Raw genomic sequence first — 57,671 nt, 5'->3', positions numbered from 1 at the left:
TCCCTCGGCATTCCCGCGTCGTCCAGCGCCTCCTGGGTGACTTCGAGCAGGAGGCGTTGTTGCGGGTCCATCCGCAGGGCCTCCCGCCGAGAGATACCGAAGTAGGACGCGTCGAACGTGGCTATGTCGGCAAGGAAACCGCCCCACCGGCTGATCGTCCGGCCCGGGGCCGCCGGATCGGCGTCGTAGTGGTCTGCCACTCGCCAGCGGTCCGGCGGCACATCGGTGACAACGTCCGTACCATCGCGCAGCAACCGCCAGAAGCTGGTCGGCCCGGACACCCCACCCGGCAGTCGTAGCCCCATCCCGACGATGGCCGTCGGCTCCACTCCGCGCGGACCGCGGCAGCGGGCGCGGACTGCGGCGCGTGTGTGGCAGTCGTGGCCGCCACGGCAGGAGATGATCCGGTCAGGTGACGAACGAGAGCATCGACGGTCGGGTGCTCGAAGAACGCACTCACCTGGACAGTACGGCCGAGGAACGCCTCCAGCTCACCAGCGACCTGGGACACGCCCACCGAGCTCATTCCGTAGCGGGCGAACGGTTGGGCGGGGTCGATCTGGTCCACGCCGAGTCCGCTCATCGCCGCCACCCGGCGGACCAGCCACTTCCGCAGTTGCGCCGCATCCGCGGCCCGACCGCTCACCCGCTGGTGCGGCTGCCGGTCAGCCTGGCGGGGTTTGCCGCCGGGCCAGCTGCCGATCACCTTGAGGCTGCCGTCCGCCCACTGCGCTTGGCAGATCCGGCGCTGGACCTTGCCGCTGGTGGTCTTGGGAATGCTGCCGCGCGGAACCAGGACGAGCTCGGACAGATCGATCCCGTTGCGCTCGGTCACCGCCTGCCGCACGGTCAGAGCGATCTCGGCGACCACCTCGTCGGCCAGTTTGGCCCGATTCACCTCGTGGACGACGACAAGCCGTTCCACCGCGTCGTCGTCGGCAGCGAACGCCGCTCCGCGTAGGCCGGCGAACACCGGTGACGTGTCGTGCACCGTGCGTTCGAGGTCTTCCGGATAGTGGTTGGCACCTTGGACAATGATGAGTTCCTTGAGCCGTCCGGTGATGAACAGCTCACCGTCGCGCATCATGCCCAGATCACCGGTGCGTAGAAACCTCGCCGCCTCGTCCTCCGCCGGACCGGCCGGTTTCGCGGCGAACGTCTCCTCGGTCTCCGCCGGCCGGTTCCAGTAGCCGAGCGCCACACTCGGACCGGACAGCCAGACCTCGCCGACAGCGCCGGGCGGGCAGATCCGCCTGGTGCTGGGATCGACCACGAGCACCCGGGTGCCCACCGGGGCGCCGGAGCTCACCAGCGGCCACTTGGTGGACGACGTACTGCCCGGGACAGCCTCCGGGGGCAACACCCGCACGGCCTCGCCGTGCGGCCTGGCGGTCGCCATCAGGGTGTTCTCGGCGAGGCCGTATCCGGGGCAGAACGCCTCGGCGTGGAAACCCACTGGGCCGAACCGGTGGGCGAACGCTCGCAGCGTCCGGTCGTGCACGCGTTCCGCGCTGATGCCCGCCGAGCGCCAGCGGCTGAGGTCCAGTCCGTCCAGCTGTTGGTCGGTCACCCGCTTGATACAGTAGTCGTAGGCGAACACCGGGCCCGAACTGTTCGTGGCGCCGAGGTCGGAGATGGCGCGCAGCCAGGACACCGGTGATTTGATGTAGGTCATCGGCGTGAACGCGAACGTCGGAATGCCGTTGTACAGGGGCAGCATCGCCCCTTCGAGCAGGCCGAAGTCGTGGAAGTAGGGCATCCAGCTGACACTGACGCTGTCGGCCGGTAGTCCAGGCTCATCGACAGTGCCGACGACTGCTCCAGCAGGTTGCGCTGCGAAACCATCACGCCTTTCGGCGTCGCTGTCGAGCCGGAGGTGTACTGCAGGTAGGCGACATCGCCGGGTCGTGCCGGGCGCAACCGGCCTGGTTCGGCCGGTTCGTCACCCGACTCCAGCAAAACGTGTTCGCATCCGGTCAACTCGGCTGTCGAGTCGCACGCGGCCCGGACGAGCTCTGCGGTGCGCTCGGCCGAGATCACGATCTTCGGGGCGCAGTCCTGGGCGATGGCGCGCAGACGTGGTGAACGCTGCTTGATCTGGTTGGCGTCGGGCACCGGGGCGGGGACGGCGACGACTCCCGCGTGCAGGCACCCGAGGAAGGCCACCATGAAGCTGATGGTGCTCGGCACGAGGATGAGCGCACGCGTGCCCGGCTCGTGCTTGAGCAATTGTCCAGCGAGCTGCCGGGACTGCCGGTCGAGCTGGGCGTATGTCAGCGACTCGGTGACCTGGAGGTCCTCGTCGAGCATCGTGTAGGACACGCGGTTCGGATTTTCTCCGGCCCGCCGGGAGATCAGCTCGAAAATCGACATTCCGGGATTCACCGGGAAAGAGGACATGGCTGTGCGTCCATTCAGTCTATGGAAGCGGGGAGCTATGAGCGTTATTCTGGCGACTTGATCACCTCAAAATAGGACAACGACCCCAGGCAAGTAAGATCGTTTTCCTCTCGCAGAAGACAACTTACAGGCGGGGTCGTTGCGTTATCAGTCTACTACAGGGCTTGCTGCTGACCAGATCCAGGAGCTTGTCGCGCGCATCTGGCAGATCATCCAATGCCATGAGAACCAAGCGTGGCCTCCGACCGTGGGACTGTATCGCGCTGTCGTGATCACTTTGGTGTACGTCCGACAGAATCTGAACCAGGCGGCCGTGGGCGATCTGTTCGGCGTCAGTCAGTCGACCGTATCGCGGATCTATCGAGGCATTCTCCCATTGATTGGGCAGGCCCTGTGCCTGCACATTCCAAACCTCAAGGAGGCCATCCGCGGCCGGCTCGTCCTGGTCGACGGAACCGATGTCCCGACCGGCAACCGTGCTGGTCACGAAGACAACTTCTCCGGCAAGCGGCGCCGCGCGGGGCTGAACATCCAGGTCGCCGCCGATACGGAGGGAGGCCTGCTGGGAATATCCGCCCCTCTGCCTGGCTCGATGCATGACCGGAAAGCGTTCGCCGAGTGTGACTGGGAAGATCTTCTGGCCGAGACCTCAGTCATCGGTGACCCTGCCTATCAGGGCACTCACACGATTACGCCTCGCAAAAAGCCAAAGGGCGGCGAGCTCTCGGCTGGCGACAAGGTGAACAATAAATTCATCTCCTCACTTCGATCCGCCGTCGAGCGATGCATCGCGCATATCAAGAACTGGAAGATGATTGCGACCGGCTATCGAGGACGCCTTTCCGAGCTCCCCAACATCATCCGGATCATCACATCGCTCGAGTTCTATCGACTCGGCTGGTAACCCTCATGAATAACGCTCATCGTTTCGCTCAAACCACACGCGGAAAGCTAACTACCGGACATCCCTATCGATGCTCTTCTCATGCAAAGGCGGTACGCCTAATGCGCCTTGCATACCGCAAGGCGCTGCATGGATTGAACAACAGATTGGGACGGCATCGATTCATCCGGCGATACCCGGATCCACTGGTAGCGCACGTAATTGACGGCAGTGAGGTAATCTCACCAAGATTCTGGTTCGTTTGTTGAGCCGCGAAGCTGCTCGGACGAGCGCTGGTCGATGTACTGGGGAGTGGTGCGACCCGGGGAAAGATGGGCGGGGAGCCCTTGGTAGAACTGGATTGCGAAGATCAAGTCCGGACCAGAAGGCTCCCCGTGATTGCGTATCGTGCCATGCTCGATGTCCCGCGTGAACTGGCCCTCTACCTCAGCCGGCTGCTGCACGCCGAACGCCGCCGACGCGGCACCCGCAAGAACAGCAGGGCGTTGACCTGCTTTCGCCACGCGGTGCTGGGCCTGCGCTGGTTCCGGCAGAACACCGACGTCCCCGCCCTGGCTCGCGATCACGGCATCTCCCGCGCCACCGGCTACCGCTACTTGGATGAGGTCGTCATCGTGCTCGCCGAGCAGGCGCCGGACCTGCATGAGGCCCTGCAGCGGGCCAAGGATGAGGGCACGGCCTACGTGATCCTCGATGGAAAGGTCTTCTCCGCCGATCGCTGTAGCGAGAAAACGTTGAGCGTGAAAGGCGAGCCGATCGACCTGTGGTACTCCGGCAAAGCCCGCGAGCACGGCGGCAACATCCAAGCGCTGTGCGCGCCGGACGGTTTTCCGTGGTGGGTCTCGGATGTCGAGCCCGGTTCACTCCATGACTTGACCGTGGCGCGCGAGCATGTGCTGGGTGCGCTGTACTGGGCCGCCTCGCACCTTGATCTGCCGACGCTGGCCGATGGCGGCTACGACGGTGCCGGCATCGGCGTGCACACCCCGGTCAAACAGCCTGCCGATGGCCAGGTCCTCGACGTGGACACCCGCACACGCAACGCTCTGCTGCGTGGCCTACGGTGTCTGGGCGAACGTGGTTTCGCCCTACTCACCGAACGCTGGCGCAGCCTGCGGCATCTCACCGCCAACCCCAGCAAGATCGGCGACATCATCAAAGCCGCCCTTGTCCTCACGCATTTCGAACACGGCAAGATCGCGTGAAAGTCGCTGAGATCACCTCAGTGACGGGCGCGTTGGCGCATTCATCCCGCGTTCAGAATTCGCTCCGGCAAGGGTTTGTAGAGAGTCGACAACCCGGTGAATACGCCCAGCGGATCGACGACAAATCTCACACATCGTTCACCAACGTCAGCGCACTCCACCCGAAATGGGTGCTGACTGCGCTGATCGATCAATCCCACCGTAGCTCGATGTAGGGCGGGTCCTCTCAAACCGCGTGAGCCCGATTCCAGATTTCCTGGAAGCGGGGCGTTGCGGCGCTTTCGCCGGCGATCGGGCATTCAGCGGCTCGGTAACAGATCGGTTCTTATACCCCATGGGTATTATTGAAGTAGGTCGGGAATTGACACAATCCGACGATCGATACCCCTTTTCCTTCCTCAACCACAGCAAGGAGTTCAACAGAATGGCTGTGCGCCGCCGCTTCAAGCCGGCCGAACGTAAGGCTTTCGTCTCCAAGACGGAGGTCGAGTGGCTCAACGGTTCCCACTGGCGTCCAGGCGTCATCGTGGGCTCGTTCGAGACGGACGCAATAGGCTCGCCGTACATAGGCGTGCTCAACAAAGGCGCTACTCGGACCATTGCCGACGGTCAGTACGTGCGGGGATACCCAGGTGGAATCAGGCTCCCCGAGGGAGTGGCTGCGCCAGGTCCTTCGGTCTCGACCGACACGCAAGCGGCCTCCGTACATGAGGAGGATCGACAGGCGGAGCTGTTCTAGGTCGGTGATCAAATACTCCTCCGCGACTGTGGCCCGGACACCAAAACCGTCCGGGCCACAGTCATGTGCCCGTGCCACAGCTTCGTGATGCTGGCGTCATGTCGATGGAGTAGATGCCTTCGTGTCACCGCACATCTGCACGCGCTTGGGCACAAGTCTCAACGCCCCACACCACCAAACCGGCTATCGGCGGCAGGCTGCGAACCGAGGCACTACGCCAGGTGAGAGACGCGCCACTACGCTGCGGAACAAGCTACGAACTCCACAGATTATTGTGCGTCTGCCCGTTCCGCTCGAACCTTGCGGATGGGCAACTTCCTGATCTGCGGTTCGCAGGGTAAGTCTGGACGACCGACGACAACTTGTCCAGACATACCTTGCGAAATCGAACGCCGAAGAGGTGAACGGTGATGCCGCGCGGCGGGCCGTGCTGGCGTGGCCGATCGTGGCACCCTCCTTTCCCGGAGATCGGCCGGGACGAGTTGTTCCGGTTTTTCCCCCTCGCCCCTGCCGAGGTCGCGTTCGTCGATCCCGGCCGCAGTCGAGGCCCCGGCGGACCGGCTCGGTCTGGCCGTGGCCCTGTGCACGTCGCCGTGGCTGGGTTTCGTGCCAGACAAGGTGTCTCCACACTGGAGCTCAAGGAGCTGGCCCGCCGTGAGGATCGCGACCCAGCAGCCACCCACTGGAACTTCGACCGCGCGGTGACCATGCCTACGAGACCACCGGCGGCGAACCGACACCGGACGACCTGCGTGGTGTCATCTCCTCGGCGTGTCGGGGTACTGACTGAAGTGCAGAGGTGAGTTCGAGGTCGCCTTTCCGAGCTTCCCAATGCCATCCGGATCATCACGTCGCTCAAAGTCTATCGACTCGGCTGGTAACCAGCGTGAATAACGCTCATAAGATCACCTCATTCCGGCTCGGGTTTAATCTTTTCATTGAATTGCTCAAGGTAGTCGTCGCCATAGTCGACCATGATCATGCCGTGGGGGTTGGAGTGGGGATTGAAGGCGTTCTCCAGGGCTACGGCGACAGCGATAGGCTGCTTGCGGTAGCCGCCATACTTATCCGGCATTTTAACAATAAAATCGATATATTGCGCATTAATGGAATCGTGATCGTAGGCCGCCTTAGATGCGAGTGTACCATCCGGCCTGAAAGGAGGTGCGAGAGCAGTGTTGGCGAACGGCATAGAGTTGGCCGCTCCCTCAGCGCTCATAGTGCTGCGGCGACTGTTGGATGGATGGAGATCCATGGCATAGGCGGGGAACCTCACGTAGGTCTTTTCCCAGGTCTCACGAGCACCTGGTTCATCGAGCACAGCACCCATATATACACCCAGAATCTGTCCGTTGAGCAGGGATGGCCGATCTTGGGCAGGCGCTGCGGGCCACTGGACGAGGAACACTCCCCATTGATCGATCAGCTTCCGCTCGTGCGGGCGGCCGTGCTGTTCGGTCAGGAGATCGGGGCGCAGAACAGGCGACTGCAGTGGTTCGCCTCTGGTTAACCGCTTGATCTCGGTGGCCACGGCCTGTTCCAGCCGTGGCCACACCGCCGTCAGTTCCCTGACCGCGGTGGTCGGCAGCCGGGAGTCGTCGGGATCACGGGCGATTCCTTTCAGAAGGGCCTTACTCGACGCCATTGTCGCGGTGATCTGATCGACACGGGCCAGGACTGCGGGGTGCACGCTCCCGTCTGGGGCGGCGTAAGGCTCGTACACCCGGCGCATCGGGTCGTGCGGGGAACGCCAGGGGAAGGCGTAGTCCATCTCGGGCCTGACCCTGAGCTTGTGCTGTATGGTCACAGTCCGCAGGATCCGGACCTCGTCCTCGTCGTCAGTGGGTTCGTGGGGGTAGACGGTGTCGGTCGCGATCCGCCCCTGATCCAGCTCCACGCGCTGAACCGTGGGCTCGCTGCGCGCGGGCCGGGGGTGGATCCGGGGCGGCTCAGCCGGGGCAGCCTCAGCCATCTGGACGTCAGGCCTTTCGGCTGCCGTGGACATGGCACGGACGCCCAGGTAATGGCCGCCCGCGTCAAGTGTCCGCAACAGCGTGACCTGGACGCCGTTTTCCGGGCCATAAGTGGCCGCGTCGCGGCCGTTCTCATCCACCACTGTCAACCGCAGCCCTAACATATGAGCCAGCGCGTACGGGACAAGGTCGGCGGAATCGTTCATGTATACGCCGCGTTTGCCAAGCGCTCGGACTGCGTCCTCGTAGGACTGGTTGGGGTTCCCGTGGAAACCCTGCAAGCGCGTCTCATTGGCCGCCAAGTAATCGGCGGCCCGCTGCCGCAGATCCGACACTCGTCGCCTGAGCTCGACGGGTTGCAAGGGCTGATAGTCCGGCCTGGAAACCAACACCGCCTCGAACAAACAGTCCCCATTAGGGACCGTATCCACCGCCTCCAATCCCCGCTGAGTCAAAATTTCCCGCTGGGCTACGGTCGGCGCCGGGCGAGTCCGCAGCTCACTCGACGACCCCACCATCTCCATGTCAATCCCAGGACGGACCTCCTGTGCGCCACGTCCAACCCCGGTCAGACCCGACTTTCCCCCTCGTGGCCGATATGGCGTTTTGGCGCTTTTGAGTACATCTCGCACGATCGCTTTAAGGGATTCTTCGCGCCCCCGTACATGATACTTCTCGCGCAGCTGAGTGGAAACGTACCCGAGGTTCGGGGTTTTCGTGGTTTTGAATTCGTTGTGGAAATCCTTCACGACATCTCGAGTTAGATCTATAATGTTGGGCCTGTGCGCATCGAGTTCTGCGTCCCATTCCCCTAGCTGTCGCGCTTGCTTGCGGGGTGCTTTCGCTTCGCTCTGCTGGGGTGCTCCCGTCTCCAGAACAATCTGGACGGGCTGTCTCGGATTGGTGTTGCCGAGGCCGTGTTGGTGTGCTGAAGGACGATATGTTTCGAGGCCGGGGTTTAGTTGGGGTGGCGCGAGCCTGGTGCCGAATTGGTTGCCAAGCCACTGGGCTAGTTGTGTGGCTGATTGGATGTTGTTCGTGTGATTCAGTTCATCGGCTATGACCAGGCGCATGTATTCATGCAGTTCGAGTCGCCGCCGCGTGTCCACTGACATTTCGGGGTGGGGTTGTGGTGGTGCGGTTTGTTCCCTGGCGAGGATCTCGTCGGCCTGTCTCTGCAGGTGGGTCTGAACCTCGGAGGGCTGTTTCGTTATTGTGTTACGTGCGAGACCGGCCTGATGTTGCAACGTGTTCCATCGGGTGTCGACGATGGAGTGCGCGATTCGGTCTGCGAAGTCATTAACGGTCCCCTTGGGTGTAGCCATGTCCGGAGCAAACAAATTCGGCAATACTTGATGTATTGTGCGAGTGAGTTCCTTCTCCGTCGCTATCCCGAAACCTCGGTTGGTGAGCCTGTTGTCGATCCAGCCCCTGCCGAAAACGATCGCCGCCGCGTGATGCAAGGGATTCCCCGGCGGCAGACTGTCCTGATCTGTTGCTGGCAAGGTGGCGACACGATTTACGTAACTTAGGGCGGCGTCGACCACCTCCGAAGGTACATTGGTTATCTCGCGGGCTTTGAGCACGGCCTGAAGATTAATTAACATTTGCGTCGGGTCCTGGAACACTGACTGAGCGGGTGGGTATTCCTGGACATTCTGGGTCGAAGCAAGAGTGGCGGCGCGCTCCCTGCGATAAATTTTCGCAGGGTGTTGACTCTCCGGCCTCGCGTGGTGAGCTTTTGCGGGCTTCTGGCTCTGCGGCCTCGACACCAACCCTCTCAGGAGGTGTTCCTTAAATTCTACTGTTTTCCCTTCTACTCCCTGGTTTCTCATTGCCAAGATAATGTCGTCCCACCCCGGGGCTCTTCCTTCTTCTGCGCGGTATTCTTCTCGGAATTTCTCGATCATCTCGAGAATCTGAGGTTTGTGCTCTTCTCTTGCCGCGCTCAACTTCCGCGGCCACGACTGATTGTCGCGTAATTCCGGCGGGCCGCTCTGCGTCACACGCGCCGGCGGATCGACCTCCGGTTGTGCGGATGCGCCCGGATAACGCGGTCGCTCGGCACCGACCGGCTCGCCGTGACGCACAGGACTCCCCCCTGACGAACCCGCAACACGCCCTCCTCCAGCCACATCACGTGAATACCCAGCAGCCTCGGCAACATCAACATCCATAGGCCCTCGACCAGCGGGAGCCGTCGTGGACGACGTATCCCACCTGGCAGGCGTGCGCTGTCGGGAGGGCCCGGCTGATGCCCGCTGGTGGGGCCTGTCCAGCTCCTGACGATTGACCGGCATGCCGCCGGGCACACGCGGTCGGGGTCCAACGTTGCCGTGGGTGAGCAACATGTGTGCAAGATGGTCGGCGAGTTCGGCGGCGGTTTTCGGCCGGTAGGTGCGTTGCGCCAGATACCACCGAAACATCTCGTCGACCTGTGCCGCATTGACCGTGCCGTCCTGCCAACCGGAATTCTCCTTGCCCAACCTCAGGTTCACGTCATTGACCACATCCGTGGCTATCCAGCCGTCTTGTTGGATCAGCCGGACGTCGTCGAACTCGGTCCCGGTATGGGGCCCGAACAGTGCCTGTATGCCAAGCTTGTCGGTGAGCGTGATATCGAGCTCGCTCAGAACAGTCTTCGCATCCAACGCCTCAGATACGTCAACATCGACCAAAGTCCTGATGTCCTCATCGACATCGTCCGCGGCCTGCCCCGGCTGACTGATGTAGAAAGATTGCGACGCCGTCAGGGGTGAGTCACCAGGCTGCTGGTCCTCGACACTCGCCGTGTCCTGATCGGATATGTCGAACTCGTAGACAGTCTCACTGTCCTCAGACCAGCCAACATCCCGTACCCACCCGGTTTCCAGACCAGGCAACCCTTCAACATCGACTACGGGCATATCCTGCTCAGGGCCGCTTGTGATCAGGTTCGCCGGGTTCGGTGCCCCGGAAGGGACGATCGCCGCACCGGGTCCAGCATTCACCGTCGCCGACCCAGCACCGTCCGACCCAACAACCGCAGAAGCCGACTCACCCGACACCATCGACGGAGCGACGGAAACCGCGCTCTTCGGACTACCGACGCCGACGTTCAGACCACCGGGCACCATGTTCGGTCCGGCAACAGCGGAATTCGGCCGGTCGTTAGCGGTGTCCTGCTGTTTCGGCACCGGGGTGATGGTGACCTGCTGCGGGTCTTGCTGGAGCGTCACCTCAGACTGCTTCACCACCGGCGCCGTGGCGTTCTGGTTCTCACCGGCCTCGGTGTCCACATCGAACGCGTCTTCGCCGCTGTAGAGGGTTGCGGCGTCGTCGTCCCAGTCGAGGTCCACTTCGATGGTGGGCAGGGTGCCGCCCACGAAGGCGGTCTCCAGACCCGGGAGGCCGCCTTCGTCCATCTTCGGGCCGTTGGCGTTCTGGGACGCGGGATTCTGCGCCGATGGCGTGGCGGTGGGGCCAGTGTTGGCTGCTGGATTTGCGGCTGTGTTCTGTCCAGCGCTCGCGACCGCTGGACCGTTGTTGCCGGCATTCGTAGCCGGGCCGTCGGACGGTTGCGCGACGTTGGCGGGGTTCGGACCTACGGCCGACGTCGTCGGAGGGCTAGTGCTTGGACCGTTGACCGTGGTGTTGGGATTGCCGTTTGCAGTGGCCTGCGGACCCGAGGACACCGCGGGACCGTTGTCGGAATCCAGCCCTGCCAGTCCGTTCGCACCCGCGGGCCCATTTCCCGGTACGTGCGAAAGCCCATTGGTCGGGCCGGCGCCGCCATGCAGCGTGGCCGGTGACAGGGTACCGTCCGCGTTGCGTGGCAGGGTGTACAGCCAGTTGTCGGTGTCGTGCACAGGCAGAGCGAACATGTCCGCGCGCGTCACATAATCGGCCATGCCCGGAGCGACGGCGGTATAGGCGGCGCGCTCGGCTACGGTAAGTGGTCGCCAAGCCCCGTCGGGCGGGGCGGGTTTGTCCACCGACAGCGACCAGGCGAGTCGTTCTGTCCCATGCGGATCATCAGATGGCATCAGGCTGTGGTGTGCTACGACGATCACATCCTGATCCACCGGCGTGAGCCCCGAGAAGTCCTCGGCATGCTCACGCAACCGAGACCCCAACGATTCCGGCACCACTTGAAACCGCCCTACCCACGTCTGGGCCTTCTGCACCGCGCGGTGCACCTCGTGGTCTGTGGAGTCCTGCGGGGCCTCGATCCACGCGCGCCGGAACTCCTCCAACACCACCCTCCGCCGGGCATCCGATATCGCCACCAGCGACGACGGCTGCGCGATCTGGGTCGTCGGGTCGGCTGTGGAGTCCGTGACCCGCATGTCGATGTTGACACCGTGGTACCGCGAAAGGTCCTGGTCCACTTGAGTCGACGGGCGTTCCCACCACCGGCCCTGGACGGGCACGCCCACCACGGCACCGCCCACCGCAGCATCGGCCGGCTTGGACCGCCGGATACCGGAGCTGTCGACAGTGATCCACGTACCCGGGCCGGTAACCCGCACCGCCGGCTGATCGACCCCGGACTCGGCGCGAACGTCGCCGAACCCGAGCCTGCCCTGCGGCGCCGACACCTCGAACCGCGGGAACTTCGACCGCACCGCCCACGCGAATCCGTCAACGAATTCGAAACCAGTGTCACACGCGAACAACCTCGCCGGACCGTCGGACAGCAAATCCAGCGTCAGCATGATCTGCGCGAACGTCACCGGATCAACCGATAGCGACTCACCTGTGACTGACACCCGAACGCTGTCCGTACGACCATGAACATCGATGGTCCGCTCACCAGGAGCAGCCGTTGCCCGAAGGAACTCCCACGCGCCCGGCTGGTTGTCCACAAAGGACACAACGTGGTCATTGATCCGCTTGTGCCACACCTGCCGAGCGTCGAACCAACGAACCTCGTTCGCGTGATTCACACCCTGATAGATGTCCTCCCCCCACCGGACTGGCACGATCGTCAAACCCATATTGGACTGATAGGATTTTCCGGAAACAGGGAGCATCCGCGCCACAGGCGGCGGCAGAACAGCTCGGCGCACCACTTGCCCGCTGCCCGGGTCAGTCTCCGCGATGATGACCCCACCCAGCTCGGGCAGACCCGGTGTATGACGCAACTGCATGAGCGCGGCAACCCAGACAAGATCCGCGTTGCCGGCGCCTTGGCTCGCCCGCACCTGCTCCGCGGCGGGCAGCAAGTTCAGAATGCCGGATGAATCGAAGTCGCGAACCAGGGTCTCGGACAGCGAGACAGCACGGTCGACCACCGAGTACAACGGAAGTTGCGCCGCATAATAGGCTCGAAGATCCGCATCTTTGTCGGACCAATCGTGCATGGCATCAAGCACGTCATGAATGACAGGGGCCTGACCAGGAGATGTGCCGCCATACGTAACCCATCTCCCTTCCTCTATCTCCAAGTAACGACGACCCGAGTCATCTATGTTAGTGCGCACAAGCCCCGTTGAAGCATGGACCATAATACCCGGATAACGCTTATTGAATTCTTGATAGAAAGCGGATGCCGTGCCATCGACCGTAAACTTCGCCGACCTGCAGACCACCAAGGTGACAGAGCGAAACCGCCCACTGTCCACAAACGACTGAAACTCCGCAGAGGCCATGACCAGGCGAGCGAATACATCACCCGCGACCAGCAGTTCGGTCCGCGCGGAACTTCCCTCGCCCGGCTGATCGACCAAACCGTCCACGGGTCCAACCGACACCTCGGCCTGCCTCGCGTTGTCACCGTGAGTAACAACAAGGAAGGTGCCTTCCCCCGTCACACCAGGTGAAGGCATAGCCAGGGACACCCCCGGGCCAAGAGTACGGACTTCCTCGCCCGAGTACATCCGGTGGCGCAGTTCGGTGAAACCCGAATCACGCTTGGAAGCGAATTTCGTATCTTCCATGAAATCCGGATCGTTCCCGTAGGACAGGCCTACAACGAAACCATCCGGCCCGATGAGCGAACGAGCACGAACCTGCGCACGCGTGAAGTAATCCGTTACCTCAACATCGTCGATGCCCGGGTAAACTTCCTGCTGCGGTGTCGCGTGCGATCCGTCCGTCGTATGCCTGGCATACAAGTGGTCGAACGCCCCGCGCAAATAGACAGCCAGCTGGACAGCATTCCGGTCCGGGTTCAGTTGACCCTCATCCATGAACAGCTGATCGGCGACCATATTGACTACACCGGCGTAAACGTCCATACCCGAATCGCCATCGACGAGAACACGGCGCGGACCGTGATAGGCCACGACGATTTCCTCCGCCTGGGCAATCTGGTCCGCCAGAGCGTGGCTGTACGACTCGACGCGGACCATTTCTTCTTTCCACGCCTCGACGTCGGAGACATCGCGTGGCCAGTGGGCCGGACGACCAGTCACCGGCCCGTCGTCAGTCGACATGTCATCGTCCGTCGACCTGCCATCCGACATGTCGTCGTCAACCGACATGCTCCCGGCCGAGGACTTCGCAGGCGACTGTCCCATCGACGGCCCGACATCGCCCTGGCCCACGTTCCGGGGTTTGTCCTGATCGTCCTGCGTGAACTCGGTGGCGGTCGCGGGGTGCTGAGCTGTGTCGGTGAGCGAGCCGGTGGCCGGATCGACAGGGGCGGATACCATGCCGAACTGTTCGCGGTAGTGGCGCGCGTACTCCTGTGCCGCGGTAGGTCCTTGCTCGGGGGACGGGCTGGTCTGCGGGTTCGGTTCGGCGCCGGTCCCGGTGGCGTTGTCCTCAGTCCTGTTGTTGACGGTCTTGTTGTTGACGTCGTACTCAACCATGACAGGGAAGACCTGGATCGGCGGGACGTCGAACACCATCTCGGTAGTGGGTCGCTGCTCGAGCAGGTCACCGAGTTTGTCCCTGAGCACAGCGTCGAGCTTGTCGAGCCCGAGCTTCGAATCCACGCCCTTCGACACGGGTACCTCGGCCAAGGTCTTCGTCTCGGCTTCGTCGTCGGGGTCGCTCGTGGTGTTCGTCTGCTTCGGCGCCTGGGTGGTGACGGCCTGCTGGGAAGCCTGGTGCGGGGCCTGCTGGACTGTTACACCGGCCTGTTTGTCCCCCGGCACGGTGGTGTCCTGGTCATGCTCGAACGTCGTGTCCGTATCGGACCCGTCGTACAGGGTTTCGTCGTCGGCCCAGGCGACGTCCACCTCGGTCCTGTTGTCGGACTCGGGACTGACGCCCGCACCCGCTGGGACCATCGGCCGCGGCAGTTCGGACTCCCGGCGGACCTGGTCGGCCGATTCCTGCGCGGGGCGCAGCCCGGAATCCCGATCCATGTCAAGCTTGGTGGCAGACGGATCCTGTACCGCGATCTCAGTCTCAGTCCGAGTCTCAGTCTTCGGCGTGTTCTCGATGTTCGGTGCCGTGGTCTGCGGGTGGGGTGTGCCGTCGGATGTCGGCCTGGCGTCGACCATGCCGGGCGTCTCCGTCTTCGGCGCGATGCCGCTTTCCAGTTGCGCACCAGGGTTCTGGGTCGCGGCGGTCGTCACCGTGCTGGTTTCCGGGGCCGTCGCCGGCCGTGGGCCGGTGGTGGTCTCCGGCTTCGGCGTCGAGGCTGATTCCGCTGTCGCTGTCGCGGCCTGTGGGGTGGCGGACGCACTGGACTGCAGCTGCTGGGCTGTCACATCGGACTGGCCGTCCTGCTTGTCCTCGACCGACAGCTGGTCCTTGTCGCCGGACGTGTCGACGTCGACCAGTGTGGCGGTGTCGTTATCACCGACCACCCGGGTCGCGATGCCGTCGTCCACGTCGCCGACGAGCGTCCTGGCATCACCATCGTCCACATCGGACACAAGGTGGTCCGTGGCCGCCGGAACCCGCACAACGTCCTGCCCGGACAGGCCTTCCAGCCCCGGCAGGCCTTCCGGCCCGGACCCGGTGGTGCCCAGGCTCACCGGACTGTGTACCGACGAACCGTGTGACACGGTCGGCACCGGCCCCCGCGCCACGGGGCCGGTTTGTTCAGCCGTGGCCGGGGACTGCACACCAGCTGGTCCACTGCCCGACGCACCCGTCACGGCACTGGATCCCGCGTTCACCGCCGGACCATCGCCCGACACACCAGGCCCGCCGTTGACCGCGCTCGGCCCACCCAGCGACCCACCGGGATCACTCGACGAACCACTCAGCTCACCGGCGCCAACCGTCCCACCCAGGCCACCCGATGACACCGCAGGACCAACCGGACCCGAGCCACCACTAGATCCACCAGGGCCGCCGGGTCCACCACTCGACAGGGTGGCCGGCCCGCTGACCGGCCCACCGACCACACCACTGGGACCACCCGACGGCGCACTCGGCCCGGACGATCCGTTCGTGCCTCCTGACGGCCCGACCGATGGCGCGACCGGACCGCCACCGGGAGCGGGCGGCGCCAGCGGACCTGAACCTGGCGAAGCCGGCGGCGGTGTGACCGGCTGACCATCCGGCCCCACCGGACCGTCGCCACCACCACCAGACGCACCACCGCCCAGCGGCTGATTGTTGCCGCCACCACTCGTATTCGACGGACCACCAGCCGGACCCACCAGCCCCGCAGGGCCCGAGCCGCCCATGCCAACCAGACTGTCCGGATTGGCCAATGTGGGCGGCGGCACCACCTCCCCGCCGTGCAACCCCGCCTGCTTCTGCCGCTCGTGGATGGCCTCGCGGGCCTTCGTCTCCACCTCATGCATCACCGGGTCAGTGAACGTACTGTTCACAACACCAAAACCAATATCCAACGGCGAACCCCCAACAGCCATCCCCGCACCACCGGCCGCGATCTCGCCCGCCCACCCGGACTGCATCCCGTTGACCCGGTTCTTGTTGTGACTCCCTTTCAGACCCGCTTTACGGCCAGCACTACCCGCCGCAGAACCAGCCCCACCACCGACAGCGCCGATACCCGCCCCGGTCCCCCAGTTCTTGAGATCCACCCGGCCCGGATCGGCCAAGTTGTCGGCAATACCACCCTGCGCGAACTCCTCGCCCGCTTCCTCCGCCGCCTCATCGACGAACCGGCGACCGGTATACCACCAATTGTCCGGCGGAATCTGCTTGATCAGTTTCGGCACGGCGAACCCAGACGTCGGAATATCACCCAGCCCCTTGGACGCCACCTTCACAAAGTCATCGAAACCCTGAGTCATCGCGGTAACCGCGACGTTGTCAGCGCCCCTCTTAACGCCCTCCCACGCGATCCTCGCCGCAATAATCGCCGCCGTCTTGTAGCTGATGCCCATCCGCACCAGCCGCACCATCAACTGCCCGAGCGCGAACACAAACGGCCACGTCGCCCACAGAAAGATGGACGCCGCGATATACGCCAGCTCCGACACCGTCCAGACCACCTGGACATAAATCCCGTACCGGCCAGAGTCGATATTGGTGGCCTGCTCGTCGAGCTTCCACGCCTGCAAATTCGCGATCTCCGCGAGCGCCTGCCCCCGGCCATCACTGAGCTCCGCCATATGCACACGGAACTTCTCCGCCACCTCGGGACTGACACTGTCCCCGACCCCGTCCACCAGACGCTGCAGACCCTCGCCCGCGCTCAGAACCCGCTGCGCGTAAGCCCGATACGCCACAGCCTGCTCACGCATCAGCTCGATCTGCCCAGGCGGCAACGGCCCACCCGCGATCAGGATCGGTAGGCCCTGCCACCCATCCGGAACGAAATGGCTCTGGTCACCTGACGGTTCAGACATAACAACTGATCCCACTCACCGCGCAGGTGGCGCCTCCAGCCGCCGGAACGCAGGAAACCCGCACGGCACACCACCTTCACGTCATGCTCAAGGGATCACTTGTCGAGCGGCTCTACCTGCGCACTCGCTCGCTTCAGTTCCGTATTGCTCAAGAACGGCTCCATAGCCGAGGCTTTTGTCACCGGAACCGCCTCGGCGCCCGCATCCGACAACAGCACGCGGGTGTGTCGCAGGCTCGACCGGAATCGGCTCATACGAACTCCTTGGTCATCGTGTCCAGCACGACAGCCGCGAGTTCCGACGGCGTCAACCGGCGATACGCCGTCAACGGGCACTGCCCATCCCACACCAGACCATGTTGACCAGCAGTCACCGACACCCCCTGCGCGGCGCAGTGACGGTCACCTCGATCTCGGCCATCCCGCGTGCACATCGATCGCTTCTCGACGACTCCGCCGAAATTCGTCCAAGGCCTGCTGAAGCTACTGTTCAAGGGAAGACGACATAAAACCACCTCAATCGACTACACGCACCAGTAAACAACCAGAACGGGCCAATGGGTATAAGAGGTGACCAGCGCTTGCGTGGATGCTGCACGTGCCCCCGACAGAAATCGAATCTGCAACACGGTTTAAGGAATGAATTCTTCTCCGCCGTTTCGCTCGCATCCACCTGATCATTTGTTTTTGGCCAACTCGCACCACGGCCGCCAGCGTCGTCGTTAGTCTCCAGTTCGCACCACGATCCACGCCACGGCTCGCAGTGTCTACAGCGGATGCTTATGTTGTACGAGTTAGACGCCACTCAGATCACCGCAAGAACTTCTCAGCGCGGTTGGCATCGTTCGTCCAGCAGTGGCCAGGCGAGGGTACGTAGGACGTAAATCTGCGACGGTCGAAGAAACTAGGCCGAAACGGTGTAGTCAGAGCCATTGTTGCACAGCTTGAACGACGTCGTATTGGTCGTCGCGGCCTGCGCGGTTCCCGTAAGCCCCGAGGGCGAGGGCACTAAACACGACCGCGGCGGCGCCTGTGCAACTCTTTTAGTTACTGAAGACATAATTTGAGATTTCCTCTTCAGTAGAAGTGAAGCGATCCGGCAAATATTGCGATCACAGAATCGCGGCAAGTGAAGTCGCCACGCAATGCATCGGCCGCAACAGTGCCCATAAATACATCTCGAACTGCCCATATAGACGGCGAGACGTATGTCACAGTTCCGAACGATCGCCGAAAAGATGCGAGAGACCACTCCCACGAGCACCGAGTTGCCGCTAATGTCGGACAACCAACTCTGCCACGACAAGGCGCTGGCCAGACGTCGCGACGGGCATGTTACGCCTCTGAACTCGCCTGTTCCCGCCGACCTGGATCTATTCGTGCAATTTCCTCAAAGAGCAAGGCCCTTTTTGAGCAACCAGATTTGTGCTCACGGGTCGGCGTTGTGTTCTTTGGTCGATTGATCATCAACCAGGCAAGCCTGACAGCTAACCCAGGTGTTTCACGCGGATAGCCGCGACACGAGCCGTAGATAGAACGAAGTGCCTGCCCTGTAAGGGAAACTGGGACTTGTCTAGGGTCCAGGTTCTCGAACGGGAAGGCACTTCGCGGATGAAGCGTATCGAACGGTCCCGCCGGGTCAAGGTCAGCGCGGACGGTACGGGTGTCGTGTCGCATGCCGGGGTCGGAATGCTGCGGGAACTGGCCTGGGATACCGGGCTGGTGAGCGGGATCAGCACTGCGCTGGCCGACACCTATGCCGGACGGTGGCAGCACGCGCCAGGCCGGGTGTTCACCGACCTGGCGGTCGCGATCGCAGATGGCGGCGACTGTGTCTCCCACATCGAGGTGTTCGGCGACCGGCACGAGGTATGCGGGCCGGTCGCGTCGATGCCGACCACCTGGCGGATGCTGGACCGCGTTGACCCGGCCCATCTGTCCAGGGTGCGTGCCGCGCGGGCAGCGGCACGGGAACGGGCCTGGGCCGCCGGCGCCACCCCGGACCTGACACAGCTGCTGCGGATCGATTTCGACGCCACAGTCACGATCTCGCACGCGGAGACCAAGCAAAACGCGGCGAAAACCTGGAAACGCACGTTCGGGTTTCACCCGTTGCTGGCGTTTCTGGACCGCCCGGAGGTCTCCGGCGGCGAGGCCCTGGCCGGGTTGCTGCGTCCGGGCAACGCGGGCAGCAACACCGCCGCCGATCATGTCACCGTGCTGGAGCAGGCGTTGGCCGCCCTGCCCGAGCACGCCCGGCCTCGGCCGGGTGACCCGGACACGGTGCGGGTGGTGGCCCGCTCGGACTCCGCCGGCGCCACCCACGCCTTCGCGACGGCGTGCCGGGATCGTGGGGTGTGGTTCTCCTTCGGGTTCCCCGTGGACGCCCGCATCCAGGCCATCGTGGATGAGGTGCCCGACCAGTGCTGGCAATCCGCGATCGAGTCGGATGGCGGGATCCGGGACGGCGCCTGGGTCGCCGAGGTCACCGGCCTGCTGGACCTGACAGCCTGGCCGGAAGGCTCCCGGGTGCTGCTGCGCGCCGAACGTCCCCATCCCGGTGCGCAGTTGCGGTTCACCGACGTCGACGGGCACCGGATCACCGCGTTCATCACCGACATTCCCGAGCGGGTGATCCCCGGTCAGAACGCCGGGCTGGAGCTTGACCACCGCCAGCACGCCCGGGTCGAAGACCGCATCCGGGAAGGCAAAGCCGCCGGGCTGCGTAACCTTCCCTGCCGGGGGTGGGATGAGAACGTCGCCTGGCTGGAAACCCTGCTGGCAGCCACGGATCTGGTGTGCTGGGCCAAACTGCTCGGGTTCACCGGCACACCGGAGTTGGCGCATGCCGAGATCGCCACCTTCCGCAATCTGGTGTTGCACGTGGCCGCCCGCATCACCCGCAGCGCCCGGCAGGTCCGCCTCCGTATCGACCGGACCTGGAAATACGCCGATGCCATCGCCGAGGCGTGGTTGAGGATCCGTGCCGCGTTCACCTGACCCGTCCACCCTGTCCCGACGACCCGAAAGACCCCGGAGCGGCCGACACGACAGCAGGTCGGCGGCATGCTCGCGCCTATCTCTCGAATCGCTCGCCGCGAGATCAACCAGACTCAACACAAGATCATCCCGGGATCACATGAAACACCTGGGCTAACCTGCCTGTATCAGGTAGTGAGCCTTTCCGCGTAACCTTTGGTTGCTTTGTGTGATCAACTTCTGGCTGGTCATGTGGTTCGGCGGTGCTCGTGGTAAAGCAGGACCAGAGCGGCGGCGACGATGTCGCCAAGTCGCCAGGGGCAGCCGCGGTAGCGGCGGAGGGCTTTGTAGGTGGTCTTGAGCAGCGAGTTGGCGCGTTCGCCAGGCAGCGTAGGCCCGCCATGGATGGCGTTGTAGGCCTGCTGGTCGATGGTGAGTTGTCCGTCTTTCGGCTTCTTGAACGGGATGGTGAAGGTCTCGGGTTCGCCTTCGTAGCCCAGATCGGCCAGCGCGAGGGCACCGTGGCTGATCCAGTCGGTGATCCGGGCCAGTAGGTCGGGGTCGGCGCGGGCGACGCTGGTGTCGTGTTCGCGGCCGGGCCGCACGCCGGAGGTCCACAGTGGCCACCCGTCCGGGGCGGAGACGACCTGGATGTTCCCGCCGTGATGGTGGTGTTTGCCGCTCCACCACAGGTCCACCCCGGCGTGGGGCCCGGTGTGGAGATCCGGTCGGTGTAGATCAGCGTGCCGTCCACGATCACATGCGAGTGGCCAGCGGCTTTCGCCGCCAGCAGCGCACCGTGCAACGACGGCCGGCGCGCGGCGAGTACCGCGATGCCCTCGTCCCGATACTCGTACGCGGTCGACACCGCAATGCCGTTGTCCCGGGCCAGCGCCGACATCCGGGCATCGTCCAGGAACCAGCGCAGCACCAACACGGCCTGCTTGTAGGTGCCCAGCACGCGGGTTCCCTTGCGGGTACCACGCCGCAGCCGCTCGGCGTGCAGCAGACCGACAGGAACAAGACACTGTCCTCGGACACCTCCAGGACAGCGGTGTATGCGACACTCATCCAGCGCAGAACCCTCTATGAAGTTGATCTGTGGTAGGACCACCTTCATACCGGGGTTCTGCGCTCTTCTGTTGTATAGCAATGGATCCAGCGTGTCACCGAACCACCGCACGAACCATCGCTACCCACAGTCACCAACGGTTACGCGGAAAAGCTCATTCAGCTCAGAGGGAAAGACACGACTCGACGTTCAGAAAGTCGGGCCGTCATGGCCACATTCACCACCGCAGGAACTGGGCCCGTAGGCCAGCTGTCCAGACGTTACAGCCAACTCCAACTCTCCAACTCGCTATCCGGACAATCCTAGACAAGCCGTCCTGACACGCCATCAACCAACAATTATACTCTATCCAACATTCCCGAAGACATGCGATTTCCGAACCAAACATGCCCTTTTGTATGCGCCCAACTGCCCGAAAATACTTTTGACCACACCTGGAGCTCGCCACGCAAACCAACAACCCAAAATAAGTACGTTCCACGAGGTCGGGCAGGGGGGAGGCAAAGTCCATCACCCAGTTCATAGCGCGAGCACGGTCTAGGACTGTAATGCGGAAGAGTGTTTTCCGACCATGCTCCACCGAAACTGAGTATGGTCATACCGAAGTATCAGAAGCCACGGTGCGCAACCAATTCTAACCTCGGCCTTTCGCGCAGTATTTAGTTGATCTTGCTTGTGGTTTTGTCGATCTTGCCGTGAGTGTTTCCGACTGTGAGCGTGGCTAGCCCGCCGACCTGCTTGTGTCGGCCGCTCCGGTTCTTGCCGATCGTAGGGACAGGGGTGCGGATCAGGTGAAGGCGGCGCGGATCTTCAACCAGCCCTGGGCGATCGCGTGGGCATAGGCACAGGTTTCATCGATGCGGATCCGGACTTGCCGGGCACCACGAGTGATTCGGGCGCCCACGTGCAGCACCAAGTTCCGGAACGTAGCGATCTCGGCGCGCGCCAGCACGGGTGTGCCGGTGAAACCCAGGATTTTCGCCCAACACACCAGATCAGTGGCCGCCAGTAACGTCTCCAGCCAGGCGGTGTTCTCCGCGAACCCACGACAGGGCAGGTTGCGCAGGCCGGTGGCCTTGGCTTGGCGGATGCGGTCTTCCACCCGGGCGTGCTGGCGGTGGTGCAGTTCCAGACCGGCGGTCTGACCGGGGATGACCCGGTCGGGGATGTCGGTGATGAACGCGGTGATCCGATGCCCGTCCACATCGGTGAACCTCAACTGGGCGCCGGGATGGGGACGTTCAGCACGCACGATGACCTTCGATCCGGCAGGCCAACTCGACAGGTCGAGCATTCCGGTGATGTCGGCGACCCAGGCACCATCCCGGATCCCGCCCGCACGGTCGATGGCCGATTCCCATGCCTGGTCGGGAATCTGATCGACCACGACCTGGATGCGGGCATCCACCGGGAACCCGAAGGAGAACCACACTCCCCGCTCCCGGCACGCCTGCGCGAACGCGAGGGTGGCACCGGCGGAGTCCGAGCGGGCTACCACCCGCACCGAGTCCGGATCACCCGGACGTGGCCGGGCATGGGCGGGTAACGACGCCAACGCCCGCTCCAGCACCGCGATGTGGTCTGCTGCCGTGTTCGACCCGGCGTTACCCGCCCGCAGCAGGCCCGCCAGTGCTTCGCCTCCCGAGACCTCTGGGCGGTCCAGAAACGCCAACAACGGGTGAAAACCAAACGTCCGTTTCCAGGTTTTGGCCGCGTTCTCCTTGTCCTCAGCATGGGAAATCGTGACCGTGGCGTCGAAATCGATCCGCAGCAGCCCGGTCAGGTCCGGGCCGGCACCCGCGGCCCACGCCCGTTCTCGGGCCGCCGCCCGCGCGGCGAGTATCCCCGGCAGATGCGCTTCGTCGATCCGGTCCAGCATCCGCCAGGCGGTCGGCATGCTGGCCACCGGCCCGCACACCGCATGCTGGTCACCGAAGACCTCGATGTGCGAGACACAGTCGCCGCCATCGGCGATGGCCACGGCCATGTCGGCGAACACCTGTCCTGGTGCATGCATCCACGGACCGGCATACGTGTCGACCAACGCCTCGTTCACCCCCGCGACCAGGCCGGTGTCCTGGGCCAACTCCCGCAACATCCCCACCCCGGCATGCGACACCACACCACGCCCATCAGCACTGACCTTGACCCGCCTCGACCGCTTGCTACGCTTCACCTACGGAGTGCCCTTCTGCTTGGGATCTGCTGTCATCGCAAACAACAGTTTCCCTTGCAGGACGGCACTTCCGTGCATCTATAGCCCGTGTCGCACTATTTCGCGCGAAAGACGCAGGCTAGATCAACTAGCCCAGGTCTTTCATGTGGTGTGACGCAGATCGTGTCCTTGAATGCGCGAAAGTGCCTGTCCTGTAAGGGAAACTACGGATTGTCTAGGTCTGTAGTGGTCCTCACGGGAAGGCACTTTGCGGGTGAAGCGTAGCAAGTGGTCGAAGCGGGTCAAGGTCAGCGCGGACGGTGTTGGGGTCGTGTCGCATGCCGGGGTGGGAATGTTACGGGAGTTGGCTCAGGACAGCGGCTTGGTCGAGGGTGTGACCGCCGCCTTGGCCGATACTTATGCCGGTCCGTGGCAGCACGCACCGGGCCAGGTGTTCGCCGATATGGCGGTGGCCATCGCTGATGGCGCCGACTGTGTCTCGCATATCGAGGTCTTCGGTGACCAGCACCAGGTGTGCGGGCCGGTGGCCAGCATGCCGACGACCTGGCGGATGCTCGACCGGGTCGACGCTGAACATCTGCCAGGGGTGCTCGCGGCGCGGGCGGCGGCGCGAGAGCGGGCGTGGGCCGCGGGTGCCGGCCCGGACTTGAGCGATCTGTTGGACATCGATTTCGATGCCACGGTCACGATTTCCCATTCGGAGGACAAGGAGAACGCGGCGAAGACGTGGAAACGGACGTTTGGTTTTCATCCGTTGCTGGCGTTTCTGGACCGCCCGGAGGTCTCGGGTGGCGAAGCGCTGGCCGGTCTGCTGCGTCCGGGGAACGCGGGCTCCAACACGGCCGCGGATCACGTTGCGGTGCTGGAGCAGGCGTTGGCCGCGTTACCTGCCCGTGCTCGGCCGCGTGCAGGTGATCCGGACTCGGTGCGGGTGGTGGCCCGCTCGGACTCCGCCGGTGCAACGCATGCGTTCGCGAAGGCGTGTCGGACGAAGGGAGTGTGGTTTTCCTTCGGGTTCCCGGTGGATGCCCGCATCCAGGCCGTGGTTGATCAGATTCCCGACCGGGCTTGGGAAGCGGCCATCCAGCGCGATGGCGGGATCCGTGACGGTGCCTGGGTCGCGGATGTCACCGGGATGCTGGATCTGTCGGCCTGGCCGGAGGGTGCGACGGTCATCGTGCGTGCTGAACGCCCTCATCCTGGTGCCCAGTTGCGATTCACCGATGTGGATGGGCATCGGATCACCGCGTTGATCACCGACATCCCCGACCGAATGATTCCCGGCCAGACCGCAGGGCTGGAACTGCACCACCGCCAGCACGCCCGGGTCGAAGACCGGATCCGGGAAGCCAAGGCCAGCGGCCTGCGGAATCTGCCCTGTCGCGGGTTCGCGGAGAACACCGCCTGGCTGCACACACTGCTATCGGCTACCGATCTGGTGTGCTGGGCGAAAGTACTGGGTTTCACCAGCACGCCCACGCTGGCTCACGCCGAAATCGCCACGTTCCGAAATCTGGTGCTACACGTAGGCGCCCGCATGACACGCGGTGCACGGCAAGTCCGTGTCCGCATCGACGAAACCTGTAAGTACGCCAAGGCTGTCGCCACGGGCTGGTTGACGATCCGCGCCGCGTTCACCTGACCCCAAGCCTTCTGTCCCTACCACCCGAAAGACCCCGGAGCAGCCGACATGAGCAGGTCGGCGAGCCAACCACGCCCGTTTGTCGAACCGCCCAACACAAGATCAACAAAACCACCGGCAAGATCAACAGGATATCGCGCGAAAGACCGAGGCTAGGCCTGCCCGTTTCGGCACGACCTGTTGCCTACTTTCCCCTTCGCTCTTCAGACGAACCACCCGCATCAGGTTGACTTTCTTCATTGAACAACGGCAGATAAGTGTCGGTGTAGTCGATTATGATCATCCCGTACGGGTTGACCTCGATATCGAATGCGTTCTCGAACGCGACGAGGACGGAAATCATCTGCCATCGCGTTCGACCAAATCGATCTGGCATCCGAATCCGGAAATCAAGGAACTGAGCGTTGACCCGACCAAGATCGATAGCAAGTTTTTGCCCACCATCCTCCTTGGGAACCAGCTTGAGGGCCGTGTTCGCAAATGCGGCAAAATTGGCGGCGCCTTCAGCGCTCATCGTGCTCTTGAATTTGTCTCTGTTCTTCGCCTTACGTAGACTGGAATTGGTGCCCATTTCAACGGCGTAGTGAGGAAAGTGGACGTACGTCTCCTCCCAGACCTTGAGATCGTTCGGGTCGTCGAGCACCGCACCCAGGTAAACACCCAGAATCCGGCCATTGAGCAACGAAGGCCTGCTGCGCATATCCGGACTAGGCGGCCACTCCGCGAAGTACAAGCCCCATTGATTTAATAGCGCGCCCTCGCCTGGCTGGAGGTGCTCCCTTGGCACGCGGTCGACCCGCACAAGAGGTCGTTGCAGCGCTTCACCTCTGATCAATCGCCTGATCTCGTGACCGACATTAGCTTCCAATGTTGGCCACAGTGCCTCCAAATATGAATTGGGGGTATCAGGCAGACGATCGTCCTCTTCATTGTGCGCAATGTACTTGAGATAGTTCTTGGACCCAAACATCTGCGCCGTGACCTCGTCAACACGATCAAGGACGTCGCGGTGGACGCCTCGACCGTCCGCCGTTGCATATGGGTCGTACACATTGAACGGATTCACCGCACGCCAAGGGATTACGTTGTTAAAATATTCGTTCGGTTCAGGCCGCTCCCGCACGACTCTGGTCACCTCGATGGCCGGATCGTCCGGGTCATCCCGATCCGGCACGTGAGAGATCTTTTGCCGCGATGGATAGAGACTGTCGATCGTAGGCACGACGACTTCAACGATCTGACGTGGCCGCGAAGGACCAGACCGCGATGGTCCGCCGCGGGAGTGACCGGCTTGTGGGACGTCGAGAGGCATGTCGGCACTAGTCGCGTCACTGCCACGGGTGTCGCCCGGCTCTGAATCTTGACGAGTACCCAGATAGTGGCCGCCACCACCGGGCAACCGCAGCAGCATGACCGGCCGGCCGGTCGATGGCCCGTACCCGTACTCTCCCTGCTGGTCAGTCCCGCCCATACGATTTCCGTGTTCGTCCACCACGACGATCCGCAGCCCGTGTGCTTCAGCCAGCGCGACCGGCGCCAGATCGCCTATGTCGATGGTGTACATACCAGGCATCCTGAGCTGCTCGACCGCCCGGAAATAAGCATCACGATCGTTCCCATGAAAACCGATGAACCGCTCCACGTTACCCTCCAGGTAGTCTGCGGTCTGTCGCCGCAGCTGGAGTACGTCTGCCCTGGACGGCGTAACACCATTCACCGCGATGAGCGTGGCCTCGAAAAGGCAATCGCCGTTAGCCCTGGTCGACGCAGGCGCCATTCCCCACTGAGCCAGTGTATTTTGCTGCGGCTCGGTCGGTCGCCAGTCAGGCGCATCTTCCCACCCACGTGACGCTGGCTCCACCTGCTGCCGCACAGACTTTCGGGCGGCTTTCCGCTCATGCGGCAGCAGTGGCGGTCCAGTCCGTTCCCTAATGCCGAGCACCTCGTTGACAAGAGGGTCGAGCAAATTCGAGGAGCCTGTTACGCGATACTCCTCACGCAGCCTGTTGACGGTGTAATACAGACTCGGGTAATAGCCGAATTGCGCATAGAATTGGTGTCGAATTTCCGCGACAGCCCTGCGTATCTCGATCCGGTCTTCGTGACGAAACATCCGCAAGGCACCAGGCTCCCACCGGTCGAGCCCCAGCACATCGCGCACAATACCGCCAAGTCGATCATAGTCACCTCGCACCCCATGATCAGAGCGGAGTTTGCGGATAACGTATTTTATCTTGGGATGATATCCGTGTCTCTTGTGATACCGATTTCGAACGTCCTCAGCCGCTTGACGTATTTGATCGAGATGGTCCTCACGTGTCGCAGTGAGCGCGCCTGACGCCCTTTCACGCCTTTCGAGGCCGAGTACATCTCGGACGATATCGCCGAGCGACTCATAGGAGCCCGTCACGTCATACTCATCACGCATGGTGCCGAGAACATAGTTTATGCTCGGATAAACTTCCGTCGCTTCGTAGTACTCGTCGCGAATTTCCTCCGCCAGACTACGGATCTCATCCCAGTCGTCCTCTCGCGTTCCGCTCAGAACACCAGGCGTGCAACGACCCAGTGTTTCACGCCCGAGCGCGTTTCGCACCACCCGACGCAGGAGCGTGGTCTGGCCCGTTATGCCATGTTCGTCCCGAAGCTTCTTTACGATGTACTTCAGGGTCGGCAGTTCCCCATTGTCATCAAAGAAGCGGCCGTCGACCTGCCGGACCAGTTCGCCTATCGTTGGCCAGTTCGCCTGCTGTTCGGCGCTCAGCCCACCCGCCCTCCTCGGCTCGCGCCCAAGTGCGTCTCGGACAATCGGCCGCAGGGTGTGCAAGCTTTCCTTCGCGCCATGCTGGGTAACCAGTTCAGCGTAAACCTCTTTGAGCATCGGCTTCTTACCGTGTGCCGCGACATGCAGCCGCTCAACCCCTGCGGCGATTTCACCCAACCGGGCCCGCTCGGCCTCTCGCAACGCCGTCTCCACCCCCCTCGCGGCCCTGTGAGCGCTTCTCCCATCAAACCCAAGCGCCTCGTTCATGATTGCCCGAATATTCGCGCGATCTCCGCTGACTCCTTCCTTGCGAAGCTGCTTCAAAACAGCATCCCTCGTAGGATACTTTTGATGCAACCTATAGTGATCTTTCGAGATTTTCTCGGCCAGATTGCCGATTTCTTCCCGATCTTCCGGACGTGCGGCGTCTAGGTCGCCAGCCTTGAAGACCTCGCTCTTCTTCTTCTCGCGCCCAAAACCTGCCCTGACGACTTCGTGCATGGCAACGGATACACCGGATACCTTGAATTTTTCACGGAGAATATCGATCACTTCTCGCATACTCGGCTCTCGCGCTTTAAGCGAGACGGACGATGCGCGAATCTCCTGGACAAGGCTGATGATCTGAGGCCGGTCAGCTGGTTCTGACGCGCTCAACAGTCGCTGAGCCCTCGACTGTCCACGCCGGGACGGTCCTGCCGACGATCCCCCACTTTGTTCGCCCCGATCGACCGGCGCCCGGGCGCCGGGTGGGGGTTGCGACGGCCATGCGTTCACGGCCGGATTCAGTGGCCTTTCCGGGCGCCGCACGGTGATTTCCGCGTACGGAGTCCGGTCGCCCTGAAGATACGCGCCGTTCTCGGGATCCTTGATCAGCCTCGCTACGTACTCGCTCCAGTCACTGCCGGTCAGCCTTTCCAACTCGGCCAGCACAGCCTGACGAAGTTGTTGCGCGACAAACACACCGCGCTGACGGCCGGTCTCAGCCCCGTGGTCGCGATTGCGGCCGTGACCGAGAATGGTGATGGAATGCGCCCATTCGCTATCTTGGGCGTCTTCGACCATGCGGGGTGCCAACCACTTGGCGAGCTCGAATACCGGCTCGAGATACCGCCACTCTGCATTGCCACGGGGGTTGGGGCGTGGCTGCTCGATTGTCTTGTGACGCGAGGCGAACTCGACCCTCATCGTCACTGGCTGGTTCGCCCGGCTGACCCGGCTTGGTTGTGACTCGGCCAATGGCACCATTCTGGCGCGCCGGATGACCGTACCGCTCGTGTTGTACCAGTTCGCGTCGCCTAGCACGACGTATCGCTGCCTGGCCAGCTTGGGCAACTCGACTCCGTGCCAGTTTCCTGACTGGTCCATGCCTATGTCCGTGACGTGGCGTACGTTTGTCGCAAGTGGACTTTCCGCGATCGTAGCGAGGGCCGCTGTCCACGCGTACTGCTCGGTGGGCGTGGCCGAACGGATATTGAGCGACTCGCGGACCAGCCACAGGTCGAGGGTCTGGCGGTTCCCGATCGACTCGCTGAGCCGGTCGACGATCCGGTTGGCCAGTCCGGCCGCGTCGGACAGCCACTGCTCGTCATCAGCGTCCTGGACGGGGTTTCCGGACATGTGGTCCATGACCCACCGGACTGCCATCTGCTCCTCGCCGACGGTCTGCCAGTTCCCGCCGTCGAAGATCGCCGTGGTGTACCGCAACTCGTCAATCGGGTAGTCATGGCCGATGGGCACAACCCTGCCGGTGACGAAATGCACGAGCTGCACCACGCCCGGCCGCTCGCGTTGCGCGGTTTCGTAGACCTCGACCGGGAACCTGCCAGCTTGGGCCCCCGGGGCCGCAGGGCACCCGATGAACGCCAGATCGATCTTGTTGCGCCCCCGCAGCACATCGGCGACCGTCGTGGCTCTGGTCGCGCGCCTGAACACCTCCGTCTCCATGATGAACTTGGCGGCTCGATCACCGTGCCATTGTTCGACATGGCCATCCGAGTAACTGACGGTGAGCGTGTCACCGTCCTGATGGCCGTCAACGACAAACGTTTTCCTGTTGTTGAACGGAGTAAGCACGGTCCGCATGTGCTGACTGCGCTCCGTCGGCTGCATCCGGGCGACTGTCTCGTAGTCAGTGTCCACCTCGACCGAACGATCTCGTTCGAGTGTGGACGACGCAGCCCATTGCTGCACACGCTCACGTTCCTGCCCCTGCATGAAGGTCATGCCGACGATGGCACCTTCAGTGTCGTACAGCGGCCAGTACAGCGGTTCAGCAGCACCGTAACTTCCCGGTTCGACCTGCGCGCGCTCCACGTAGTCTGGCACCGCGTCGTACGTGGGCAAGTCCGATGAGCTACGCGCTCCTGGCGGCGCGGGGGTGCTGAAACCCGTGCCACGCCTAGCCTGCGTCCGGCGGTACCCCTGCCCGGCTTCGCCCTCGTCCAACGTGGCCCGGTCAGCCCGGTCGGTCCTGCCGAGAGTGAAGTTGTTAGTCGGGTGGCGCGTGTCCATTCCCATGCGGGCAAAGGCGTCGGTGAGGTCCTCACGGTTCTGCTGGGAGCGCGCCTGAATGCTGTTGGTGATCGTCCGCTCGTCCCCACGGCGCCAGTTCTCCCAGCCCGGCGGGGTCAGGTCGACGATCGGGGGCAACGCGGGCTGCATGCGTCGCACGGCCGTGTTCCGGGCCTGTGACGGCTGCGCTTGGCCCCAGGACTGATCGAAGAGGCCGAGTCCTATATGGAGGTTCCGCAGGATGGTGTCGGTCACTTGGTTGTCGGGCAGGCGGTGATGCTCCTGCCAGAGCTTCACGCGCAGGTCGGCCACCAACGACCGGGTACCTCCCGGGTCAAGGATCGCGACGCTCAGCTCCGACTCGTCGCCCTCCATCGACCGGTCCCACGCGTTCGCCGAGCCGATGGACACGAACTCGTCGTCGATCATGACGAGTTTCGAGTGGACCTTCGTGTTGTGGAGGTAGAACACCCCGACATTGGACCGCTGGCTCCGGGAGAGCGGATCGATGATCGAGTTCTGGATCTCGGTCGAGATATATGGCGTCGCGTCACTCGACGGCGCGTTCGCCCCCGCGCTGCCCTGGGTAAGCAGTATCACCTTGACGCCCCGCTCGGCGGCCGCGCTGAGCAGCGGATACAGGAACCGATGCTGGACATAGATCTCTCCGAGCATGGCCGGGTTGAGCGTCTGGTCCTCGATGTAGATGTACGTGCGGGCGGCCTCGATCGCTGCCCGGAGACCTTCGGCGAACTCGACCACTCCGCCCTGCGGCAGCCCTTGCCAGGGGACCACGAGATTGTCGCCAAGCGGGGTGACCCGGTTGGTGGCGTAACTTCCCCAGATCCGGACGCTGGAGCTGGGGTTTCCCTGAGCTGGTGCCGTTGCCGGGATGATCATGTCCTGGTGAGGGACATCCGGATTGAAGGGGATCTGCTGCCTGTCTGGCGTGTAGAACAAGCGCTTCGGCAGTGAGCCCGCGTTGGCCCAGCGGATCCAGAAGTTCCGCAGCACGGACGCCGCGGCGCCACTCCTCAGCTCGACCGCGACGTCGTGCCACGAGTCCGAGTCGGGATTGCCCGCGTGTCCAGGCTCGGCGCGGCGCGCGGCGTGGTAGTCGATACCGCCGACGAAGGCCGTGAGCTCTTTCGTTCCTGCGCGATAGGCGACCGTCGACTTCTCGTGGTGGGAGTCGTTGGTGCCGCCCCAGTCCATCAGGATGCGCCATGGTTCACCGGCGAATTCCGGCGAGTTCCGAAGTGCGAGAGCGGCGGTCATGTTTCCCTGGGCGATCCGTCCGATCTTCGCGTTGAAGATCTTGCGCCAGGAGTTGAGGCCCGGGAGCGGAGCATCGAGCTGATTGAGCGCGTGCCGGGGAACCGCGACGATGAGGCGCACGTCCACCCCTTGATTGGCCAGATGGCGCAGCCGTTCCCCGAGCGTCGGACCGTTCGGAACGAGCCGGGTCTCCAGCTCGAAGGAGAACGAGGTGATGTACAGCCGATCGCCTGGCTGGCCGAGCGTGTCCAGTGTGTTCGAGATCGACGCGAAGAGGTTGGAGCCGTCGATGCGCGGCGTCACCTCGGTGTCCCGGTGATGGCTGGTGCCCAGTGACCGATCGTCCGGGAAATACCGCAGCTCCAGCTGTTGGAGTGCGGTCATCGGCCGAGACGACCTGGCCCGCTGCGCCTGGGTGTACTGAGGATACGAGCGGGGCACGGGCCTGCGATCGGCACCGCCGATTCCCCTCGGCCGGTCTTGTTCGCCCTTGGACGCGATGTGGCTGGCGATGTTCTGGGCAAGCCGGTCCATGTTCTCCGGCCGGTAGCTCTGCTTGCGCGCCAGCGCCTCGATGTGCGCGGTGAGCGTCTCCCGGGTCAGCGGGCCCGCGTCCTTGGCGTCAGCACCGAGATGCGATCGGACGGCGGAGATCAAGTCGTTGTAGAAGCGCTCATCCCGGCTTTCGGGTTCGCCACTGTTCTCGGCCTGCCCCATCGTGATCATCGGCGAGTTCACCGTCCGGCCGGAGCGAATCCGGTCAAGAAGTACATCCAGCGTCCCGGATTCGTCGGCCTGGGTCAGTTCCTGCATCGTCTGGGCCGCAAGTGCCATGGCGGCGTCCGTGCCCTTGGTGGCCAGCTCGGTGTGGATCTGGCTACGCAGCTCGTCCAGCACGCGGGTGCGCCCATCATCGGCAAGCTCAAGGCCCGTCACGAATTCGGAGATTCCATAAAGGACCATGAAGTCGTCGGCCTCGGTCATGTCCGCTTCGGGGACAGCCACGGCAGGCAGGGCGCGCGCCTTGCCCTTCGCGCCCACCGCTGCACGCTGGTGCTCGATCTCGACCTGCACGACGTCCGGGGGCGAATCATCGGTCACGGTGCGATCGATGAGATGCGCGGACCAGATCGTGGCAAGGTGTTCCGCGGCGGTGTTCACGGCGAGAAGGCCGCCGGTGAGGCGAATCCTTGTTTCCATATCGGAATCCCGTGCGATCCGCCCTGCGCGGATCGCCGCGAAACTCAATCGAAGGCGACCGATCTTGGTGAGCTCATCGCCATCGACCTCAACGTCACCAAGCCGGGCCACCGGATCGGCGACGACCGTCCACTCTGGCCCAATCAAGGCCGGCGCTGGCGCATCCGCCGTATTGCGGCCGGAGGAACCGATGTTCACCCAGGCGCTGCGCCCCTCCGCGCGTACCACTGACGTCCGCCGGACCTCGCCGGTGTGCGCGTTCCGCACCACCGCGTACGCCAGCCAGCCGTTCGGCGCCAACACCGTGGAGCCAGGGAACTTCGCCGACAACACGTCGGCCATCCCGCCCAACTGACCCGCGTAGCAGGAGAACACCAGTGTCGGGTCATTGGACATGAGCCGCAGGTCGAACACCACCTGGGCGAACGTTTCCGCACTGACAAGCACAAGCTCGCCGTCGACGGTCAATTCCACACCTCGTGGGTGCCCATGCACGTCAAGGACACGGGCCTGCAGATCGCTGCCCGCGCTGAGGAACCGGCGCAGCGCGGTCGTACCTCCCGGCACGAACGACACACCGGCGACCTCACCGGACGGCCTGGCAACCTCCGCCTTGAGGACGTCGGCGGCCGTGAACCTCCGCGTCCCGTTCTGGCTCACCCCAACGAGCACGTCACCTTCAGCGGATGTCGGCGGCTCGATCGCGAACCACCCGGCGTCACGGTGATCCCACAACTGGATGAGTTCGTCCATGAAGTCAGGCTCACCGGCACGGTCCGGGACAGTGACCGAGGCACTCGCGACTGGACTTTCCTTGGGCTCTGGTGCGGCTTGTGGATGTTCCTGAACCGCTCGCGTGGACGGCACGTGCTGGTGGGCTTGGTTGCCGCGCGGCAGCGCCCTGATCCGGAATTGCCTCTCCCGCAGGGCACTGGGGTTGTCCGCATCCGGAAGCCAACGCTTCACATGCCGAGCCGACGGACTGAACTCGACTGTCAAGTGCTGTGGCACCTTCTTTCCACCGAACAGCGCGACCATGAGAGCGTCCGACCGCGCGCGACGGTTCTTGCCTGCGACGTAGACCGTCAAATCCCAGTGCTGCGTTGTCCCGTCGGAAGCACGGTCCGGCAATGCCGCAAGGAAGTCAGCACGCGCCTGACCAAGGACAGCACCAACTGACTGTGGGCTTTCGAACAAACCGTCCCAGACTGGGTAATTCTGTTCATCGTTATCACGCTGGAGGACGAACCCCTCAGGCGCGGGAGCCAGCCGCCGGCCAGCCCGACGGACTGCCTCTATTCGGAGCTGCCTGGGTTCTGCGGCGCGCCAGGCCGACGACCCCACCACGGCCCATCGCCCATTGTGCTGGACGTTGCGTTCGCGGCTGATGGCGAAGCTGACACCGTCGGGCCAAGTCGACTGGCCCCTGCGCAACACCGCTTCGAACTCTTGCGCTGTGCTTCGCCCTTCGTCTCCGTATGCGTGTACCCGCAGTGCTGTGTACAACCGGTCGCCGACGGCGTCGCGCTCGTCCATCGCCTGAATGATGTGCGACCGCAACTGAGCCAAGCTGTCAGCTTCTTCTGCGTGCGCTCCATCGGCCAGCAGGACATCCCAGACCGGCACACCGGCGGTGCCTCTCGTACTCGACCATTCGAAGGCGCTGGACAGCCAGGACGAGCTCGGCGCGGCCGGGATGTGTGCGGGAGGCGCCGTGTACGGCATTGCCGCCGCACGGTTCTCCAGTGCTCGCGCACGGCCCCGCCGATCTGGTCCTGTTTGCCCCGAAGGTCCAGCAACCGGGTTGTCGGATGATTGGGGCATTATCAGGTTGAGCTGTGTCCATCGCTGAGCAAGAGGTACATCGTGCTGGTAACCAGTGTCGGTCCAGACACGTACGCTGAACGGATCCTGCTTGGCGATCAGCCGTGTCGCGGTCACCAACAGGGTCTGGACGGCTCGGTGAGGTGTATGTATCCGTAGAGGTAGCCAGGCGGCGTTGTCGTTGGCCGGGAAGACGGACGAAGCCAGCAACAAGTCGAACACCGCTGTGGCCAGCTTTCCCCGCCCTTCGCCGGTAGGCAATTGGCTCGCGATGCTGCTCAACACCGCCGACATGCCCTGAGCCTCGAAAGCCTCGTCTGCTCGACTGATCAACCGCACACCGGAAGCCAGGGTTCGCAGTTCACCCAACGCGACGTCGACCTGCTCAGCCGTCAACCGCAAGGTATCGGGCAGTTGCTGGTAGCGGGCTCCGAATTCGGCGATCACCGGTGCCAGGTCGTCCGCCTGTCCCAGCAGTTCGTGCACCGCGGAATCACTGCCGGACACAAAGGAACTGCCGGCAGGCGCGTCGGTGGGACCGAAGATCGGGCGCCACAAGACGTCGGTGTCGTCCGTCAGGTACGCGCCGTTGTCAGTCGGCGCACTGCGGTGCCCCCACACGATCCCAGAGAACTGGGATGAACCGGACGGCGTGGATGTGCCGGTGCTAGCACTGGGCGTTCTGGTGCTGGCAGTGGTGGTGCTGGCGGGACTCGCGTGCCATGCCACGGGCTGTGGTTGCGGCTGCGTCCACCTCGACACCACAGTGGACGGACCCGGCTGAGTTCTGCTCGGCCGGGCAACGCTGTGCCAGGCACGCGGCTGGGCCTGCCTGCTTGTCTCCACTGGTACTTCGGTGATCCACACGACCACCCGCCTGCGCTGATCCCGGATGTCTCCAGTCAGCTGGAACGGACTCCGGGTGTACCCGGCCCCGCGCGAGGTCGGGTTATAGGTCACCGGGGCCTGTGTTGTCCCGCGCTCGGACAGCTGAGCCGCGACGAGATCCGCCAGTCGCCGGCTCACGACCTGCGCCCTGTTCATCCCTTTCTCTCGTGGGTCACGTCCTCGGCCGAAGATGCGGGGAGGGTTGCCGGCACCTTCGATGGTCACCACGATCCGGCGCGTTCCCCTCGCCATCGCGCGCGAAGCCTGCTGTGCGATCAGGGCCGCGAAGTTCGCCAACTCCGGTTCAGCGCCAGCCTCATAGGCGTCCTGTCCCTTGCGGACAGGCACTTCGAGATGCGTGACCGCCGGATCGGCCGGAGCGAGTGCGCTGAGGTGGCGCGACGTGGCGTCCGCCGACAGGACCTGCTGCTCCAACTGAAGGTACTTTGCTCGCAAGCCGTCTACCGGGTCGGTGACACCGGGCGCGCGGTAGTCGTAGACCCGCAGCTCGGTCGGGATCAGCCCAACGTCGAGCTGCCCGTCGTTGGTGTCAGCCTCGTCGAAGACCTCGTTCATCCCCGTCGCCATGTCCTGTCCGACTCGGATGGTTGGCTCTGGCAGCAAGGCATTGTCGATGTATTGCCCGAGCGAGAAAACGCGGCCGTCCCTGAAAGTCATTGTCCAGCTGTAGATATCGACGCCAACGAGGCTCTGCGGGAACCACGGCTGCGCGGCGATCCTGTGCGCGACCTCCTCTCTGATCTGCTCTGCACGCGGCTCGACCTCGATGTCTTGCAACAGCTCGGGCGGCATCACGGCGCGATACCCTGCTAGCGACACGCGCGACATAGCGGCCGCGAAATGTTTCGCCGCTGTAGGCCGCCCGTCTTCTTGTAGGTCGACCCACCCCCTGACCAACGACGCCAACTGGACGAAGAACAACGCGCCAAAACCACGAGCCGTCTGGACTGTCAGGTCACTTGCCAGCCAATGCAGCTCCCTCACGGGCGCGCGAACGAAGGACGCCCCGAGCCAGTCTCCGAATTCTATTCCGGCACCGAGGATTTGCGCCCAGACGTTAACCGTCGCATTGGACACGCCGCTGGCTTGCCTCGGCAGGTGTTGATAGACGTGGCTCAGGACATCGTGCACACCTGCGGGTGGCAGGCCGACTGTGAGATGCGGAGCGAGCCTGCCCGGGTGCCGCACCTTGCCAAGCGTGGCCGTGCGACCGAACTCGGTAAGCCGGAAACCACTGAAGAGTTGCGAGACAGCAGTGCCGGTCTGTGCCGTATAGAGCAACCTGAAGTAAGTTCCCAGTTCCTGCAACGCCGCGTCCCGCTTGACCCTGCCCAAGTCACCACCCAGGACAGCGATCGGTTTCGTGACGAACTCGAATTTGACATAGGGGCCACCCACATCGGTGTACAGGTCGAAGTACGCTCCCTCCGCCAGCAGGACGTTCCTGAACCCTGGTACACCACGGACTTCGCGACCGTTCTCCGCCTCGATTCCCATCGCGCCGCCGCGCAGGCGCACCAATCGACGGCCAAGCTGGTCGGCGAGGGCACGGGCACGGACTTCGCCCTGCGTGTACCAGCGGTACAGCACGTGCAGGGCCACTCGAGCAGCAGGCTTATACGCGTGCTCGTGCAACGGTGGCACGCTTCGCGGTTCGACTGCGGTCGACCACAGCCAGCGGTCCACCTTCGCCAGCCGCTGCTGGAGGTCGGCACGGTCACGGATCTGTTCCCAATATTCCTGGTTCCAGGCGGGAGCCTCGTCCACCGGATCGTACGTGCGCCAGACGCCACCGTTGTCGATAGTCCACATCGACCGGCCATTGTCGACTGCGAACCGAAGGACGTCGTCCGGCGCGTACATCTTCGCGCTCGGATACCGACTGCGGACAGTGGCCCAGAAATCGTGGGCAAAGCCAGTACCCACGTCGCAGGCGAAGAGCGTGATCGGTACATCGGCTTCGAGCGCCCGTTGGAATTGCTCCGACGCCAAGACGATCTGCGCGAGCTGAGACGGGCTTGCCCACTTCCGCGTTCCGGCCGCGTCAGTCACTAGAGCACCTTGCTTGGTGACCTGGACGTCGATCACGAACGTCCGCTCCGGAAGTCCTTGTGGCTTGCCCGCCAAAAAGTCGTCGATGGTTGGACCGCTGTCGTCGTGCACGAATGACATGCCCACTACTGTCTTGTTAGGACCGTCAATGAGTCGTTGCCGCACCTGTCCATTGCCGACGTTGTGGTATCGCCCGCTGCCAGGTTCGTCACTGCGATGCGCCCATTGGGCCGCGACACGGCTCGGAGCCACCCCGGGGCCAACAACCCGAGCTGGCAAGCGCGGTGGTGGCGACGGTGATGGTGTCGGCATCACGTTGAACTGCACCTGCGGACTCCTGCGGCGCAACCACTTGTGTGGCAACGGGATCCGATCCGGCACCATGTTGTGTTGCAGCTCGTTGTGTTCCCCGCCATCACGCGACAACACGAGCCAGCTTCCCAAACCCCCGATCACCAGGTTCGGCACCTCGCCAGTGACGAAGCCGAACTCCACCGGCCCAGTGGCCACGCGCACCTCCCTGTCGTGCGCGTTCACCAGGCCGGCACGTAATGCACGGCCAACTTGCTCGGCATCGCACACCAAGAGCGTGGCGTCACGGCCTTGCATCGCAAGGGTGATGCCGAACGAAGCATTGACCACACGTGCCAAGGTCGTGCCGTCGATCAACATGGGCTCACCGCCGACGGTGACAGCGACCACGCCGTTGCCGCCGTGCGCATCGATCACGAACTCATCCATCACACCGCCGTGCTGGATGAACTCCTCGACCACCTGCGGACGCTGCGCGACGAACGAGACACCCGCGACCGCGCCGGACCTGTCCCGCACCGTCCGGCCAAGGATTCGCGACGGGTCGATCGCCCTGATCATCCCGGTGGAGTCCATACCGACGTACGGCTGGTCACCTGGGATCTGCGGCAGGAGGCTGCCCAACCCACCGGCCGTGTCGTCGCCGATGGTGTCCAGGGACAGCCCCACCATCATGAGTGTGTCAGCAAGCGCACCATCCACCTGGCCGACGACCACCGCCTCGATGGAGTCACGGTAAACGCCTGTCGCCTCAGCCAACTGGTCGATCAGCTGGATCCGCATGTCACCAACGGCCGTGACCGTGGCGCCGAACACGATCAGACGGGTCCAGTTGGCAAAACGGGCCCCGTCGAACCCACGTGCCAGCCAATCCACCAGTTGCGGCGACACCTTGGCTGTCCCGTTCGACACGGTGACATCGAAGAGCGCTCCGCCTCGGTCAAGGATGGCGGCTGCGAGGTGAACACCATGCGCTCTGTCAAGCGAACTGCCCGCTGTCACGGTTTGGTTCGGATTGGCCAGTGCGACGGGTTGCGCCGTTACCCGAACACGATCGAACCGTTCAGAGTCCACTGTGGCCCCGGAGTCGCCCGGTTCCCCGGCCTGTGCTGCCATGAACACATCGTGCGCAGACCAGCCGTCACCAAACGTCGGCACCAAGCGCGCGAGCGCGTCGCGCACGGAGCTCGCTCGCGCCAACGCCCCCGGACCGAAGCCTTCGAACGAGACAATCCGCCTCGCAGGCAACGTCGACGGCAGTGCCCTGCTCAACATCTGCGCCAGAGTCCGGATTTCGCGATCGCTCTCCAGCATGATCGACAGATCTGGTGACGGGGATGGAACACCCGTGAAGACCACTTCCAGCGTGTATCGGGAACCCTCTCTGTGCCGATGCACGATGAAGGTTCCGGGACTGACACCAGACGGAATGGCGGCTGGGGTGGATGCCAGCGAGATCCGCACTCCATCGGACATCCATTGATCGAGTGTGGCCCGGGAACCGCCCCGGTGTTCAGCCCGCGCCATGGCCTCATCGCCGACCGCCACAGCGAATTCCACTGTCGAAGTACCGCTAGCGGCCAACAGGCCCGCCAGAACGTCGTGAACGTGCCGAGCGTGGGCGTGCCCCGCATGGCCGAATCCCAGAATCGCCACGGACCACTTCATCGGCGCGGCCGTCGGTGGCGCCCACCGCAAAGACTTGATCATGTGCTGGATTGTCGGCACTTCTCGCAGCGGAGTCGCCACATCAGCGCCCTCGTACCAGTTGGCAGGGAACACCATGTCGATATCGACATTCGTCCGCGGCTCGCCGGTACGGTTCACGATCTTGAAGCCGCCAGTTACCGGACGCCGCATGGGAACCGCTGGCTGTGCCGGTGTCTGCCGGCGCTCCTCACGGCCAGACACATAATCCGGGGCCTTGTTTTTCCCCGCACGGGTGCTCCGGCGGGGTGTGTCGACCGGATCCTGGTGTTCGGCAACTGTTGTCGCAGAGGAACTTGCCACCGGAGTTGGCTCGGGCGCGCGGCTGCTCTGCGACACCTCAGGTGCCGGCGTTGGTCTGGCGGCACGCTTCAAACTGCTGGCCAAAGCGCTCGGAGTCGCCGGATCCTTCTTCGGTGCCTCGCTGATCCGCTTCAGTTGAAGCCACCGCTCAGCAAGGGTCGGGCCGCCGACATAATTGGGCAGCGGCTGTCCCACGCCGGACGCGTTCTTGTACACAGTCGACTGAAGCAGGTGGACGGCGTCACGCGGAGTGAATCCAACCGTGCGCTGCCAGACATCCGATTCACCGGAACTGCCGACCGGCGCGACAGATGCCGCCAGCAGCATGTCGAACACGGCGTCAGCCAGCCTCATCCGGTCACCGGCGCGGGCCCTCTTTGCGACAGCGGGTATGTGCATACCCGCGAGGTCGAAGGTCTCGCTCACCCGGCTGCCCAAGACGACGTCGGCGGCCATGGTCCGCAACTCGGCCATCGCCGTATGAAGCGCGTCGAGTGGAATCCGCATGGACTCCGGCACATCCGCATAGCGGCGCACGAACTCTGTGCTGATCGACTCGATGTCGGTCGCACCGACCAGGGTCAACGTGACCACGCTGTCCCGCGCTTTGCCCTTGCCTGGGGCATGAGCGGGACGGTCTTGGGCGGAATCCGGGCCATGTACGGCGACATTCACCGATTGCTCGACGACGTGCTGCTCGATCTCTTGCGCGACACGCCGCGCGTAGGCCTGATCGGGCCCTCCGGTCGCGGACACTTCCACATGCCACGACCGCACTGAATCCGATGACTGCGACGCCATCTGGCCGGTCAGCCACATCACCACCTGATCGATTCCAGTGGTGGAACCGACAGGTTCCGCAACGAACCTGTCGAAATCATTGCTGCCAGGGATAGTGATCGTCGCCCGCGGTCCGCGGCCAGCGAATATCACGTCATGGTGCACAACAAGCACACCGACTTCGACGACGGCGTTCGCCTCCGGTACGGCGTTGTCCCGTTCCACACTCACTTTCGACTGCAGGTCGATCTCTGGATCCAGATCCGCAAGCACGTCAAGCAACCACCGCGCCACCGCTTGTGAATCAGCCCGACGGGCAGCCGCGACCCAGACATGCGCCGAACTGGACTGGTGCTCAAGCAACTGCCGGGCGACATTCCGCACCTGCGCGTACCCAGTTGTTTTTCGCTGTGTGGACTCCGCTACCTCCAGGGCGAACCAGTTGTGCGGCGTGCTTTCCCGCTCTGGCGACTTGTCCTTGCGAGGTCGTTTGGCACTCGATGTCGGCGCTTCCCCTTTCCGCCTGGTTGAAACGCGGGGCAGGGACAAGTTGAACGTTCGTTCCCTGCCACTGCGGCTGTACCACCTATCACGTACAGGTTCGCCTGCCGATGTGCTGCGTGCGGGCTCCTGCTGGTCGGTGTCTGTGTGCGAAACCACCAGCCAGCCACGCCCGCCAGAGATCGTCAGATCCGGCCGTTGGACCGGCCCATCGGTGACAAAACCGAACTCAAGCCTGCCACCCGGCGCACGAACCCTGCCAGAGTACGTCGACGGCAACGCCTGCAAGAACTGACGAGCCACCGCGGCGACATCACACATCATCAACGTGATGACCCCGCGAAGCATCGCCGCGCTGTACACAGTGGAATCAGTCAACACCCGCGCCACAGTGGCGACATCCATGGACAGCGCCTCATCGTCCACAGTGACCTGCACACGCCCGGTGCCATCTGAATGACCATCGACCACAAAGGAACCCTGGACACCATCCTCGGCCACGAACTCCTGCACCACAGCCGACTCAGCCGGGACAAACGAAACCCCAGCAACCACCCCATCCGGGCCGACGATCGAGGCCATCGCGATCCGGCTCGGATCCACCTCACGGACAACACTGGTCGAATCGACGGCGTAATACGGCATCCGCACGGATGGCGCGTCCGGCAAGGGTCCGTGGCTTTCGGCGCGGGGCACAAGTCCGGCAAGCTGGTTGACGTGTCTCATGCTGACCGTGGTCGCGTTCGGGTCGATCATCTGTCGTACCAACGGAAGCAGATACCTGTCGCGGGACGCCTGTGCGTCCGCCACGATCTTCGCGATCATCCATGCGTGCCGCGGCTTGAAGGTCCACGGGGAAACGTTGGCGCGCTTGCCGTTGCGCTCCCGGCGCGGACGCGGTTGCGAGTCGTCGGGTGCCGGGCCGAAGGAGGTCTCCGCGATGCCCAGGCTCCGGCCGATCTTCTGGGCGAGTGCGATCCGGCTGGCGTCGACGGGAACGGACAGCGGCTCAGTACTCGGTGCTGCCGTGCTTTCGTGGATGTTCAGCGTGATGTGCGCCTGCGCGGGGTCGTTCACCTGGACGACCCGCACCCGGAGCTTGTCTCCGCTTGGGAACCGGTATCCCTTGTTGTACAGCTCTTCCACGCCTGCCTGCAGCCGTCCCCACACGGCGGTGGCCTGCTCCTGCGAGACCGGGGCGGGATGCGTGAGAAGTGTGTTGACAGTCAGCTCGGTGGTCCGGTCGCCCTGGCTGGTCTCGACCGTGACCGCGTCGAAAGCCGCTTGGTGGATCTGGGGCTGCGCCGGGATCGGGAGACCGTCGGCGCCGATGATCACCGCAGCCGGGTTCTGGTTGCCGCGCACCTGCAGGACCGGAACGTTCGCGCGCTCGCGGTCGACAGCCTCGACATCGAGCGGACCGGCCGGTGTCATCCACGACGCCGAGTTCGCCGTGCTGTGCCGCCACAACTCTTCGTCCAGAATGGACTTCTCAGTCGGGTTGTCTCGTGTTGTCGGCCCGAGGGTCAATACGACTCGCTGATCGCCATCGCCTTCGTCGTCGAAGACGAGTGGGAATCGTTGACGCTGGCGGATGTCGCTCGCGGACAGCTGCAAATGCTGTTCGACCGCGTCCACCAGCAACGCGGAGATCGCGAATCGTTGTTCGGGTGTGCCGCCCCTGATACCGATCGTCGGCATGTCCAGCCCGCGGCTCTGTCGTTCGCCGAACACGTCAGCCAGGTAGCGCCCGAAGCCAGACAGCAGGCCCTGCAAGCTGTCCGGCACCGTGGTGGCGCCCGGGGGCATGTTGACGACACGGGATACCGGGACAGCGGGTACCTGAGGCCGGTACTCGACCGCTGGGCGCAGCCGGACCGGGATCTCCAAACTGCCGTTGGGGTGCACGACGCCAGGGCCCGCGACCTCGACCATGTCCAGCTGCACGGGGTCATCGGGATGGATACGCAGCTCACGCACCTTGGACCGGATCGCCGGATCGCTCTGGAAGTACCACAGTGCCGCACGCCACACCAGATCCGGCCGTTCGTGCCGGTCCAGCAGACCGCGCACAGCGGTCTGGTTGAGAATTCCGTCGCGGACGTGCGGCCGCAGCCGTCGCACAATGTGCCGAGCGAGTTCGACAGTGTCCGCCCAGTCCTCGACCGTGATCTTGGTGCCGTGTAGCCGCTCTGGCGGCCGTGTCAGCCGCGGTGCCGGATCCCGCTGCAGTTCGACCACGATGTCGGCGGCGATCGCGATAGGCATATCCCCGCGCAGCACCGACGGACCCGCGGTGCTGTCGTCGCCACGGAAACTCGCGGCCCGGGTCCGGTTGCCGTTCGCCGACTCGTAGAACGGGTACAGGTGCAGCGTGTCCCGCAGCCCGTTCGGCAAGGTGAAGTCTTCGGGGTGCACGGCTGTGCGCAGCATCTGCCGCAGTTGCGGGTCGGCGGCGATGGCCTGTACCGCCGCGGTCAGCACGATGTCGTTGCGTGGATAGGTGTTGAGCACCGGCTGTACGAGGCTGAAGTCGAGGCGTCCGTCGCGGCGCAGGCCTGCGGCCAATGTCGCGGCCACTCGTGCGGTGTAGACGCCCATCACCGCGCGGTCCGGCGTCACTGGTTTCACCGGGTTGTGCCGGAGGCTGTTGGCGGGGTCGAACTGCTCGAAGCTGTCCACTGTGTGGTCGACCGAGGTCGTCACACCGCCGAAGGCCGAGCCGATCCGCGCGGCCACGATCGCGTTCGCCGTGTGCCGGTCCGGCTCGGTGATGTTGTCCACCTGCCGGGAGAACTCGTCGCCCACGTCAAGTGGCACGTCGTCGACGCTCACCAGCAAGGCGCCGTTCGACCTGGCGAAGCCCGCAAGGTCACGCACGTGTTGGAGAGCTGGATCCGTGCCCCAGGTGGCCGCAAGGAGCTGCTCGCTGGTGAAATCGGTCCACATCACGACCTGCCACCCGCCGTCCGCTCGCGCGGCAGCCGCGGCGCGGGCGACGTTCTCGTGCAGGGCGTCGTCCATGTCCTGCCAGCCGATCACCGGGACGTGCAGCATGCTCGGCTGATCGCCGGACCGCTCACGCAACGCCGTCGGTGTCAGCGCGTCCCCGGTCGGTATCCCCGCGACGAGGTCGATCCGCCGCAACAGTTCCTGCCGCTGCCCATGGTCGAGTGCCGACATGTCCACATCGGACATGTAGCTCGGTGGGGGCATCGGACGGGCGGTCGGCACGACCCCCGGCGGCTGCTGGCGCACCTCGTCACGCAAGTCGTCCACAGTCAGGCTTTCGAGCGCCTGCGCCGCACGGAGTTCCTCCCGGTACAGGCGGTCCGCGACCCACCAAGCCCGTTCGGCATCCGCCAAGTCACGTTCACGAGTGACCATCGTGACGCCTTCGCCGAGGCCGACGTTCTCCTGTGCGGCCAGCACCGCGCCGTACGCGTCACTCCACGTCTTGGCGGTCTTGGCCAGGTTCGCCACCGCCGCGGTCAACGTCGGTGGCAACGTCCCCGCCATCCGTGCGGCGTCCTGCTCCCGCATGCGGATCACATAGGCGCTGTTGCCGATGCTGAGTTCGGTGACACCGGCATTCGGCCCGCCGATGACCGTGACTGGGCGGTCGCCGTTCTCGACAGCGCTCTTCTTCCTTGCCACGAACCGCAGATCGACATCGAACGCGAGGCCACGGCTCTCCGGCGCGCCGTTGTAGAAGACCTGGCCGATATTGGGCTGCCGGTCATCGACCTTGGTCAGCGCGGCCGTGGTGTGTTGCTGTAGTTGTGGCCGCTGCTCGAAAACCGGCACTCCTTGTTTGCCGATGGCTCGGACGGTTTCGAAGTTCTCACGCTCGCTCGCCACTCGCGAGAAGTCACTGCCGCCAACCCCACCACCGCCGGTACCGACACCATCCGCCGTGAACACCGTCTCCGATGTGGTGGTGTCGGACTTCCGCTCATCAACCCGCTTGAGGTGCCCATCCACTTCCACGCGGTGACTGGCCGACGCGAGCCGCGGATCGGGCCGCAGACCAGCGATCAAGTCCAGTGTGAACTCCGAACCGTCCGGCAACGGCACCGGGAAGGACCCGTTGAGCATCGCGGGCAGCCCGGCTGTCATGGCCGCGGTCGTGATGGTCGTGGTGAGCGCGGCCATCGTTGAGGTGTCCACAGTGCCACCGGCATTGCGCAGAGCCTGCGCGGCCGCATCGACGACCTTGGTGACGTCGCCGAAGAAGTGCTCAGCCGCGAAGTCGCTTGGCAGCGGCAACCGTGGCCGTGCCGGATCCAGCAGCCACTGGCTCACCGCCTCGTCGGTGCTCTGATCCGCGGCAAGCTGCCTGATCTGGTCGGCCCGGCCGTACACCTCGCCTTCAGGCAGCGACGGAAGGGTTTCCTCCGGCATCTTGCGGATGGTGAGCAACTGGTCGTCGACCACACCGCCGAGCACCCTGGCAGTCTGCTCGCCGTTGCCGTCAAGGCCGACCTCGTGCAGCAGCTCCAGTTTGACCGTGAGCTGACCGGTGAAAACCGCGACCGGGCCACGGATCCGGCCGGAGCTGACGTTGTCGACACTCACCGTGCGAACGTCCTTGCGCGACCGGATCAGACCGGTGATGCCGGTCTCGACGCCTGCGCCGAGCCTGCCAGCGGGCGGCGCGGAGCCATCGCTCTGCTCCTGCAACCGGGTATTGGCCCTGGCCGATAGCAGCACCTCCGCGACGGTCTTGGTGACCGACGTATCCGTGGTATGGCGCACCGACACCGAGTTGCGGGTGATCAGCTGGTTGGCGATCTCGACCTTGTCGAACACCGGCTCCTGGTCGATCGAGGCGGTGATTCGAACGAGATAGGTCGTGCCGCTAAGACGATCCTCGAGGCGCACAGTGTCCACTTGGGAACCATTGAGCGCGAACTGCGGCGCGGCCTCCACCGCGGCCAGCAGGTCGGTCAGCCTGCTGACGTTGTCGTGCGGCTGTCCCAACGGCGATTCCGGCAGCAACCGGTCGACCAGGCTCTTGTCGGTGACCTCTGGGTTGTTCCGGATCGCGGCACGCAGGTGATCGATGATCGCCTCACTGCCGTGTGTCGCCGCCATCATGCCGATGCCGAGCGACGGACCTGCGGCGTTGCTCAGCGAGGCGACCGACGGAACCGCATTGCCTTCTGGCACAACCGAACCGGGTTCGGGCTGGCCCGACTTCGGCTGGGGCTCTTCGGCGAGCGTCGTGGTGGAGAGGAATCCGGTGGACGACCCGGCGATCGGCTCGCGCGCTGTCTCCGTTGAGCTGCGCGGTTCTGTCGACAGGACCGAATCGATCGTCATCCTCTTGGGGGGCGTCTGGAACGACAGTCTGCGCAGCGCGTCGTTTCGCGGAACGCTTCCCCGCTTGCCGAACGCCAATGACCAGCGACGGCCACGGCCTCGTGTCGCGATCCGGGAGTCGATGGACTCCATCGACGTGAACGTGTCTGACGCGACGAGGGTCTGCGGTGTGTCCGGACGGCCGGGCCCGTCCTGGGAGTCCCCGACGAGGGTCGACTTCCTTGACGGTGTCCCTTCCGACCGGGCCTTGTCTGACTGGGTGTCCCCTGTCTGCGACCTCCCCGGCTGGGATTTCGCGAACGACACCCGCCGCCCGTCGTCAGACATCGTGCTGGACTTGCGTTTGCCGCGCGGGACCGGCTGACTGTCTCGTGCTTGCAGGGTCCGCAGCTGCTCCTCGGTCATCCACACCAGCGCGGCACCCGGCAACATCATGGACTGCGTGGAACGCTCGACGGGCTTGCCCTTGAACAGCCGCCACGGGTCGAGATTGCCGATCCGCCGAACCTCGGTCGTCGTGGCGACCTCGAGATCGACCAGCACCAGCTGACGCTTGCGGGTCGGACCGTCGTACACGGTCCTTGTCCTCGACCGGACCTCGGTGCTCTGGCCGTCCGCCCACTTCACCGACAGCGGCGAGTAGCGGTGGATGAAGGTCGCGAAATGCTGCTCCAACACGTCATCGCTGATGTTGTGCAGATCGCTCATCGGATAGCCGATGTGCGCGAGGAAGGCGTTCACCGTGTGCGCGGCCTCGGCACGCGTGCTCGCCCGGGTGGCGTTGAAGACGAGATCCTTGAGCCGGTGGATCTCCTCAAGCCCGACCACCCGCGCGTTGCGCGGTTGGAACGACACCGCTGCCTGACCGAACGCGTCCGACCGCCTGCGGCCGTAGAACAGGCCCCGCACGATGTAGCGGATGCCGAACGTGTTGACCTTCAGGGTCTCCGGGGACAGCACCTCGCTGAGCCGGGCGTGGTTGCCTGCGTCACGCACACCGAATGCCGGGTCCTTGCGGCCGAGCAACCGGTGAATCCCGTCGTGCACGTGCTCGAGGCCGAGGATCGACAGCACCTCGGCCTGACCGAGGAACTCGTTCGCCTTCCACCGCGAGCTGATCGGTGGCACGTCATGCTCACGGACCGCCCCCACGACCGGCGTGACGTCGGGACTGGGTGGTTTGGTGTCACTGACCAGGTTCTCCGGCACTAGCAGCGACAGTTCCAGCCCGTCAGCCGTGTCCTGCCTGAGGTCCAGCTGGGAGTAGACGGGTGCCTGGCGGCCGGGACGGCCCGGCCACAGCCGCCGCATGCCGGTGGTGAGCCGGTCGGTGTGCGTCACCTTGGGCTTGAGCACCAGCTTCGCCCGGAAATGCCGGTGTGCGTGCGACCCCGGCTGACCTTTCTCGGTGATCTCGTCGCCGGTGAGATTGGTCGAGTACACACCCAGGTGTGATGCCGCGGCGGAGGACTCGGTGCCGGTGTACGTGTACCGGACGTCAGCAGTGATGATCTGCCCGGCACCGCGCAGCTGCGCCTGCGGACCGCCGCCGAGACTCGCGGACTGCCCTTCGGTCGCGGTGTTGAGCAGGTCGTCCTTGACCCTGGTCTGCCGTGATGTCTTCGGCGCGGCCTGCAGGCCACCGTCGACGAGCCCGGTTAGCTCGGCGCTGAGCTCGACCAGCACGGAGTAGTCGCGGAAAGTGCCGGGCTTGACCAGCGGGATGGCCAGACCGGGGCCGAGCAGCCGGTCGATCAGCGCACTGATCTCGTCCGCCGACAAGTCCTCGCGCAGCGTGTCGGTCCGCTTGAGAATGCCGTTGATCTTGCGTGAGATCCCGCCGGCGAGCACCGGGTCACCGAACTGCTTGACGAAGTCCGAAGTGCTTACGTGGTACCACTTGTGCCCTGGCACCTGCGACAGCCGCCGCGTCAGCAGGTCGTAGAGCGCGTCGCTGTGTTCCAGCGCGTCGACCTTGGCACCGGCCAGCGACTTGCCTGCCTCAAGCGGTGCCGGCCCGAACTTCTGCCTGGTGTCCAGGTCCTGGTAGGTGGTCGGTCCATCGCCCTCGCCCGGCCGCACCAGCCCCGCGTTCACCGCGCGATCCCACGTCGTCACCTGGTGCGCGGTGGTTTTGCCTGCGAGCAGGTGCTGCTGCCTGCCGTTGACCCGGACCTGGATGTCGTACACCACGTCGTAACGAGCGGCCTTGCCCTTGATATCCAGCTGGGTACGCGCGCCCGCGGTGCGCTCGCGTTCGCTGCCGTGCCACCACTGCCTGGCGAACTGGATGACCAGACCACCGGCCGCGAACAGATTGCCCGTGACGAACTTCCCGACCGCGACGAGACCGCCGATCCCGGCTTTCCGGCGTGCCTCGAACGTCTCGACACTGCCGCCCTTCGTGGTCTGCCAGTCCCGGAACGTGGTGCTGTCCGTGTCGTCGGACACGGCGACCCTGCGGGGTATCGCCCGCATCTCCACGACCTGATCGCGAGTAAGCAGAGCGCTCGCCGACAGGGAATCCGACCGGACCCAGCCCGCTTCGGGCTGTCCATCGGGGTCTTGCGTGACCATCTGGCGCAGCCTGGTCTCGATGTTCGACTGGTGCAGGAACCCCGAGAGCACCTCCCGGCCAGGCGAGCCGATCGCCGTCAACTCCGGTGGCAGCAACCGGGCCACCTGCTCGAAGTACGAATGCCCAGCCGGTGTTTGGACCACGGCTGCCGTGACGGCGAATTTCGACGGCAGTGGCTTGTCCGGAGCCTCCGGTAGCGCGGAAGGCGGCGTGCGCTTCATATCCGGGCGGCCAACGCGGGTTTCACCCTGCAGCGCGGTCGTGGTGTCCGCCGACGCCGTCCCAACCTGTCGACCATTGGCGGCGGTCAGCGTCATCGAGTATCGCACCGGCACGTCCACGGCGCGGTTGACGTCGTTGAACGCGTTGGTGGCTTCCTTGACCTCCCTGGTGACCTTGTTGTCGTGCGAGAGGTGCGGCGCGGTCGACAGGTGCGCACCGACGTTCGCGATCAACGGCGGGACCGACGTGACGGTGACCGACGCCTGAGCGGTCGGTTTCGTCGCGTCGGAGACCACAGCTTCGGTCTTGTGCCTTGACTTGACCTTCGGCGTCTCGGTCCGGTCGGTCTTCCTGCCGCCCTTGGCGAACTCGGCAGCCGCCCAGTCAAGCTCGGCGCGCACGTGCAGTTCGTGCGACTTGCCGTTGATCTTGATGGTGAACCGTTCGCCAGCACCGACAAGCCGGGACAGACCGGCCCGCATACGGCTTTCGACGTGCTCAAGCCCCTCGATCTTGGCCTTCCGCGGCGACGGCTCGGCGCCCTTGGTCAAGGCAGTGCGACCTTGCGGAAGCATGCCGCGTACCGCGTCATCGACATCGATGCCGGTAACCTGGGTCTGCTGCGACGTCTCGCCCATCGCCTCGTTGCGCCTGACGTACTCCGGCAACAGATCGATTGGCCTTGGTGCGACGGTGGTGTTGTCAGCAGCGGATTCGACGTCGCCGGACGGGCTGTCACGCACACCGGCTTTCGCGGCCGTGCTCGGCCGTCCGTCGGACCTCGGGTTGGCTCGCTGCCGCGTTTCCTCCGGCAACACATCGCGCTCGACGCGCACCTCGCGCTCGACCTCGACCATGACCTCGACCGGAGGTACCGTCGACGGCTTGGGTCCTTGCCAGGTGTACTCGGTGTCCAGCTGGGGATCGGTCTCCGGCCGGGGATCAGTATCCAACAGCGCGAGCGCGAGCAACCCGGCCCCGTCGACCTCGACGAGGATCGGCTCGTCCGGATGGGACGTGAGCGGCGCGCCCCAGGAACGCTGATCGGAAGTGCCTCGATACTCCAACTCCACTGTCCAAGCTGGACGCACCTCGACCAGGTAGCGGCCGGTTGATGGCCGTGGCTGCCCGGCACGCTCTGTCTCGGCCTGCCGCACCGACTCCGCGCCACCGTGCCCGAGTGGGATGAAACCGGACGTCTGCCCGCCGTACGGCCGCAGCACCGCATCACCGAGGTGCGCGCCACGAGCATCGGTCGCGACCATCCACCCGGTGTCGTGGTGCCGAGAGGTCTCCACCCGCACCGAATCCTCATGCGTGACACTGACCGTCGGCTCTTCAAGGACCTTGAGCAGCTTGCGGCTCAAGGGATCGGCCTTGATCGTGACGGCACGCACCGGCCCGCCCTTGACCTCAATTCGGTCGCCTTCACCGGTGAGCACCTTGGCCAGGTCCAGTTCCCGCCACCCGGTCCGCCCGATGAGCTGGCGCAGACCATCCGGTCGCAACTGTGGCCTGTGGATGTCACGCGAGTCAGTCGTGCCGGAACCGTCAGCGAGGGATCGCACCTGCGCGGCTAGTTGTGGTGCGGCGAACGGACGCGCGACGATGACCGCATTCCCAGCGGCTGGCCGCAGGTTCCAGTCCTTGCGCCACGCCCACAGCGAACCGAGTTTCGAGCGGATCGGGTTCTGCGTCAGATCCGGCTCTGTCCGCGTGACCGTCTCGTCCTGGGTAACCACTGAGCGCACGGCGCCATTGAGCGTGAAGCTGGTTCGCCAGGCACCGCCGTAGGTTTCCGGCGACAGGCCGGAGATCAGCCTGCCCGGGAGCTTGCGGTAGACCCCGGCACGCGCGTACGGGAAGACGTCCGCGGAGATGTTCAGATTGTGCAGAAAGCGGTTGAGGGGCTGTTCGGGCGCTTGGGCGGCGGTGACGCGTGCAACGGTCGCCTCGGACACCTCGGCGAGCAGGTCGATGGCACCGGTGATCCCCACGAGTGGGGCGGTCGCGTTGCCCGGGGTGCCACGCTGGCCGACGAGCGAGATCGGGCCGCCCACGGCGAGTCCCTCGATCTGCCAGCCTTCGCCGTCCTTCGATTCCCGGCGGGTGACGACCTCCCCACTGTTTGGCCGCCCAGTGACCGTGTCGAGGAAGGTGCCGTTGTCCAGCGTGGCGTTCAGCACGACGAGCTGTTCGACCTTGCCGAACGGCGTGTCAGCGGGCACATAGATCCGCAGCCCGCCGTTGAGCATGGCGTCCAGTGCGGGACCGAACCGTTCGGTGGCCAACAGCGGGCCGAGGAAGTCGTCGACCGTCTGCCGTTGGATGTCCTTGAAGTTCTCGGTGGTGCGGTCGGTGAGATCGGCCCCGCCGAATCCGACAGTCCTTCTGGCCCACAGCCAGGCCTTGCGGACAGCTTGGTCGACGTCGTCGAGCCTGCGTGCTGCCCAGCCCGCCCGCTTGCGGTGCTGGCTCATGTCGTACTCGACGAGCCTGCTCCGCAGCTCATCGACCAGTTTCTCGACCGCCGTGGGGTCGTAGAGTTCGACGTCGCCGCGGCCGTGCCCGACATCGTGCACCGGCATCAGGACCGGCTGTTGCGCGGTGTCAGCGGCCGTTTCCCGCGCGCCGTCCTTCTCCTCAGCGTCCGGCCCGCCCGGCTTTTGCTGACCGGCGTCCGGCTCGCTTCGCATTTCCTCGCTACGGGCCTGCGCTTCAGCCTTCCGCTGTTGTGCCTCGTAGCGTTGCCTGTCCTCGGGGTCCAACCGCGTCACGTCAGCCTGGCCGAGAACACCGATCTGGTGGATCTCGCTCGCCGGTACCCACACCGTCGCCGCGTCGGACACCTGTGTCCACTTTGTACGGCTTACCGGGGTGCCTTTGTGCCGGTAGCCGAAGAAGTCCGCCCACTGCCGCCACACCGAGGTCTTGACCTCGTGGGTGGCGTCGTAGGTCACCAGGTAGCCGCGCTCGGTGAACTCGCCTTCCTCGGTGGTCTTCGTGGACGTGCTGTCCTCGCGGCTGGTCTGATGCGCGATCTCCATATCCAATTCGGTGATGAACCCACCGAAGAGCCATTTCGTCGCGAAGTCGGCGATCACCAGCTCGGTTCCCAGCACCGCACCGGCAGTGTCCTTGCGGCTCGTGTTCGACCCGGTCCGCACCGCACCCGCCGACCGGAAGACGTGCGATTCGTCCCGGTCGACGATGCGCGGATTGCTCAGCGTGGTGCTCAGCTCCACCTCGCCGTGCTGACCGCGTCCGCCGACCACCCCACCGGTGTTGAAGTTCCCTACGGTGACCTTGTCCCGCCACAGCGTGGTCCGGCCGAAGCGAGCGAACCGGGCACCGACGCTGGCGAAACTCTCCAGTGCGGCAAGCGGTTGGCCCCGCCTGGCGAAGTCGTGCGAATCCCTGCCGATGAACGGCACCTTGAGATAGCGCCAGAAGGTCTCGGACAGCTGCAACATCCCGGTCGCCGTCGACAGCAGCTTTGGCACCGGCTTGAGCTGCTCGATGTCGGCGTGCACGGGCAAGTGCCCGTGGCGCTGTGGCGCCTCCGGCTCGGTGTCCGACCAGGCGGCGTCGGTCTGCTGGCTGGTTCCCCGTGCCGGGGTCGCCTGGGAGTCCACGTGTACGTAGGTGGGTATCTTGCTGTTCCTCGACGAGCCGGAGTCGGTCCATTCGCCGCCGTAACCGATCAGCAGGGTCGTGTCGTAGGTCCAGCGGTGCGCCGGTTTCGGCGCGAACTGATCCGTGCCCGACAGTTCTGCCGACCTGCGGCGTGCCTGCTTCGTGGTGAACCGTGCCGCGATCTCCGGCCACGCCAGAACCGGCAACGCCACGACATAGCCCGAAATCCCAGCCTTCTTGACGGAGCTAGCACGCCTCGCAGTGTCCAATGCGGACATATCGGTGAAGCTCGCGCTCATTTCATGGCCCGTGAGCGCACCCTCGTACTTCCCATTGGCGAGCGGTTTGTCACTGCGGATGAACACGTCGGGATACCTGGCGTCGAGCTGGCTGAGCGGCAGCCGCATGCCGTCACCGCTGTTGGTGATCTCCCTTGCGTACCGGGTGAGGAAATCCCTTACCGCCGCCGCGACCGTCTCCCCGTCTTCACGGGTGAGCTTGCGGTTCAGCTTCAGGACTCCGCCCGCGACCTCGCTGGCGATCATGTCCTGGTTGCCTTGCGGGATGTGGTAACTGGCGTCGACCCGGTCAGGGACCTCGACTCCGGCCTTGGCCGTGTCGATTCCGGGGCCAGCATCGAGCAGGGCAGGTCGCAGGGCGTCGTTGGCGACAAGCCAGACATCGGCCGCACCATCGACCGGATCAAGCTCCTTGCCCGCGACCTGCGTCCTGAACTGGACTGAAACGTTCTCCCGCTCGACCGGAAGGTGCGCGGTTGTCGTTGTCGTGTGTTCGTACCCAGCGGCCTGCGCCGTGACGTTCTCGGTGCCACTCGTCCACCCGAACTCGATCCCGGCACCGAACAGGGGTGTACCACCCATGATCTTGAGGATCTCCGGCCCGTGCGACCGGCTGGTCACGGCTTCACGACCGGTGCCACCGCGCACCGTGTCACTGTGCTGGACGATGCCGTCGGCACGGTCGAACGCGAACGCCTCCCGAGGACCTTGCGGATCGGCCAGCATCACGTTGATCCGCTTGGCGCTCTTGAACAAACCGCCCGGATGCCACCGGACCCGCTTGAACTCAAAGGACTTCGACGCCATCTGCCCCTTGAAAAGGCCATGCGCGTTGTCCTGCAACGAGTTCAACCAATTGGTCAGGTCAGTGACGGCCGGATCGCCAGCGACAAAACCAACCTCACGCTCGATCTGGCGCAAGATCTCGCCCGTGCCACTGAACTCGGCATGCGCGACACTGTGCGTCCCGTTCCAGAACTCCTTCGCCGTGACCGGGATCTCCCGCGGGACTTCCCAGCGCAGCACCCCGTTCGCCGTGACCTCGGCGGTCTCGTTGCGCCCGAGGCTCTTCGCGACCGTGATCTCGTAACGAATCTGGTTGCCGGTCAGGTGAGTTTCCTCGACATTGCGCACGACTTGTGTCTTGCCATCGCTGCCGGTATGAGCGCTGTAGGTGACCGAGTTGCTGTTGACGATCCCCTTAATCTTCGCGACAAACATGCCGAACGAGAACGGCGCACGCCATTCGCCCGGCCCCGACGCACCCCGGCCCGGCCCACTGGACTGGACTGTCCGTGTGGTGGTCGAATCGCTCGCCACAGCCTGGTCCGCGACGATGTCGCGCGACTGCCACCCGGACAGACCGACCGCGCGCACCACCACCTCGATGACCCGCACGCCACCGAGCTGCAGCCGGTGACCGCCTTCCAAGGCCGCACCGAACTTCGCGGCAAGGTTCGCGTCGGAGAACTCGGTGTCGATCAGCTTGCGCCAGTTCGGATCCTTCGGGCCGGTCCCGGTGAGCTCTCGGATCTTGTGACGCAGTGCTTCGCCGTCAGTGACCTTGACCGCCTTCGGCCGCAAACGCTTGGCACGAAGGAGCTCGTCGGTCGTGTCGGGAGCCGGTCGGGTGTCGGCCGTCCGCTGGTCCGGCGTATCCACAGCGGTCGACGGGCCAGCCTGGTTTCGCTCATCCGTATTGACTACGAACCGGACGTTGGCCGTCCGGCTGAACCACTGGCCTCGCAACGGCTGGCCCGAAGGCGTGGACTTCTCGTTCACGTGCGCAGGACCGCTGCGCGACAACACCAACCAGCCCTTGCCATGGTCGATCGTCAGATCCCGGACCGGTGGACCGCCACCAGCAGTGACGAGGCCGAAGTTCACCCTGTCCTTCGGCGCGTGCACGCGGCCTCGGAAGGTCTGTGGCAACGCCGCCATGAACCGGTCGGCCCATGTGGCCGCGTCACACACCATCAGGCTGATGTCGTCACGCATCCATCGGCTGTACCCGTCGGAGTCCGCCAGCAGCCGGGCCAGCTCGCTGGGATCCATCGTCCAGTTCTCGAGGCCATTGACCGTGACCTCGACCATGTCGCCGCGGCCGTGTGCGTCGACCACGAAACCGCGGCCGTCAAAGCCGCCTGCCCTGGCGAATTCTTCTACCGCACCAGCCTCGCGTTGGACGAACGAAGCGCCGACGATTTTGTTCCTGGATTTTCGCAGAGTGGTGATCGACACATGTGCCGGATCGATCGTGTCCGGTCTCCTGTCGGGACGCATCGCGGAATACCGCTGGCGGATCGAGTCCGGCTGCAACGCCCACAAAGCGGTGGCGATCTGGTCGAGCGAGAACCCGCCGTTGAAGAGATTGGCCACCAGCATGGCGATTTCCCGCTGATCGGATGTCCGCCACTGGTGAACTGGGTCAAAACCGTGTTCCAGCAACAGCATCGGCAGGATCGTGTAGACGTTCAACCTGCCGTTGCCATCGTTGAAGTAGTGCAGCACATGCAGGTTACGCACAGCCCGCGCGATCGCCAGCAAACGATCGCGATCACCCTGGGCGACGCTCAGATCCGTACGCAGGTTGTGGAACACCTCATCGATCAACTGATCCAGCAGTGCCGGGGAGAAGTTCCGCTGGAGCCTGAGCTCACCTTGGTTGTCGGCCACCACTATCAACAGCGGCTGCCTGTTGGGGGCAACCCGGCTGGGGTACCCGACTACTGGCCGTCCACCCAGAGTCTCGCGGAGCAGGTCATCGGCAGGAGCGCGCGCTGCCAGACTGAACTCGGCCTTCCGGCCAGTCCTGTACTCCTCGACAGTGTGTGCCGCGAATTCCCCCTGCACGTTGCGCGTGAGGCTGTGGTGGAGTTGTTTGTACAGTGAGGAGGTCAAATCCCTGCTGGTTTTATCACGTCGCTCAAGAATCGATTCGTACACGCTCTCGAGCGCTGCCTTGAAGCCAGGCGATTCCTGACGGTCGTACAGCAGCCCCGGATCCTCCAGACCCCTGAGAGCGCGCTCTTCGGCGGTCTCAACGTCCCTCGCACCGAGGAACACCCGGTACCAGTGATCACGCGGGACCACATCGGTCAGGGAGCGAGCCGGGCGCCGTGGCGAGCGTTCGGGTGGTGGAGCGAGCCGAGCAAGGATCGTGCGACCGACGTGTTGAGCGTCCCAATCATCGTTGCCCTGCTGTGGCGCGGCGCGGCGCGTCCTTACCTCCGTGATCTGGGGAGACTGCACAGGTTGAGCGGTTCGCTGTGGCGGCGGCGCGATCCGGTCACGCACCAGGATGGAGGCTTCCCGACGCTGCTGTTTGGTCAGTTGTTCGTCACGGCCCTCCGACCGATACGTGATGTCGATGGGCACATTGCGAAGCCGGATCGAGGCCACTGCCGCCTGCACCCTCGGACCCAGCTCGCGATGCAAATACCGGGCGCGCTGTTCACCGGTTTCCATGGCCCGCTGGGCGCGCTGCTTGCCGGATTTCCCGTTGCCACGGCCGACGATCTCGACCGTCAACGGCCGCCCTTCGCTCGCAACGCGGGCAATTTCACGGGCGATGTCATCGAGCTGCGCGAGCTTTACCGGGCCCAGTTCCTTGTCGCCGTTGCCGAACTGAACCTGGTAGGAGCGGATGAGCTCTGGCTGCTGCACAGCCGTCGGCGAGAGGTCGACTGGCAATTGCGTTGACCCACGGGTGAACCACTGGCCTGGTACGGGTTTGCCGATGGGCGTGTGGCGCTCGACTACCTGTGACTCGTTGCCGTCGGACGACAACACAAGCCAGCCTTGGCCGCCTTCGATCGTCAGATCCCGTACCTCACGACCGCGGTCATCGGCACGAAGCCCGTAACTCACCTTTCCGGACGGCGCACGCAGCTTGCCAGAGAAACTTCCCGGAAGCGCCGCGAAGAACTCACGACCCATCGACTCCGCATCACACACCAACAGCGTGATGTTCTGGGTGTCGAGCATCGACTGGCGGTAAACGTCCGATTCAGTGAGCATGCGCGCCACCTTGGCGGCTTCCATCGTCCAGTTCTCACCACCGACGGAGACCTGGATCCGGCCGTTGTTCCCATGCGCGTCAACAACAAAACCCTGGCCTGCGAAGCCGTCCGCACGAGCGAACTCCCGCACCGCTTCCGTCTCACTGTGCGCGAAGGAAACACCGATGCGCCTCCCGCTGGAGTCCCGCAACTCCTGCATCCGAATCTGCGAAGGATCAATCGACCGTACCTTTGTGTCTTGGCCATAGGCTACGTAGCGCTTCGCCCCTGACGACTCTTTGGGTGCGACCTTCGCAGGCGGGTTGGAGGCCGGATTTTCCTTGGCGCGACGCAGGACATCGGCAGCAATGCCCATGGCCTTGGCCGCATCTTCCGTGACGGCGAACTCGACAGAGCCGTTAACGACCTGAGGACGTCCGTCACTTGTGGTCACCGTGAACGCAACAGGCGTGTACAAGTGGTATGCGCCCGTCAGACGACGCAACCAAGCACGGTGCTCAGTCGAGCGGGTGTAGGACCCCGGGTCGACGCCATACGTGACATCCACGCCCACCCCGGCACGCGGTCCCAGCCGAACCTCACCACCAGTGTCGGGGATGGGAATCGGCGCGTTCAGCGTGAAATCGAAGGCATACCGGGTATTGGC

15 protein-coding genes and 2 pseudogenes (2 of these 17 only partly in view) are annotated in these 57,671 nt (G+C 64.2%); 8 read left to right on the top strand and 9 right to left on the bottom strand.

From position 1 onward, the window contains the following. The 3 genes and pseudogenes from LWC34_RS26680 to LWC34_RS58875 form a co-directional block, all read right to left on the bottom strand. A protein-coding gene (locus LWC34_RS26680; protein ID WP_233727869.1) for a type I polyketide synthase crosses the window boundary here: on the bottom strand, positions 1-305 show its 5' end (the start). Its footprint begins 4,441 nt before the window's first position; the window shows 305 of its 4,746 coding nt (coding positions 1-305); it begins with the start codon at positions 303-305; its stop codon lies beyond the left edge, outside the window. 116 nt (positions 306-421) lie between these two features. Then, a pseudogene (locus tag LWC34_RS26675) lies at positions 422-1,759 on the bottom strand (AMP-binding protein); the annotation flags it as partial. Continuing rightward, the gene (locus tag LWC34_RS58875) at positions 1,672-2,400 is read right to left on the bottom strand and encodes an AMP-binding protein (protein WP_372496584.1); all 729 of its coding nucleotides are present in this window, start codon (positions 2,398-2,400) and stop codon (positions 1,672-1,674) included. The gene LWC34_RS58875 and the pseudogene LWC34_RS26675, both read right to left, overlap by 88 nt. 139 nt (positions 2,401-2,539) lie before the next feature. Between LWC34_RS58875 and LWC34_RS26670 the strand changes: the two genes are divergently transcribed. The 4 genes from LWC34_RS26670 (at position 2,540) to LWC34_RS26655 (ending at position 6,051) form a co-directional block, all read left to right on the top strand. Beyond that, the gene (locus LWC34_RS26670) at positions 2,540-3,304 is read left to right on the top strand and encodes a transposase family protein (protein ID WP_233724674.1); all 765 of its coding nucleotides are present in this window, start codon (positions 2,540-2,542) and stop codon (positions 3,302-3,304) included. A gap of 374 nt (positions 3,305-3,678) precedes the next feature. Further along, positions 3,679-4,509, top strand: a complete 831-nt coding sequence (locus tag LWC34_RS26665; RefSeq protein ID WP_233722716.1) for a transposase family protein — start codon at positions 3,679-3,681, stop codon at positions 4,507-4,509. Positions 4,510-4,744: 235 nt separating this feature from the next. Then, complete coding sequence (locus tag LWC34_RS26660) at positions 4,745-5,248, top strand: hypothetical protein (protein ID WP_233727868.1); 504 nt, start codon at positions 4,745-4,747, stop codon at positions 5,246-5,248. Between the two features lie 410 nt (positions 5,249-5,658). After that, positions 5,659-6,051: a hypothetical protein gene (locus LWC34_RS26655; protein ID WP_233727867.1), complete on the top strand. Its 393-nt coding sequence runs from the start codon at positions 5,659-5,661 to the stop codon at positions 6,049-6,051. Positions 6,052-6,158: 107 nt separating this feature from the next. Here LWC34_RS26655 and LWC34_RS26650 read toward each other — a convergent pair whose 3' ends face one another. After that, positions 6,159-14,519 carry a hypothetical protein gene (locus LWC34_RS26650; RefSeq protein WP_233728962.1) on the bottom strand — a complete coding sequence of 2,787 codons (8,361 nt, stop codon included), beginning with the start codon at positions 14,517-14,519 and terminating at the stop codon, positions 6,159-6,161. A gap of 67 nt (positions 14,520-14,586) precedes the next feature. Between LWC34_RS26650 and LWC34_RS26645 the strand changes: the two genes are divergently transcribed. Together LWC34_RS26645 and LWC34_RS26640 are read left to right on the top strand one after the other, a co-directional pair. Then, entirely contained in the window at positions 14,587-15,663 is a 1,077-nt protein-coding gene (locus LWC34_RS26645; protein WP_233728961.1) for a hypothetical protein, read from the top strand. 248 nt (positions 15,664-15,911) lie between these two features. Then, positions 15,912-16,877 (top strand): hypothetical protein, encoded by a 966-nt coding sequence (locus LWC34_RS26640; RefSeq protein WP_233728959.1) that lies wholly within the window; start codon positions 15,912-15,914, stop codon positions 16,875-16,877. Between the two features lie 149 nt (positions 16,878-17,026). Here LWC34_RS26640 and LWC34_RS26635 read toward each other — a convergent pair whose 3' ends face one another. Continuing rightward, positions 17,027-17,185 carry a hypothetical protein gene (locus LWC34_RS26635; RefSeq protein ID WP_233724675.1) on the bottom strand — a complete coding sequence of 53 codons (159 nt, stop codon included), beginning with the start codon at positions 17,183-17,185 and terminating at the stop codon, positions 17,027-17,029. After that, complete coding sequence (locus LWC34_RS57105; protein ID WP_284051426.1) at positions 17,182-17,304, bottom strand: hypothetical protein; 123 nt, start codon at positions 17,302-17,304, stop codon at positions 17,182-17,184. Before LWC34_RS57105 ends, LWC34_RS26635 begins: the two co-directional genes overlap by 4 nt. Before the next feature lie 1,237 nt (positions 17,305-18,541). Between LWC34_RS57105 and LWC34_RS26630 the strand changes: the two genes are divergently transcribed. Next, complete coding sequence (locus tag LWC34_RS26630; protein ID WP_233723285.1) at positions 18,542-19,930, top strand: IS1380 family transposase; 1,389 nt, start codon at positions 18,542-18,544, stop codon at positions 19,928-19,930. A 227-nt stretch (positions 19,931-20,157) separates the two neighbouring features. Here LWC34_RS26630 and LWC34_RS26625 read toward each other — a convergent pair. Together LWC34_RS26625 and LWC34_RS26620 are read right to left on the bottom strand one after the other, a co-directional pair. After that, positions 20,158-20,980 (bottom strand): annotated as a pseudogene (locus tag LWC34_RS26625) (transposase family protein). Positions 20,981-21,768: 788 nt separating this feature from the next. After that, on the bottom strand, positions 21,769-23,157 hold the full coding sequence (locus LWC34_RS26620) for an IS1380 family transposase (protein WP_233724823.1): 1,389 nt from the start codon (positions 23,155-23,157) through the stop codon (positions 21,769-21,771). Positions 23,158-23,410: 253 nt separating this feature from the next. On the opposite strand from LWC34_RS26620, the gene LWC34_RS26615 reads away from it, so the two are divergent. Then, on the top strand, positions 23,411-24,799 hold the full coding sequence (locus tag LWC34_RS26615) for an IS1380 family transposase (RefSeq protein WP_233726051.1): 1,389 nt from the start codon (positions 23,411-23,413) through the stop codon (positions 24,797-24,799). 184 nt (positions 24,800-24,983) lie between these two features. On the opposite strand, the gene LWC34_RS26610 is transcribed toward LWC34_RS26615, so the two are convergent. Further along, positions 24,984-57,671, bottom strand: the 3' portion of a protein-coding gene (locus tag LWC34_RS26610; RefSeq protein ID WP_233727866.1) for a phospholipase D-like domain-containing protein. Its footprint extends 30,816 nt past the window's final position; the window shows 32,688 of its 63,504 coding nt (coding positions 30,817-63,504); its start codon lies off the right edge, out of view — the gene reads right to left on this strand; its stop codon occupies positions 24,984-24,986.

Source organism: Kibdelosporangium philippinense, assembly GCF_021390435.2.
GTDB lineage: Bacteria > Actinomycetota > Actinomycetes > Mycobacteriales > Pseudonocardiaceae > Kibdelosporangium > Kibdelosporangium philippinense.
This window is presented reverse-complemented; position numbering and strand designations above follow the sequence as displayed.

Coding starts and splice junctions, on each gene's coding strand:
- LWC34_RS26650 (WP_233728962.1), bottom strand. CDS start 14,519: ATGGATCGGGATTCCGGGCTGCGCCCCGCGCAGGAATCGGCCGACCAG.
- LWC34_RS58875 (WP_372496584.1), bottom strand. CDS start 2,400: ATGTCCTCTTTCCCGGTGAATCCCGGAATGTCGATTTTCGAGCTGATC.
- LWC34_RS26635 (WP_233724675.1), bottom strand. CDS start 17,185: ATGAGCCGATTCCGGTCGAGCCTGCGACACACCCGCGTGCTGTTGTCG.
- LWC34_RS26630 (WP_233723285.1), top strand. CDS start 18,542: ATGAAGCGTATCGAACGGTCCCGCCGGGTCAAGGTCAGCGCGGACGGT.
- LWC34_RS26655 (WP_233727867.1), top strand. CDS start 5,659: ATGCCGCGCGGCGGGCCGTGCTGGCGTGGCCGATCGTGGCACCCTCCT.
- LWC34_RS26640 (WP_233728959.1), top strand. CDS start 15,912: ATGCATCACCGGGTCAGTGAACGTACTGTTCACAACACCAAAACCAAT.